Raw genomic sequence first — 57,671 nt, 5'->3', positions numbered from 1 at the left:
CCACCAGCTTGAGCACCTCGGCCACCCGCTGCTTCATTTCATCCGTGCTGACTTTCTGCATGCGCAGGCCGAACGCGACGTTTTGCTCCACGTTCATGTTGGGAAACAGCGCGTAGCTCTGGAACACCATGCCGATGCCGCGCTTCTGTGGCGACACCGGCACCAGGTCCTTGCCGTCGAGGAAGATCCTGCCGCTGGTCACCGACGTCAGCCCGGCGATGCAGCGCAGCAGGGTGGACTTGCCGCAACCGGACGGGCCGAGCAGGGTGACGAACTCGCCTCTGCGGATTTCGCAATTGATGTCGCTGAAGACCGCCGTGCTGCCGTAATTCTTCTGCAGGTTTTCGACACTGACGAAGCTCATATCAGTCGTTGTCCTTGTTCAGTCGGTTGGCCGCCCACGTCAGCAGCAGTACGAAAAAGAAGTAGGAAATCACCAGCGCGCTGTTGAAGTGGCCGCTGCTGTTGCGCATGTTATTGAGGTACACCTGCAAGGTCTCGTAACGGGTGCCGACCAGCAGATTGGCGAACACGAACTCGCCGAACAGGAACGAGAACGACAGCAGCAGGGCGATCATCAGGCCCTTGCGCAGGTTCGGCAGCACCACCAGAAACGCGGCCTGAAAGGTATTGGCGCCAAGCAATTGAGCCGCGTCCATCAGGTCCACCAGATTGATCGCCTGCAGGTTGTTGGTGATCGCCCGGTACATGAACGGCAGTGCCACGGTGAAGTAGCAGCCGATCAGAATCCACGGCGTACCGACCATCGCCAGCGGCCCCGAGCCGTAGAGCTGCAACAGACCCACCGACGACACCACCGGCGGCACCGCGAAGGGCAGCAGGATGAGGATGTTCATCAGCGCGTCGAGCTTGGGGAAGTGGTAATGCACAACGAACAGCAGCGGCAGAATCAGCACCACCGACAGCGCCAGCGCGCCGACGCACACCAGCAGCGACTGAACGAACGCGCGGAGAAAACGCGGATCGCTCCACAGTGCGACGTACCATTTGTAGGTCAGGCCGTCGGGCAGAATCGTCGCCGACCAACTGGTGGCGATCGAATACACAAAGGTGCCCAGCAGCGGCGCGAGCAAAATCAAAAACAGCAAGTACACCACGACGCGGTGGTAGAGCCCCGGCGGGCGGCGTTCAGCGCGAGACATGGTAGCTCCTCTTCAACAGCCACTGATGCACGACCGTCACCAGCGTCATCATCCCCACCAGAATCATCGCCAGGGCGCTGGCCATGTTCGGGTCCAGCGTGATGTCACCCGCGACCATCGCCGCAATGCGGATCGGTAAAACGTTGAAGTTGCCGGTGGTCAGCGCGTAGACCGTGGCGTAGGCCCCCAGCGCATTGGCGAGCAGGATCACGAAGGTGCCGAGCAGCGCAGGCGTCAGCACCGGAATCCCGATGTGCCGCCAGAAATCCCAGCCGCTGGCCCCCAGCAGCGACGCCGATTCGCGCCAGTCTTCGCGCAGCGCGTCGAACGCCGGGTAGAGCAGCAGCACGCCCAGGGGAATCTGGAAGTAGGTGTAGAGAATGATCAGGCCGGTTTTCGAGTACAGGTTGAAGTCATCGATGATCCCGGCCTGCTTGAGAATCAGCGTCAGCGCGCCGTTGAAACCGAGCAGGATGATGAAGGCAAACGCCAGTGGCACCCCGGAAAAGTTACTGGTCATGTTGGCGAACGCGCTGACGAAATCCCGCAACCGCGACGGTACTTTGCGCAGGGAATAACTGCCGAGAATCGCGATGACGATGCCGATCAGGCTCGACCAGAAACTGACCTCCAGGCTGTATTGCATGGCCTGGCGGTAGAAGCGCGAATTGAACGCCTTGATGAAGTTGTCGATGCCCCAGCCGGCGTCCGATTGCAGGCTGTTGATCGCCACCCAGGCCAGCGGCGCGATCTGAAACGCGATGAAGAAAACCGCAAACGGCACGAGGCACAACAGCGCCAGCCATTTGCCGCGGCTTTGTGAGTTCACTTGAGCACCTCTTTGCACACAGGTTTGTCGTGGGGCACGCCGAGCAGCTCGCAGACGGTGCCGCAGATCTCGGTCTGTTTCGGTTGTGCATCGGGGTCGAGGCTGAAGGCGTCACCGAGCACGAACAGCGGGACTTCGCGTTCTTCCGGCAGCACGCCGTTGTGCGACCGGTCGTTGTTCATGCCGTGGTCAGCGGTCACCAGCACTTGATAGCCCGCATCGAGCCAGCGCTGCAGGTACTCGGCGAGAATGATGTCGGCAGTACGTGCGCTGTTGCGGTACTGCGGGGTGTCGAGGCCATGCTTGTGGCCGGCGTCATCGATGTTCATCGGGTGAACGAAGAGGAAATTTGGCCCGTGGGCCGTTCGAAGATGCTCGGCGTCGTCGAACAGGTGGGAATCGGGGTAGTGATCGACGTAGTAGAAGTGCCCGTGTTGAATCGGCAATTCGGCGTCGTCGGTGTGGCGGTCGCGTGCGGCAATGAACGGGCTGCGGTTGTACAGCTCGCTGACCCAGTGATATGCGGCAGCGGCGGTGGTCAGCCCCGCGTCGGTGGCGTAATGAAACACGCTGCGCTGGGTAGAAAGCCGGGAAACCTGGTTGTGCACGATGCCGCTGTCGATGGGCGCCACGCCGGTCAGAATGCACCCGTACAGCGGGCGTGACAGCGACGGCAGTTCGCATTCGAGTTTGTACAACGCCGCGCGGCCTGCGTTTCGGTAGGCCAGCAAATGCCCCATCGCATGGTGCGCCACGCTGTAACTCAGGCCGTCCAGCAGGATGAGGATGACGTTGTGTTTCATGGCGTCTCCGGAGGGGGGATCCCCAAACATTGCTGTAGGAGTGAGCTTGCTCGCGATCGCGGTATGCCTGCGACAGACAGGTTGACTGACACACCGAAATCGCGAGCAAGCTCACTCCTACAAGGGGCCTGCATCAGCAGTAAAGGATCACTGCATCTCGACGATGACTTGCTCGTTCCACTGTTGTGGCAGGGCTTTCGAGGTTTTTTCCCACGCCGCAGCGTCTTTGATGGGTGTCACGTTCTTGTACTGCTCGTTGGGCAGCAGCTTGGCTTGCACGTCTGGCGGCAGCGTCAGGTGCTCGGCGCGGATTGGGCGTGCGTTGCCTTTGGCCAGGTTGATCTGGCCGGCGTCGCTGAAGATGTATTCACGCGCCAGCTTGGCAGCGTTCGGGTGCTTGGCGTATTTGTTGATGATCGTGGTGTAGCCCGAGATCACCGAGCCGTCGGACGGGATCAGCACAACGTAGTCGTCAGGATTGGTCATTTTGGCCTTGTAGCTCAGGCCGTTGAAGTCCCAGACCACGCCCACTTCCACTTCGCCTTTTTCCATCGACTGAATCGACGGGTTGTTGATGCCCAGGCGCTTCTGTTTGGCCAGTTCGGTGAACAACTGCAGGCCCGGCGCGAGGTTGGTTTCATCGCCTTTCATGGAGATCGCAGCGGCCAATACGCCGTTGGCAGCCTGGGCCGCGGTGCTGACATCACCGATGGTGACTTTGTACTTGCCGTTCTTCAGGTCAGCCCACTTGGTCGGTACGTCCGAGCCGTGCAATAGCTTTTTGTTGACGATGAAAGCGATGGTGCCGGTGTAGGCCAGCGCCCAGTGACCGTCTTTGTCCTTGGCCCACTCCGGCACTTGCGCCCAGGTGCTCGGCTTGTAAGGTTGGGTCACGCCCTTCGCGACAGCGATCGGGCCGAACGCTGCACCCACGTCGCCGATGTCAGCGCTGGCGTTGTCTTTTTCCGCGTCGAACTTGGCCACTTCCTGCGCCGAGCTCATGTCGGTGTCCATGTGCACCAGACCGTACTTGGCGGTCAGGTCGGTCCAGGTGCCTTTCCAGTTCGCCCAGTCATCGGGCATGCCCACGCTGTTGACCGCGCCTTCAGCCTTGGCGGCGGCTTCGAGTGTTTTCAGGTCGGTGTCGGCGGCCATGGCCGACGTGCTCAGCGCGATGGCCGACCCCAGGAGTGATGCCAGCAAAAGGTGTTTCATTCGAAGCTCCTTTGTGCACTTCTCGACGGACTCATAGAAGTGTTCGTTGCGGATGATTGGTCTAGGTCAGCAATACCTGAGCCAAGTTAGGCCAGTTACATGACGCTTTCGTGTCTGGACCGACTCTTGCTGGAGCACACCACGGCCCCGGGGATTGCTGTGAAATGAGCGTAGACCATGCTCAACCGCTTGATCTGAAAGGGCCGGAAGATTTGCCGAGCGTCTGCGTCGCAGCGGCCTCAGGCTGGAATGTCACGCAACGGTCATCTACGCTGCCTAGGCTCTGGAGCACCGAAACGGGCCATTCAGCGAGCGACACTGCCCTTAAATAGCGCTGGTCTAGTCCAGATAGGTAACGCAATGCGCGACGAAATGCCCCGAGCGGTGACGACTATCTGCAACGCGCTGCAAGAGCAGATCGAACACGGTCTGCTGCCGCCGGGCAGCAAGTTGCCCGCTGAACGCAAATTGAGCGAGGTCTTCGATACCACACGCATCACCTTGCGCGAGGCGTTGGTGCAGCTGGAGGCTCAGGGCTTGATCTACCGCGAGGAGCGCCGTGGCTGGTTCATTTCACCGCCGCGTCTGGCCTATGACCTGATGCGCCGCAGCCACTTTCACGCGATGGTTCAGGCTCAGGGCCGAGTGCCCGCAACCCAGGTGATTTCCGCGAGGCTGCAACCGGCCTCGGCGGTGATCTGCGGGTTGCTGCAATTGCCGGCGCTGTCGAGCGTGATTCAGATCTGCCGCGCCCGCCGCATCGATGAACGGCTGGTGCTCTACGTCGAGCATTACCTCAACCCCGATTACTTTCCGCAGATTCTCGACATGGACCTGAATCAGTCGCTGACCGAGCTCTACGACAGCCACTACGGCATTCGCTACGGCCAGGTGCGTTTCGAGATGGTGCCCACGGCATTACCCGTGGAAGCGGCGGCGGCGCTGAAAGTGTCCATCGGCAGCCCGGGCCTGCGCATCGCCCGGGTCAACCACGACCAGCGCGGGCGGCTGATCGATTGCGACCTGGAATACTGGCGCCATGACGCGATTCATGTGAGTGCGGTGGTGGCGGATATTTAAATCGGCTTAAACCGTCGCGTCATCCTTCTTCTCGCGCACTTTGCTCACACGCCCGCCACTGGTGCTGACCTGCACATTCAGGCGCGGCGTCGCCAGGTCCATGCCGGCCTCATCCAGATATCGCTTGAGCGACAGGTTGAACGCCCGCGACACTTCCCATTGCTTGATCGGCGCAGTCTTGAAACGCGCCCGCAGAATGGCGTTGCCCGAGTCGAAACTCTCAACCCCCTGAATCTCCAGCGGCGACCAGATATTGCGCCGTTGCAGCGGGTCGGAGCGCATCTTCTGGCCGACGTCGCGGACCATCTTCAGCGCGTCGTCGATGTTCATGCTCGCCGGGATCGCGATGCGGAAAATCGCGTAACCGAACTCCCGCGAGTAGTTCTGGATGCTCTTGATTTCGCTGAACGGGATGGTGTGGACGATGCCGTCGATGTCGCGCAGCCGCACGGTGCGTATGGTCAGGCCTTCCACCGTGCCCAGGTGACCGCCGACGTCCACGTAATCGTCGATGGCCAGCGAGTCTTCGATGATGATGAACAGCCCGGTGATCAGATCCGCCACCAGCGACTGCGCGCCGAAACCGATGGCCAGGCCGATCACACCGGCACCGGCCAGCAGCGGCGTCACGTTCATGCCCATGTTCGCCAGCGCGACGATCGACGCGATGATGAAAATGGTCACGAACAGCACGTTGCGGATCAGCGGCATCATGGTCTGCGCGCGGGTATTGGCCAGGCCTTTGCGCGAGCGGGTGAGGGCGTGGTGAATCGCCGTGTCCGCGAGAATCCAGATCAGCCAGGCGAACATCAGCGTGGCGGCAAGGCCGATGAGCCTGACGCTGATGTCGTGGCCGTCGCCCTCGGCGAAGCGAATCAACGACAAGCCCCAGACCCGCAGGCCCAGTTCGATGAACACCAGCCATATCAGCAAGTGCGCAACGGTATAAAAGAAGTTCTTCAGGCGGTCCGAATACAGCGCGTGGCGCTTGTGAGCATGGCCTGGCTTGAGCGAATGACGCCGCACCAGGCCGTTGATGACCATGGACAGTACGATCAGCACGGTGCAGATCAGGGCCTGACGCAGTGCGGTGCTGGTGTCGCCCGCAGAAAAGAACGTGGCGAACAGGGAAACGCCCACCAGCACCAGCGCCGGCAGGTACCAGAACGTACCGAGAACCTCGATGCTGTCGCTCAGGGCGCGGCGTTTGAGGCGTCGCGCCAGCGCCTGATTGCGGATCAAATGCGCGATCGGGCGACGGAAACGGATAATGAACAGCCCGGTGGACAGCGCGGCCATGACATTGGCCAGGGTCGCGGCGGTGTGCGCCAGGTGCACGCCAAGGCTGGCGACCAGACGTGGATCGCTCAACGCCTCGCCGAAGGCGGCAAAGCTGCCGATCCACCACAGCGGACGAAACGCCTGATGGCGCAGGATGTACAAGGCCTGATGGCGGTGCGGCCCGTCAAGCAGGGAAAACGCGATGACGCACACCGCCGAGAACAGCGTGCCGACCACCAGCGCGTAAGCGAGCACCATCGCCAGATCACGGCCCAGAGACGGCGGCAGCGAGTAACTCAGATAGATCGTGATCACCAGCGCCACCAGCCACGGGCCCAGCTTGCGTAGCGCGAAGCGCAGCATGTCCGACAGGCGCGGGTGCTGCGGAAGCTCGGCGGAAAGGCCGAAGCGCAAGCGTACCTTGTGGCCCAGCCAGATCAATGCCGCCGCCAGCAGTCCCCAGATCGCCAGCACCACGGCAAAGCCCCAGATGATCGGCCACCACTGGTTGGCCGGCAGCATCAGCGCCATCAGCTCGTCCTGCGCCAGCGCCGCCTCGTCTGCCCAGCGACTGAGCGGGCTGTCCGTCCCGGTGAATTGTTTCTCCAGTTCGGCGAACGAACTGCCGATCAGGCCCAGCACGCCTTGCTCCACGGTCGGCTGCGCTTTCTTGGTGGCGTCCCGCAGTTTTTTCAGGTCATCGAGCAACTTGCTGCGCTGCTGGTCGTTTTCCAGCGACGTGATCACCTCGTCCAGCGACTGCCCCAACGGCTCTTGAGCATGAGGCTGCGTCTTGTCGCCGCCACTGAGCAGACTCGGCAGGCCGGCAGCGTGGGTCAACGCAAACGGGAACAGCGCCAGCAGGCAAAGCAGGAACAGGCGGGGCAGAACGAAAAGGCGGGTGGGAGCGATCACCTGGAAACAAACCTCGAATAGACAGGCGCTTGGGGTGGCGCGGTTCGGGAGCCGTGCCGGGTCAAGCAGAGGCGGATGAGTTTACGAGGGGATGGGGGGTGTGGCGAGGGGGAATTGTGAAGTCCGGGATAGCGCGAGGTGCAGGCCGTTTCCATGACCGGTGAAGGAAATGGATCGGCCTGCGCTCAATGGGGGTTCGAGATCAAGGCAACTCGGCACTCGCGTAGAACGCCGACAGCACCTTCACCAGGTGCGCCAGGTCCTGGCTGCCCGCCAGTTCGCGGATCGAGTGCATGGCGAAGGTCGGCAGGCCGATGTCGACGGTGCGTACGCCCAGATGACCCGCGGTGATCGGGCCGATGGTGGAGCCGCAGGCCATGTCGCTGCGCACGACGAAGCTCTGCACCGGCACTTCCTCAGCCATGCACAGGTGACGGAAGAAGCCGGCGGTTTCGCTGTTGGTGGCGTAGCGCTGGTTGCTGTTGACCTTGATCACCGGGCCGGCGTTGAGTTTCGGGCCGTGGTTGGCGTCGTGTTTCTCGGCGTAGTTCGGGTGCACGCCGTGGGCGTTGTCGGCGGAGATCAGCAGGGATTTCTGGATGGTGCGGACATAGTCGTCGCCTTCCGGCAGCAGGCGTTGCAGCACTTGCTCGAGCATCGGGCCGTCGGCGCCGCACGCGGACGTCGAGCCGACTTCTTCGTGGTCGGTGCAGATCAGCAGGCAGGTTTCGTCGCCGTCGGCATTGAGCAGCGCTTGCAGCCCGGCGAAGCAGGACAGCAGGTTGTCGAGGCGGGCGCCGGCGATGAAGTCACCGTTGAGGCCGATGACGGCAGCGCTTTGGGTGTCGTAGAAGCTGAGTTCGTAGTCGAGGACGACGTCTGCATTCAGGCCGTGTTCGCGGGCCAGTTGGTCAGTCAGCAGGGCGCGGAAGTCGGGGCGTTCGTCGCCGGCGACCTGGGCCAGGATCGGTGGCAGTTCAGTCTGCGGGTTGATCGCCCAGCCTTCGTTGGCGGTGCGATTGAGGTGGATCGCGAGGTTGGGGATGATCGCGATCGGCAGTTTGAAGTCGATCAGTTGGCTTTCGACTTTACCGTCGCGGCGGAAGGTGACGCGGCCGGCGAGGGAGAGGTCGCGGTCAAACCATGGCGCGAGCAGGGCGCCGCCGTAGACTTCGACGCCCAGTTGCCAGAAGCCCTGGCGTTGCAGTTCGGGTTGCGGTTTGACGCGCAGGCACGGGCTGTCGGTGTGGGCGCCCACGAGGCGGATGCCGCCGGTGAGGGGCGACAGGCGGCCGAGTTTGAAGGCGACGATGGAGGAGTCGTTGCGGGTGACGTAGTAGCGGCCGCCGGCTTCGGTGTACCAGGGCTCGCGTTCATCGAGCCGCTGGTAGCCGGCGCCTTCGAGGCGTTGGACCAGGCTGGCGGTGGCATGAAAGGGGGTGGGGGAGGCCTTCAGGAAATCGATAAGGCCCTGATTCAACTCTTCGCGCATAGGTTACTCCAGACAGCAATGGGCGGGAGTTTACAGGCCAAAAGGTGTTTTGATCGAGATCAAGATCAAGATCCTTAAGATCAAAAGCGTCTGCCTGGGGGCAGACTGTTTCGCCTTCGGCGAGTTACTTGGAAAAGCACCCCAAGTAACCAAGGGTGCTTGCTCCTGGTTTGGCTCCTCCTTCGTCGGAGTACCCTCACTCCGGTCTCGCTCCGTGGGCCCGCGGCGAACGGACATCCATGTCCGCAACGGCGCTCTCGCCGCATCCATGCGGCTCGGCCCACTGCGCGAGACCTCCGTTCAGCCTGCACCCAAGTCGCGATTGGCGGTGTTTGAGCATTTTGTGTACGAAAATCAAAAGCAGATCAAAAGCTTCCCGGCTGAAGCCGGTCCCACTGACCGTACGCGCTGTGCTTTTTAGTGGGACCGGCTTTAGCCGGGAATGGACGCGGAGCGTCCTCGGATGCATACCCACGCAGAGCGTGGGCACGATCGTAAACAGGGGGTACGTGGCGCTTTCAGGGGTGTATGCGGTGCTTTTTGTGGGACCGGCTTAGCCTGGAAGAGGCCAGTATGTGCGCTGGCAGTTTTGCAGACCGGCCCCCTTCCCTGTGGGAGCGAGCTTGCTCGCGAATGCTGTTGCTGTTGCTGTGCTTTTGATCTTCTCCCACGCCAGACCAGGCACCGCAAAACGCGACTTTGGTGCAGGCCGAGCGCAGGCGATGCGGAGTGGGTCGAGCCGCATGGATGCGGCGAGAGCGCCGTCAGGACATGGATGTCCTTTCGGCGCGGGCCCACGGAGCATCGTCGGAGTGAGGGAACCCGACGAAGTCGGGCCCAACCAGGAGCAGGCACTTTTGCTTACTTTTGGTGCTTTTCAAAAGTAAGTCGCCGAAGGCGAAATAATCTGCCGTTAGGCAGATGTTCTTGATCTTCACGCTGTTCTGACTAACGAAATCAAAACGGCGCCGGGCACTCGAACCGAACCCGCTCGCCCGTCCCCGGATGGGTAAACGCCAGCATGCTCGCATGCAGACACAACCGCGGATAGGCCGCCAGCGCCTCCGGGTGCGCATACAAACCATCGCCCAACAACGGATGCCCGATCGACAGCAAATGCACCCGCAACTGATGCGACCGCCCCGTGATCGGCGTCAGCTCAACCCGGCAATGGGTGTCATACCGCTCCAACACCTTCCAGAACGTCAACGCATGCTTGCCGACCTCATGATCCACCACATGACGCGGCTTGGTCGGCGGATCGTAACGCAACGGCAAATCGATACTGCCGCTGTCCAGGTCTGGCTGGCCCCACGCCAGCGCCGTGTACGCCTTCTCCGTCTCGCGGTCATGAAACTGCCGGGACAACTCACGGTGTGTGTCCGCGTCACGGGCCAGCAAAATGATCCCGGACGTTTCCCAGTCCAGCCGATGGACGATTCGCGCCTCGGAGTAGCCGTTTTCCTGCAGGCGGGTAATCAGACAGTCCTTGTTGTCGTCAGCGCGACCGGGGACCGAAAGCAGCAGGGTGGGCTTGTTCACCACCAGGACAGCGTCGTCCTGATGGAGGATATGAACGTTGGACAGCGGCATGGAACAGCCTCATAGCTCAAACAGGCGCAACACGATCGCGGCAGCGATCAGGCGCAAAAACAGGTCTTCAGCAAACGCCAACGGCGGCGCGCTTGCCTGATTCCGCAAAGGGACTCAGGCAACCGGGCCGCCGTGGCGACTGCCTTCTCGATCAACGATCAGGCAAGGTGATATTCAGTTCCAGAATCGAGCAGCTGCCGTCGTTTTCAAGGGCGACATGCACGTCATCGTTGCCGATATTGACGTACTTGCGGATCACCTCGACCAACTCCTTCTGCAAGGCGGGCAGGTAATCCGGGGTGCTGCGTTGGCCGCGTTCATGCGCCACGATGATCTGTAGACGCTCTTTCGCTACCGACGCGGTGCTGGGCTTTTTGTTGGCACGAAAGAAGTCAAAAATGCTCATCAGTTACCCCCGAACAGGCGTTCGAAAAATCCTTTTTTCTGTACGTCCAGGAAGCGGTGCTCACGGTCCTTGCCCAACAGACGGTCAACGGCATCGCTGTACGCCTGGCCGGCGTCGCTCTGATCATCAAGGATGACCGGCACGCCCTGGTTGGACGCCTTGAGTACGGCCTGGGATTCTGGAATGACGCCCAGCAGAGTGACGGCGAGGATTTCCTTGACGTCTTCAACGCCCAGCATCTCGCCCTTGCTGACGCGCTCGGGGTTGTAACGGGTCAGGAGCAAGTGCTCCTTGATCGGGTCTTCACCACGCTCGGCGCGGCGGGATTTGCTGGCCAGCAGGCCCAGCATGCGGTCCGAGTCACGGACCGAAGACACTTCCGGGTTGGTCACGACGATGGCCTCGTCGGCGAAATACATCGCCAGGTGAGCGCCCGTTTCGATACCCGCAGGCGAATCGCAGACGACGTACTCGAAGGTTTCCTTGAGTTCCATCAGGACTTTTTCAACGCCTTCCTTGGTCAGCGCATCCTTGTCACGGGTCTGGCTGGCAGCGAGGACGTAAAGACCTTCGATCTTCTTGTCCTTGATCAGCGCTTGCTGCAGGTTGGCTTCGCCGTTCACTACGTTGACGAAGTCATAAACGACGCGACGCTCGCAACCCATGATCAGGTCGAGGTTACGCAGGCCGACGTCGAAGTCGACGATGACCGTTTTGTGGCCGCGCAGTGCGAGACCGGTACCGATGGCGGCGCTGGTGGTGGTCTTGCCCACACCACCCTTGCCGGATGTAACCACGAGAATCTTGGCCAAGGTGTATCACCCCTAGAGGAAAAGGACGTTGAGTCCCTGAAGAGCCCCTCATGACGGCGCAACTAAAGCGGGCGAGGGCGGTGATCGGAACCCGTGAAGGAATTCCTGTTCGGGAGAACAAAAAAATATCCCGAACGTCCCGGTGCCTTCGCGTCGTTTTCGCGACGAATCAGAGTGGCTTAAAAATGGCGCAGTATCCGTTAAAGACGGGTGATGTTCAACACGTCCCCGGAGAGACTGATCTGCACACCGGCGCCCCACAGCGGATCCCGGCGCAGGTCTTCGGACACCTTGTACTGGCCGGCGATCGAGATCAGTTCGGCGACCATCTGCTGGCAGAAAATCCGTGCCTTGGTATCGCCTTTGATCCCCGCCAGCGCGCGGCCGCGCATCGGGCCGTACACATGAATGTTGCCGTCGGCGAGCAGCTCCGCTCCGGGGCTGACCGAGGAAATGACGACCAGATCCGAACCCTGCGCGTAGATCTGCTGACCGCCGCGCACGGGGGCGGTGATGATCTTGGTCGGTTTGATCAGCGGCTCGGGCGGCTTTTCAATGATTTCCGGCTTCTTTTTGACTTCGCCTTCCGTCGGATCAAGCGGTCGCTCGCGCGCGCCCGAAGGCGGCAGCACCGGCAGGTCGATGGAAATGGCGGCGGCGATGTCTTCGATGCGGTTGGCCCGAATGGCCAGTGTGCGCAGACCGTGCTGACGGCAGATGCGCATCATCGCCGGCAGGTCGATCGCGCCTTCATCCGGCGGCAGTTTGTCGAGGGCCAGCACCAGCGGTGTATTGCTGAAGAAGTTCGGCGCCTGGGCGACTTTTGCCGCCAGTTGACGATCCAGCGCTTCGAGGTTGTTGCGGGCCAGTTCCAGCACAGTGATGGCCAGCATGCTGCCCTTCAGCTGGAACACGGGGTCCTTGTCTTGCAATTCGATTTGGCTCATGTCGGCATACAGCGGCTTGTCGCTAAAAGTGCCGAGACTTATAACGATAACGCCCGCCAGCCGCAAGGGAGGCGCAACCGACGGCGGCACGATCCGCGTGAACCGATGTAGAATGCCCGCCTTTGTCCTGACGGAAGCTGTAATGGATCGCCCGCGTTTTCGAGCTCATTTTCTTCATCCCCGCTTCTGGCTGCTGTGGCTGGGGCTGGGCTTGCTCTGGCTGATCGTGCAGTTGCCGTTTCGCGTGTTGCTGGTGATCGGCCGTGCGTTGGGCTGGGTCATGTATTACCAGGCAACCGATCGGCGGGTGATTGCCGCGCGCAACCTGGAGCTGTGTTTCCCCCAGTATTCAAAGGCCGAGCGCAAACGCCTGCTGAAAGAAAACTTCGCCTCCACCGGCATCGCGTTTTTCGAGATGGCCATGAGCTGGTGGTGGAGCAAGCCGCGTCTCGCGCGGTTGGCGCACATCGAAGGCCTTCATCATTTAAAGCAGGCGCAGCTGGACGGCCATGGCGTGATCCTCATGGCGCTGCACTTCACCACCCTGGAAATCGGCGCGGCCCTGCTGGGTCAGCAGCACACGATCGACGGCATGTACCGCGAGCACAAGAACGCGCTCTTTGATTACATTCAGCGTCGCGGCCGCGAGCGGCATAACAAGGATTCCATCGCTGTCGAGCGCGAAGACGTGCGCGGCATGATCAAGCAACTGCGCAAGGGCCGGGCGATCTGGTATGCGCCGGATCAGGACTACGGCGCCAAGCAGAGCATCTTCGTGCCGCTGTTCGGCATTCAGGCGGCCACCGTGCCGGCCACCAGCAAGTTCGCCAAGCTCGGCCACGCGCTGGTCGTGCCGTTCACCCAGGAGCGTCTGGCCGATGGCAGTGGCTACAAACTGGTGATCCATCCGCCGCTGAGCGATTTTCCGGGGGAAAGCGACGAGGCGGACTGCCTTCGCATCAATCAATGGGTCGAGCGCGCCGTCACCGAATGCCCCGAGCAGTACCTGTGGGCGCACCGGCGGTTCAAGAGTCGGCCGCCGGGTGAGCCGAAGCTGTACAAGAAGCGTGGCTGAAACCAAGAGCTGAAACCCCATGACGACAAGCACCATAGAACAACAAGCGGTGCGCAACGCCTCAGCTTTACCTGCCGGCGTCGAGCCCATCACCGGGCTGATCCTGTCCGGCGGCGGCGCCCGCGCGGCGTATCAGGTGGGCGTGCTCGCCGGCATCGCCGACCTGCTGCCGGTGGGCGCGAAGAATCCTTTTCCGGTCATCGTCGGCACCTCCGCCGGGGCGATCAACGCGGTGAAGCTGGCCAGTGGCGCTGCGCAATTTCGTACGGCCATCCACGAACTGACTGACTTCTGGCAGGGCTTTCGCAGCCATCAAGTGCTTCGCAGTGACTGGCCCGGCGTCGTTCGGCAGGCCACGCGATTTTTCGGTCGCAGCCTGTTGGGCATCGGTCGCCAACAGGTGCCGGTGGCGTTGCTCAACAGCTCACCGCTCAAGGATCTGCTGACCGCGCGGCTCAATCTCGACGGCATCGACGAAGCCATTGAAGCGAAGCATCTGCGCGCGGTGGCGATCACCGCGTTCGGTTACGAGTCGGGGCAGGCGGTCACGTTTTATCAGGGCAAGGGCACGATCGACTCCTGGCTGCGGCATCGCCGGATCGGTCTGCCGACGCGCTTGACGATCGACCATCTGCTGGCCAGTTCGGCGATCCCTTTACTGTTCGCGCCGGTGAAGCTGGGCCAGGAATATTTTGGTGACGGTGCGGTGCGGCAGTCGGCGCCGATCAGTCCGGCGCTGCACCTGGGCGCCAACCGTGTACTGGTGGTAGGTGTCAGCGGCAACCCCCGTGGCCCCGGCGCGAACCCGCCCGTGCCGCGAGCGGTCCGTGGCGTGCAACCGAGTCTTGCGCAGATCGGCGGGCACATGCTCAACAGCACGTTCATTGACAGCCTGGAGAGTGACATTGAATTGCTGGAACGGCTGAATCTGGTCAGCCGCATGCTGCCCGCGTCCGACGTGCCCAGGCCGCAGTCGTCAGAGTCGACGCCCATTCAGTCCCTCGCGCCGGTTGAGGTGCTGGTGATTTCGCCCAGCCAGCCCATCGACGAAATCGCCGCCCGGCATCGCCGCGAACTGCCCCCGGCGCTGCGCACGTTTCTGCGCGGCCCGGGTGCAACCAAGACCAGCGGGGCCGGGGTGCTGAGCTATCTGCTGTTCGAATCGGGTTATTGCAGCGAGCTCATCGAGCTGGGACGCCGCGACGCGATGGCCCAGAAGGATGAGTTGATGCGCTTCTTGCGGCTGTAGTAAACCGTTGCGGTTCATTAAACGCTGAGGCGTTTACGCCGTCAGCTTGTCGTCCCGAAAATCCCGCAGTGCCTGTTCGATTTCTTCACGGCTGTTCATCACGAACGGGCCGTATTGCACGATCGGTTCGCCCAAGGGTTTGCCAGCGATCAGCAGCACGCGGGCGCCCGTTTGGGTGCTCAGCTGAATCTCACCGCTTTCCGACAACCGCGCGAGACGGCTCGTACCCAGTTTCTGTGGCTGTCCTGCCATCTCGACTTCACCTTCGTATACGTACAGCAGCACGCGATGGCCCTCGGCGACGCGCGGGCTGATGTGGCTGCCGGCGGGCATGTGGAAATCGAAATACTGCGGCTCGGTGTCCGGACGCTGCACGGCGCCTGCCTGGGACGTCTGGCCGTCGTCGAACTGCCCGGCGATCACCACAACCTCGACGCCGTTCTGCGTGGTGATGCGCGGAATGCGCTCGGGCTGAATATCGTCGTAACCGGCGTCGCCCATCTTCGATTTGGCCGGCAGGTTGAGCCACAGCTGGAAGCCGCGCATGGCGCCTTCTTCCTGCTCGGGCATCTCGCTGTGAATGACCCCGCGCGCAGCGGTCATCCATTGCACGCCGCCGGCTTGCAGCAGGCCGACGTTGCCCATGTGGTCTTCATGGCGCATGCGGCCTTCGAGCATGTAGGTCACGGTCTCGAATCCGCGATGGGGGTGGGGCGGGAAGCCGGCGATGTACTCGTCGGGGTTCTCGGAGCCGAACTCGTCGAGCATCAGGAACGGGTCGAAGGCTTCGATGCCTGGCCCGCCGAACACACGGGTCAGCTTGACGCCAGCACCGTCCGACGTTGGTTGGCCGGCCTGGATCGACAGCACTTTACGAAATTGAGGCATGGGGCTCACTCCGGCAGAAGGGGAATGGCGCCTATGGTAGGCCTGTTGGAGCGATGGATGGGTGAGGTTTTTGCGGGGGAATGATCGGGTTTGGCGATGGGTCTGGGCGAAGTGTGGGAGCGAGCTTGCTCGCGAATAGGTTTATAGCCGCCAGATCTCCAGCGGCCGTAATAACGTCTTCGTGAGCAAGCTCACTCCCACAAGATCCCTGCCAGCAGTGCCAGCAGTGCCAGCAGTGCCAGCAGTATTCAGATCACGTTACTCGGACACCTGCAGCTTGCGGGCTTCGGTGTACACGTAACGCACTTTCTCGTACTCGAACGGCGAGTCCATCTGACCGTAGCGGAAGCTGGTGGTGTAGCGACGGTCGATGGCGCGCAGCAGGTACAGCTCAGGATGGTCTTCGCTGACCTGGGCGACGTTGAGGAAGTTGATCTGCGATTCAGCGGTGAAGTCGAAGACCAGGCCGCCGGTGTCACGCAGGTTCGACGGGCCGAGGATCGGCAGCACCAGGTACGGGCCGGCCGGTACGCCATAGAAACCCAGGGTCTGACCGAAGTCTTCGCTCTGTTTCTTCAGGCCCATCAGGGTCGCCGGATCCCACAGCCCGGCAATGCCCAGGGTGGTGTTGACGATCAGGCGGCCGGTGGTTTCCATCGAACGCTTGCCCTTGAACTGCAGCAGGCTGTTCAGCAGGTTCGGCACATCGCCCAGGTTGCTGAAGAAGTTGCTGACGCCCGTGCGCACGAAGCTCGGCGTCACGTATTTGTAGCCGTTGACCACCGGCAGGAACACCCACTCATCGAAGCGATAGTTGAAGTGGTAGACCCGGCGGTTCCAGGATTCCAGAGGATCGTAGACATTCAGCGCGTTGAGGGACGAACGCTCGAACTCCTGAGCATCCAGACCCGGGTTGAATTTCAGCGACTTCAACGGCTCGGTGAACCCGTCCGGGTTGTCGATCCGCTGGACCGGGGCTGCCTGGGAAATGATCGGCGCGTCGGCCGCGTGGACGGCGCCAGCGCAGAGGAGGGCGGCGATAAGCAATAGACGTTTAGCCACGGAAAAACTCCAGCATGGCGTCGCTGTTGACGCGATAGTTCATGTTGCCGCAGTGACCGCCGTAAGGGTAAACGGTCAGGCGATCGCCAAAAGTCTTGCGCAGGAAACCGAGGTCGCCCGGACCGAGGATCACGTCGTCGGCGTTGTGCATTACCGCGATTTTCTTGCTGCTCGCCAGGTAATCCTTCAGCGCGTACAGGCTGACCTGATCAACCAGTTGCAGCAGGCTGCCGCCGTCGGTGCGGGCACGCCACATCGGGATGACCTGCTCGGTCACGTAGCAGTCGAAATCGCATTGCAGCGCGCGCTTGAGGAACGGCGTCAGGCTGGTGCCTTCGCTGATCGGGGTCTTCGGCGGGGTAATCAGGCCGCGACGGTTGATCAGGTCGGAGGTGAACGCGATGTCGGCTGCAGAGAACCGGAACGAGGTGCCGATCAGCATCGCCATCTGTTCGTTTGACAGGTGCTGCTTGGACTGCTGGAAGTCATACAGCAGGGCATCGTTCAGGTCGATGTAGCCTTTTTCGCGGAAGTAGCGGGTCAGCTTCTGCAGCACCAGTTCATAGAAGGTGGTGCTGTTGGTGATGCCTTTGACGTCGGTCTGCACCATCTTGTCGAGGTTGGTGATCGACGTGTACAGGTTCACCGGTGGGTTGATCAGCAGCACTTTCTTGAAGTTGAAGCTGCGGCGGGTTTCGTCGAGTTTGCTGACGAACGCCGCATCCAGCGCGCCGAGGCTGTAACCGGTCAGGTAATACTCGGTGACCTGCAGCTTGGACTGCTGGGCACGAACGGCCTGCATGACGCGGTACAAGTCTTCGGCGTCTTCCTTGGTCACGCCAGGGGTGGCGAAACGTGAGGCGGCGCTCATGAAGTCGTAGCTGGTGGGCGACGAAAGCTGTACGACGTTGTAACCCGCGCCGTAGTACAGCTTCTTCAGGTATTCGTTAAGGGTGCTGTTATAAGGCGCGCCGGTGCCGGCGATCAGGAAGATCAACGGCGCAGGGTGGTCTTGTTTGGCGAGGCGGTAACGCAGTTTCTTCACGGCCCAGAAGTTATCCGGCAGTGTGAACTCACGCTCCGGACGCATAGTGAGGCTGTAATCGTCCTGATCGATGTCGGCGTCTTCAGGCACCTTGGCACGCAAATCCGGTGGGGTCGTGGCGATGGTCGCTTCGAACGGATTGGTCAAGGGGAAGCCATAGCTGGACGGATCGATATCGACCGCCATCACGGACGCACTCAAAAACAGGCCGCCTGATAAGGCGGCGAGGCGCAGAAAACGAAGCATGACTGAATCCCTTGGGAATGATGTGCTGTTGAAATACGCAGGCTATGACACGGGTGTAATGCCAAAGTGCCGTGACGGCAAGTGACTCTTTCATGACCCTCCGCGACGATACAGGTTATGGCACTTCTGGCCTGTCTGCTCGTGCTTTTTATTACCCGTATGGTTTTGCCCGAGCGGCTGCGGCTATGCTGCGCGCCGTTGGTTATTTTCTGGAGTGTGTCGTGTCCCGTCGTCTGCCGTTGGTGGTGCTGTTTTTTATGCTGGTGCTGTGGCTGGCCGTCAGTTATGGCTTGCGCTACGGCCTGATGGAAGACGTGCAATGGGTAGGGATCTGCGCTGACGAGGCGTCGAAATGGCAGTGCCAGTTGCGCTCGAACCTGGGCCTGTTGATTCACTTCGGTGTGTTCGGATGGGGCGCGCTGATCGCATCGTTGATCGCGTTCTTTGTGCCACGTCAGGTGGGTCGAGCGCTCGCGGTCGTTGGCTTGCTGCTGGGGATACTCGCGCTGGTGCTGTACACGGCCAGTCTGGCGGTGTTCGCGGTGGTGATTGCCGGGTTGCGGCTGGTGCGTAATCAACGGGCCTGACTTCACAACGGGTCTTGCTTCAAACGCCAGACAGCATAAAGGGGAGCCGAGGCTCCCCTTTAAATCGTTGCACGTGCTCTTTCTTATTGTTGTAGGGCGGTCTGTTGTTGTTATTGGCAACCGGTCCCTCTACAGCGTCTTCGGTGATCCCCATACGGGATACAAGAGCAAACGTATTTTTTTGAGCGCTGACCTGCTTTGATTCCTCTTCTGCGAGAGGTGATCCAACCCGTTCTGGCCGCTACCTGGGGGTAGTTTTATCGTTCTCGGTCGGGCTGCGAGGCCGGGGCCTCGGTAAAGCGTTTCTACTCCAAAAAAATCTGTTGGCTGCGTCTCTGTGCCGTTGTTCTTGTTATGTCAGAGCCGATTCATCTTATTTTTATTGGTTTTTCACATTTTGTTCTTGTTATGCAGGAGATATAGCAGGGTGCGTGCCAATTTTTATAATCCCTTTTAAATCAAGAGGTTGTGAAATCTGATCAGTTTGCACCCCTGCCATGTAACGGAATTTTGTTTCCGTGTTACCCGCCTGCGAGCTCTGCAGTGCCCCGGCGGTAACACAATGTATCCGTCCCACCGCACACTCGGTTACACAGCGTCGGCCGTCGCCCGCGCACTGCTCGTTGTCTTCACCCGAGCGCCGATCCGCACACTGCGCCACAGTGCCAGTGCCATCAACAGACTCACCGCCGCCCACGCCCACGCCTGGGGATTGCTCAAGCCTTCGCGAAACAGCTGCGGCACGATGCCGGCGCCGACGATGAACATCAGCAGGCCGATCTCCCGGCGCGGTGCCGCAACCGGGCGGATCAGATAGACCAGCGCCGGCAGCCACAGCGTTGCCGTCGCGAAGCTGCGGTAGCGCGGATCAAACACCATCGCCAGCATCATCACCGCGGCCGTAAACCCGCTGGCGTACAACCACCATCCCGCACGAGCATCCAGCCAGGCAAACGCGCGCTCGCGCCAGCCTGTGCGAGCCGACAACGCCAGCGCTGCGTGGGCGAGCACCAGCAGATTCAGCACCACCAGCGCCAATGCCCACAGGTATTCGCCGGCGAAGCGGCTGGTCACCCGGGCCAGTTCACCCCAGCTGCCGATGCAGCAACCGGCGAGCGCCGCCAGCAACGGAAGCATCAGCGCGCTGCGTGAATGACTGACACGGCCAGCCCACGCCAGCGCCAGCAGGGCGATTGCGCCACTGACGGTCAGCCAGAATGGCCATAACGGCAGGTTCGATACCGGCCCGGCCAGCACGCCTTTGTCCTGGCGATCCGCGTCGAACAGCCCCCAGTAGCCGCCCACTGCGCCTTCGGACTGGCGCTTCCACGGCTGGTCGAACGCCTCGATCAGGTTGTAGTGCCAGCCGTGCTGCTCGGCCATCGCGACGAAACTGCGAATGAACCTGGCTTCGTTGACCCGGCTGGGCAGCGCGGTTTCACGCTGGCGGCCTTCGCTGGGCCAGCCGGTCTCGCCGATGAGAATGTCCTTGGGCGCAAATTGCTTGCCGAACGTTTCACGGATCTGCGCGACATGGGCCAGGGCCTCGTCGATGCCGGTAGGATCGTCTTCCCAGTACGGCAGCAGATGGATGGTCAGGAAATCCACGGCAGGCGCGACTTCCGGGTATTGCAGCCAGTATTCCCAGACATCTGCATAGGTGACCGGCTGTTTGACCTGCGCTTTCACCTGACGAATCAGCGTGGCCAGTTGAGCGCCGGTGACTTCCTTGCGCAACAGGCTCTCGTTACCGACGATCACCGCCGTCACCACATCCGGGTGGGTATTCGCCGCCGTCACCAGCGCCTTGATTTCCTTGGCCGTGTCGACCGGATTGCCGTTCACCCAGGCGCCGAGCATCAGCTTGAGGCCGTACTTGCGGGCGATGTCGGGAAGCGCCTCCATGCCGGTCATTGAATAGGTGCGTACGCAGTCGAAGCGCGTCGCGAGGAGCGCCAGGTCAGCGTCCATCCGCTCGGGGCGCAGGGTGAAGGGCTGGTCGAACGGGGACTGGTCCTTGTCGAACGGCGTGTAGGACGCGCATTGCAGTTTGTGGGTCGGCGTGGCGGCGTCCGGCAGAATCACCGGTTTGCCCAGCCAGTACCAGTAGCCGCACAGGCCAAGCAGGGCAATCACACAGGACAACAGATAAAAGACGACAGGCGAGCGGGACGGTGCGGACATGATGGGGCCGAAGTGAGGCGAAGGTCGGCATATTAGCAAGATGACGCGCCTTCACACCTCTCCGGTCAGCGCTTTTCAACCCATGCAATTTCCGGACGGTTTGATAGCGTCTTTACGACCTGTCTGTCGTTGATGGCCCGGTGATGTCGTTTACCGGGTGGCTGGGTGTCGCTGGCAGGAAAGGCGCAAGGTGTGTGGGGGTTGATGATCAATCGTCCACGCAGCGATTGCGTCTGCGCAGGCACGTGGTGGAAGCGTAAAACGCGTGGCTTGCCCCGAACCAGGGCGCGAGTGCGACGTTATAAGAACGTTAACGATACCCGACCGCTGTCGGGTTCTGGACTACCGGGGAAGTGAAAATGACGATGCGAAAAATCCTGGGTGTCGGTGCCGCGCTGGCACTGGCCATCAGTTCCACGCTGGCCCATGCCGACGCCAAACCCGAGCTGAGCATCGGTTACGTCGATGGCTGGTCCGACAGTGTTGCAACCACCAACGTCGCTGCCGAGGTGATCAAGCAGAAACTGGGCTATCCGGTGAAGCTGCAGGCCGTTGCGGCCGGGATCATGTGGCAGGGCGTCGCGACCGGCAAACTGGACATGATGCTGTCTGCCTGGCTGCCTGTGACCCACGGCGAGTACTGGACCAAGAACAAGGACAAGGTCACCGATTACGGGCCTAACTTCAAGGACGCGAAAATCGGCCTGATCGTGCCTGAGTACGTGAAAGCCAACTCGGTGGCGGACCTCAAGACCGACGAATCCTTCAAGAAGAAAATCGTCGGCATCGACGCCGGTTCAGGCGTGATGATCAAGACTGATCAAGCGATCAAGGATTATGGCCTCGACGGTTACAAGCTGCAGGCCAGTTCCGGCGCCGGCATGATTGCCGAGCTGACCCGTGCCGAAAACAAGAAGGAATCTATCGCGGTGACCGGCTGGGTGCCGCACTGGATGTTCGCGAAGTGGAAACTGAAGTTCCTGGAAGACCCGAAGGGCGTTTACGGTGCCGCTGAAACCGTCGACAACATCGGCAGCCTGGATCTGGCGAAGAAGGCCCCGGACGTGGCGGATTTCCTGAAGAAATTCCAGTGGACCAGCAAGGATGAGATCGGCGAAGTCATGCTCGCCATCCAGGACGGCGCCAAGCCTGAAGCCGCGGCCAAGGACTGGGTCGCCAAGCATCCGGATCGCGTCAAGGAGTGGACCGGTAAGTAATCGGTCACAAAGATTTAATGTTTTACCGAACCGCCTGGTGAGCCATCGCCAGGCGGTTTTTTGTTGCAGCCACCTCAAGGCGCAATCAACCCCCTGCAAAAGAGGCAATCCTTGGTACATCAACTAATGTCGTTCTAATACTAAGGTCGTCTGGAGTGCGTCGCAGAGCGGACTAAAGTGCAAACCGTGACATCCATCTGTGCTGCGAGGACAAAAACAATGAACGACAGCATTTACCTCTCGATTCAGAACAGCCCGCGCTTCAAGGAGCTGGTCTCGAAAAGGGAACGATTCGCCTGGATTCTCTCGGCAATCATGCTTGGGCTCTATGCCGCATTCATCCTTCTGATTGCGTATGGGCCTCAGATTCTCGGCGCTAAACTCAGCGCCACATCAACCATCACCTGGGGTATGCCGATCGGCGTCGGGCTGATTGTGTCCGCGTTCGTTCTGACCGCCATCTATGTTCGCCGCGCAAACGGTGAATTCGATGACCTGAACAACGCCATCCTGAAGGAGGCACAGCAATGATTCGGCGCCTGCTCGCGGCCTTTGGCCTTGCCGCTTTCGCGCCGACACTCTGGGCAGCCGAAGCGCTGACCGGTGCGGTGCAGAAGCAACCGTTGAACGTGTCGGCGATCATCATGTTTGTGGTCTTCGTCGGGTTCACCCTCTACATCACGTACTGGGCGTCGAAAAAGAACAAGACAGCGTCGGACTATTACTCGGCAGGCGGCAAGATCACCGGTTTCCAGAACGGTCTGGCCATCGCCGGTGACTACATGTCGGCGGCGTCATTCCTGGGGATTTCCGCGCTGGTCTACACCTCCGGCTACGACGGTCTGATCTACTCCATCGGCTTCCTCGTGGGCTGGCCTATCATCCTGTTCCTGATCGCCGAACGCTTGCGCAACCTGGGCAAGTACACCTTCGCTGACGTGGCGTCCTATCGATTGAAGCAGAAGGAAATCCGTACCCTGTCCGCCTGCGGTTCGCTGGTGGTGGTGGCGTTCTACCTGATCGCGCAGATGGTTGGCGCCGGCAAGCTGATCCAACTGCTGTTCGGTCTGGACTACGCGGTGGCGGTGGTGCTCGTCGGTATCCTGATGTGCCTGTACGTGCTGTTCGGCGGCATGCTGGCGACCACATGGGTACAGATCATCAAGGCGGTGATGCTGCTCTCCGGTGCGTCGTTCATGGCGTTGATGGTGATGAAGCACGTCAACTTCGACTTTAACGTGCTGTTCTCCGAAGCCGTGAAGGTTCACCCGAAAGGTGAAGCGATCATGAGCCCGGGCGGTCTGGTGAAAGATCCGATCTCGGCGTTCTCGCTGGGTCTGGCGCTGATGTTCGGCACCGCTGGCCTGCCACACATTCTGATGCGCTTCTTCACCGTGAGTGATGCGAAGGAAGCCCGTAAGTCGGTGCTCTACGCGACCGGTTTCATTGGCTACTTCTACATCCTGACCTTCATCATCGGTTTTGGCGCGATCCTCTTGGTCAGCACCAATCCGGCGTTCAAGGACGCGGCGGGCGCGCTGCTCGGGGGCAACAACATGGCAGCGATTCACCTGGCCGATGCGGTCGGCGGCAGTCTGTTCTTGGGCTTTATCTCGGCGGTGGCGTTCGCAACCATCCTGGCTGTGGTGGCAGGTCTGACGCTCGCCGGTGCTTCGGCGGTGTCCCACGACTTGTATGCCAGTGTGATCAAGGCGGGCAAGGCCAACGAGAAAGACGAGATCCGTGTGTCGAAGTACACCACGGTGGCCTTGGCTGTGGTGGCGATTGTGCTGGGTATCGAGTTCGAGAGTCAGAACATCGCGTTCATGGTGGGCCTGGCGTTCTCGATTGCGGCGAGCTGTAACTTCCCGGTGTTGTTGCTTTCGATGTACTGGAAGAATCTGACCACGCGCGGCGCGATGATCGGCGGCTGGATGGGGTTGATCAGTGCGGTGGTGTTGATGATTCTGGGCCCAACGATTTGGGTGCAGATTCTGCATCATGAGAAGGCGATTTTCCCGTACGAGTATCCGGCGTTGTTTTCGATTGCGATTGCGTTTGTCGGGATCTGGTTTTTCTCGATTACGGATAAGTCGAAGGCGGCAGAGGGTGAACGTGCGTTGTTCTTCCCGCAGTTTGTGCGTTCGCAGACGGGCCTGGGGGCCAGTGGTGCGGTGTCGCATTGATTTGAGGTAATGCTTTGCGAAAACGCCCCGATCTTCGGGGCGTTTTTGTTTTCAAAGCGCTTAAGATCAAGAGCGTCGGCCTGGGGGCAGACTGTTTCGCCTTCGGCGAGTTACTTGGAAAAGTCGAAAGTCGCACCATCCCCAAGTAACCAAGGGTGCTTGCTTCTGGTTGGGCCCCTCCTGCGTCGGGGTTCCTTCACTCCGGTCTCGCTCCGTGGGCCCGCGCCGAACGGACATCCATGTCCTGACGGCGCTCTCGCCGCATCCATGCGGCTCGGCCCACTGCGCATCGTCTACGTTCGGCCTGCGCCCAAGTCGCGTTTGGCGGTGTCTGGGCTTTTTGTGTGTGGAGATCAAAAGCAACGACAACGGCAACGGCTTCCCGGCTGAAGCCGGTCCCACAGGGTGCACGCGGTGTTCTTTTTAGTGGGACCGGCTTTAGCCGGGAAGGGGCCAGTTCAGGCGCTGAAAACGCCCAGGGGACTGATTTATTTACAGCGCTTCACCGTAAATGAATCTGTCCCCGGATTATGGTCATCCCGCTCAAAGGGGACGGTGCAGGCGCGGGTGAATCTGAGTCAGATGTCATTTTTGCGTTCGGTGCTTAAAAAGATTGAACCGCTTTCAAGCCGCTTCGCCTAATGATCAGCGTGTGGAGATTCCCACAGGCCTTGTGCTAATACCGGCACTCTTTAAGAGGTGGTTAACGTGGCTAAAGACGACAAGAAAACCAAAGGTGAAGCTTCGAAGGCCAGCAAGGATTTGAAGGACAAAAAGTCCTCTCCGGAAAAGAAATCAGCGGCAGCCTCGGCGCTTTCGAAGTCTTCCGACAAGAAAGACGCGAAGAAAGACACCAAGAAAACGGCTGAGCCAAAGAAAGCTGCAAAAAAAGCGGATAGCAAGCCAGAGAAGGCCAAGAAATCAGACAAGGCAGAAAAGGCCGACAAGCCTGCAAAAAAGAAAAAGTGATAACTGCACTGCGCTAGGGCTTTACGCCCTAGCTTCCTTAGAACGTCCTGTTCGAGTGTTGTAAATCCTCATTCCCGCCAATCTCCCCAACGCTCAGTCGCAGCCGCCGACGGGTGAACGCACGTGTAAATTTTACGGTGTTCAAACCGGCCCCTTCCCGGCTAAAGCCGGTCCCACTAAAAAGCACCGCGTACACCCCTTGGGACCGGCTTCAGCCGGGAAGCTCTTGATCTGCTTTAAAGCGCTTTTGATCTTCGTACACAAAAGGCTCAAACACCGCCAATCGCGACTTGGGTGCAGGCTGAACGCAGGTCTCGTGGAGTGGGCCGAGCCGCATGGATGCGGCGATAGCGCCGTCAGGGCATGGATGCCCGTTCGGCGCGGGCCCACGGAGCGAGACCGGAGTGAAGGTACTCCGACGAAGGAGGAGCCCAGCCGAGAGCAGGCACTTTTGGTTACTTTTAGGCTTTTTAAAAGTAACTCGCCGAAGGCGAAACAGTTCTGCCCCAGCAGAACCACTTCCATAAGCCCATAAAAAAACCGCGCCTGAGCGCGGTTTTTTTTAGTGCCAGCCTTAGCAGTTAAATCCTGCCCAGCAACACCAATATCAGCAGGATCACCAAGATCGTACCGATGATGCCCGACGGACCGTAGCCCCAGCTGCGGGAGTGCGGAAATACCGGAAGTCCACCGACCAACAGCAGGATTAGGATGATGATCAGAATTGTGCCGATGCCCATGACGAGTTCCTTCTAGTGTTCTTGGAAGATGGCTATGCAGTTCAAGAGGTTGCCACGACGGCTAATCATTGTGCTGCTTGATTGATCGGACTGTCGGACTAATCAAAAGGTTCTCAGTTGCCGAAATAAAAAATAACATTTTTAGGAAAGGCCCGGAAAATCAGAGGCCTGCGCCTTTAACAAACGAATTTTCCGCATTCAAAGCCTGATTGTAAAATCGCAAAAGTACCTCGCTTAGTGTGGAACCAAGCGGTAACTAACCGGTCACCAAGTTCAATGTAACGCTCTTCCCGTTAATCACCCATCTGCCTAAATACATCCAAAAGAGTGCCCACCCATTCAAACCATCGGTTTGCCTCCCATATTCAGCGATCTGATGAAGGGTTTGTCGGACAATCTGTCTGTTTACACTCTAGTGACTTCTTCCTAACCGACAAGGCGTCTGCTATGCAAAATCGCATCATGATCACCGGCGCAGGGTCCGGGCTGGGACGCGAGATCGCGTTGCGCTGGGCCCGCGAGGGCTGGCAGCTGGCGCTGTCGGATGTCAGCGACAGCGGCCTTCAGGAAACACTGCGCCTGGTGCGCGAAGCCGGAGGGGACGGTTTTGTTCAGCGCTGTGACGTTCGGGACTACAGCCAGCTCACCGCATTCGCCCAGGCCTGCGAACAGAAATTCGGCGGCATCGATGTGATCGTCAACAATGCCGGCGTTGCGTCAGGCGGGTTCTTTGGCGAACTGTCCCTCGAGGATTGGGACTGGCAGATCGCGATCAACCTGATGGGCGTCGTCAAAGGCTGCAAGGCGTTTTTGCCGCTGCTGGAACAGAGCAAGGGCAAGATCATCAACATCGCCTCCATGGCCGCGTTGATGCAAGGCCCGGCGATGAGCAACTACAACGTTGCCAAGGCGGGCGTCGTTGCGCTGTCGGAGAGCCTGCTGATCGAACTGCGCCAGCAGGAAATCGGCGTGCATGTGGTGTGTCCGTCGTTCTTCCAGACCAACCTGCTGGATTCCTTTCGTGGCCCCACGCCGGCGATGAAAGCCCAGGTCGGCAAGCTGCTGGAAAGTTCGCCCATCAGCGCAAAGGACATCGCCGATTTCATCTACCAGCAGGTCGCCAGCGGTGAGTTCATGATCCTGCCCCATGAGCAAGGGCGCATGGCCTGGCAGCTCAAGCAGAAAAATCCCCAGTTGCTGTACGACGAGATGGCCAACATGGCGGAGAAGATGCGCGCCAAGGCGAAGTCCGGAAGCTGAGCCAGACATTCGACGCGTGACTTTTCTGATAGGGTTGCCGGCACTTTCCGGCTGACCTGGACGAGGCTCATCGTGCTCAATTACCTGTGGTTCTTCCTCGCTGCGCTGTTCGAAATCGCCGGGTGTTATGCCTTCTGGATGTGGCTGCGCCAGGGCAAGAGCGCACTGTGGGTGATTCCCGGGTTGATCAGCCTGACCCTGTTCGCCGTTCTGTTGACCCGGGTCGAAGCCACGTACGCCGGTCGCGCCTACGCGGCGTACGGCGGCATCTACATCATCGCTTCCATCGCCTGGCTGGGCGTTATCGAACGTGTTCGCCCGTTGACGTCGGACTGGATCGGCGTGGGACTCTGCGTTATCGGCGCGACCATCATTCTGTTCGGGCCGCGCTGGTCCGCCGCGTGATCGTCGGTGCGCGAGAAAGAACTGACGTCTGCCGGACCTTTCTCTGACGTGCAGTCCGTAAATGCCCGGACGCGTAGGAAGCGTCTGTCAGCCATGGTCTTGAAGGGTTGAAGGGCGTTACTGATTTTGTTCTGGCGCATTGAAGCGCCGGGACCTGAGCGTCAACCTGCTTCCTCGGTTACAGCCAAGGAGCAGGACGTATGCTGGTATTGACGCGAGAAATCGGCGACACCTTCAACATTGGCGATGACATCACCCTGAGGGTGCTGGGCATCTCCGGCAATGAGGTGCGCCTGGGAATTGATGCGCCGCAGAGCGTCAGGATTCATCGGACAGAAGTTATTCGACGAATTGCCTCACGGCTACAGAACCTGGCCAACCGGGGACCGGGCAGGTGAGTCCAGCTTGGTCGCCATCCCGGCCCATTTGTGGGCACAGGGGGCCTACTCCTCGAAATATTCCTTAGGCACTTCGTGCTTGAGCATCAGCTGACATTGCTGGCTGTCCATGTCGAAGAAAATCACCGCCTGACCCTTGCTCAACGCATGGCGTACCCGCAACACGCGGGTTTCAAGGGGGGTGTCGTCGCCATTGTCAGTGCCATCGCGAGTCACGAAGTCCTCGATCAGGCGCGTCAGGGTATCAGCTTCGAGTTGGTCGTAAGGGATCAGCATAGGTTCTCGGCAATCACAAAAAGTACACGGGGCGGCGATGCTATCGCGCCCCGTGCGGGCAGGCTACCGCTGCCCCACCAATGTATCCACCGATGGCACGCGCGTGTCGCTTTCCATCTGCGCGTCGTGCTCCAGCTGATGGCTGAAATTTTCCAGCGACGCGTTGGACGGGTGCGCATCGCTGGCGAATACCGGCGGGCTCATGATGTAGGCGGTGAGCAGACGGCTCAGCGTGCTCAGGCTGTCGATGTGCGTGCGCTCATAGCCATGGGTCGCGTCGCAGCCGAACGCCAGCAGGGCCGTGCGCGTGTCGTAGCCGGCAGTGATCGCCGAATGGGCGTCGCTGTAGTAATAGCGGAACAGGTCGCGGCGCACGGACAAGTCGTTTTGCACCCCCAGGTGCAGCAAGTGCCTCGACAGATGATAGTCATAGGGACCGCCGGAATCCTGCATCGCCACGCTGACCGCGTGTTCGCTTGAATGCTGGCCGGGCGCAACGGGCGCGATGTCGATACCGACGAACTCGCTGACGTCCCACGGCAAACTGCCTGCAGCACCGCTGCCGGTTTCTTCGGTGATGGTGAACAGCGGGTGACAATCGATCAGGGGCTCGACGCCGCTGTCGACGATGGCTTTGAGCGCCGCGAGCAGGGCGGCCACGCCAGCTTTGTCGTCCAGATGGCGAGCGCTGATATGCCCGCTGTCGGTGAACTCGGGCAGAGGGTCGAACGCCACGAAATCGCCGATGTTGATGCCTACCGATTCGCAGTCCGCGCGGGTGGCGCTGTAGGCGTCCAGGCGCACCTCAACGTGGTCCCAGCTGATGGGCATGGTGTCGACGGCGGTATTGAACGCATGACCGGACGCCATCAACGGCAGCACGCTGCCGCGAATCACGCCGGTGTCGGTGAACACGCTGACGCGGCTGCCTTCGGCAAAGCGACTGGACCAGCAACCCACCGGGGCCAGGCCCAGTCGGCCGTTGTCTTTGACTTCACGAACACTGGCACCGATGGTGTCCAGGTGCGCGGAAACGGCGCGGTCGGGGCTGTTCTGTTTGCCTTTCAACGTGGCGCGGATGGTACCGCGACGGGTCAGTTCGAACGGAATGCCCAGTTCTTCAAGGCGCTCGGCGACGTAGCGCACGATGGTGTCGGTAAAACCGGTGGGGCTCGGGATCGCGAGCATTTCCAGCAGGACTTTCTGCAGGTAATTCAGATCCGGTTCAAGGATGTTTGCAGTCGTCATAGGGACCTCAATGTGTGGCGCAGATTAAGCTGAGAGCGGACTCGCTCGCGGGACGGGTCCGGTGTCGACGAAGTCGTCGTCCGGCCAGACCTGTCGCGAGCAGGCTCAGGGCTACAGCGGTTGCGCCTTAGCCATGGGCAGGCTGGCTGTGGGGAAACAACAGATCGACGAAACGCTCGGCCGTCGGTTGTGGCTCGTGATTGGCCAGGCCGCAGCGCTCGTTCGCTTCGATGAACACATACTCCGGCTGATCGGCGGCGGGCACCATCAGGTCCAGACCCACCACAGGGATGTCGAGCGCGCGGGCGGCACGCACGGCGGCGTCCTTCAACACCGGGTGAAGAATCGCGGTGACGTCTTCCAGACAGCCGCCGGTGTGCAGGTTCGCGGTGCGGCGCACGGCCAGACGCTGATCCGCCGGCAACACGCTGTCGAAGCTGAAACCCGCTTCCTCAACGGTGCGGTGGGTTTCGTCGTCCACCGGAATCTTGCTCTCGCCGCCCGTGGCTGCAGAGCGACGGCGACTTTGCGCCTCGATCAGCTGACCCACGGTGTGACGGCCATCGCCGATGATCTCGGCAGGACGGCGGATGGCCGCAGCTACCACCTCAAAACCAATCACGACAATGCGCAGGTCGAGCCCTTCGTGGAAGCTTTCGAGCAGCACACGGCTGTCGAACTGGCGAGCACGTTCGACCGCCGCCTGGACATCTTCAATAGTGCGCAGGTCCACGGCCACGCCCTGGCCCTGTTCACCATCGACCGGCTTGACTACGACGCGCTGATGCTCTTCGAGAAACGCCAGGTTGTCGTCGCCGTTGCCGGCCAGTTGCTGCACCGGCACTTCCAGACCTGCCGCCTTGAGCGTTTTCTGGGTCATGCGTTTGTCCTGGCACAGCGTCATGCTGACGGCGGTGGTCAGGTCGCTCAACGACTCACGGCAACGCACGCGGCGACTGCCATGAATCAGCGTGAACAGTCCGGCTTCAGCGTCATCCACCTGCACTTCGATGCCGCGCCGATGGGCTTCTTCGACGATGATCCGGGCGTACGGGTTGAAGTCCGCCTGCGGGCCGGGTCCGAGAAACAGCTTCTCGTTGATGCCGTTTTTACGCTTGATGGCGAAGGTCGGCAGATTGCGGAAGCCCAGCTTGGCGTAAAGGCTTTTTGCTTGTTCGTTGTCATGCAGCACCGACAGATCCAGGTACGCCAGACCCCGGCTCTGGAAATGCTCGACCAGATGACGCACCAGCACTTCGCCGACGCCAGGCCGTGTGCATTGCGGATCAACCGCCAGGCACCACAGGCTGCTGCCGTTTTCGGGATCGTTGAAAGCCTTTTGGTGATTCAGGCCCATGACGCTGCCGATCACGGCGTTGGTGGTCTCATCTTCAGCAATCCAGTAGACCGGGCCGCCCTGGTGCCGAGGCGTCAGCAGGGCAGGGTCGATGGGCAACATGCCACGGGCGATGTAAAGATTGTTGATCGCGGTCCAGTCACCTTCGCTTTGCGCTCGGCGAATCCTGAAGCCACGAAACACGCGCTGGGCCGGGCGGTAATCGCTGAACCACAGCCGCAGTGTGTCCGACGGATCGAGAAACAACTGTTGCGGCGATTGCGCCAGCACCTGTTGCGGTGCGGCGACATACAGGGCGATATCGCGCTCGCCCTGCTTTTCGTTGAGCAACTCTTGCGCAAGGGATGCCGGATCAGGGTAGGTATGGCCAATCAGCAGCCGTCCCCAGCCGCAATGCAGAGCCAGCGGTTCTGTCTCAGGCGTGCTGCCGTCTTCGGCAAGGCGAGCCTGCAAGCGCTCGTACGACGGCGCCTGGCCGCGCAACAAACGCTGGTTATGAATCGAAGCGTTGGCTTTCATCGGTCAGAGTCCTTGTTCGCTGAGCCACAGGTTCAGCGCTGCGAGCTGCCACAGCTTGGAGCCGCGCAGGGGCGTCAATTGGCCCTGCGGATCGGTCAGCAGTTTGTCGAGCATGACCGGGTTGAACAGGCCACGGTCCTGGCTCGGATCGAGCAGCAGATCGCGGACCCAGTTCAGCGTGTCGCCTTCCAGATGCTTGAGGCCAGGCACCGGGAAATAGCCTTTCTTGCGATCAATGACTTCGGACGGAATCACCAGGCGCGCCGCTTCCTTGAGCACTTGCTTGCCGCCGTCCGGCAACTTGAAGCGGCCCGGAACCCGTGCCGACAGCTCGACCAATCGATAATCGAGGAACGGGGTGCGTGCTTCGAGGCCCCAGGCCATGGTCATGTTGTCGACGCGTTTGACCGGGTCATCCACCAGCATGACCGTGCTGTCCAGGCGCAGGGCTTTGTCCACCGCCGCATCAGCGCCCGGCATCGCGAAATGCTCGCGCACGAAGTCACCCGCCGCGTCATCGGCGGTCAGCCACTTCGGCGTAACGGTCTCGGCGTATTCGGCGTAACTGCGGTCGAAGAACGCATCGCGGTAGGCGGCGTATGGGTCGCTGGCGCCGTCCACTTGCGGGTACCAGTGATAGCCGGCGAACAACTCGTCGGCGCCCTGACCGCTCTGAACCACCTTGCAGTGCTTGGCCACTTCGCGGGACAGCAGATAAAAAGCGATGCAGTCATGGCTGACCATCGGCTCGCTCATCGCCCGGAACGCGGCGGGCAGTTGCTCGATGATTTCGCTTTCTTTGATACGCAGCTGGTGATGATTAGTGCCGTAGTGTTTGGCGATCAGGTCCGAATACTGGAATTCGTCACCGCGTTCGCCGCCGGCGTCCTGGAAGCCGATGGAGAACGTCGACAGATCCTTCACGCCCACTTCACGCAGCAGACCGACCAGCATGCTGGAATCGACGCCGCCGGACAGCAGCACGCCAACGTCCACCGCAGCGCGTTGACGAATGGCAACCGCCTCGCGCGTGCTGTCGAGCACACGGTCGCGCCAGTCTTCGAGGGTCAGATTCGCTTCGTCGGCACGCGGGCCATAGGGCAGGGTCCACCAGACTTTCTGCTCGACCTTGCCTTCGGCGCTCACGCGCATCCACGACGCCGGCGGCAGTTTTTCCACACCGGCGAGCAACGTGCGCGGCGCAGGCACCACGGCGTGGAAGTTCAGGTAATGATTGAGCGCGACCGGATCGAGCATCGGGCTGATGTCGCCGCCTTTGAGCAACGCGGGCAACGCGGACGCAAAACGCAAGCGCTTGTCGGTGCGCGACAGATACAGCGGCTTGACGCCAAGGCGGTCGCGGGCGATGAACAGGCTTCTGTTGTCGCGCTCCCAGATGGCGAACGCGAACATGCCGTTGAGCTTGGGCAGCATGTCAGCGCCCCAGGCGTGGTAGCCCTTGAGCAGCACTTCGGTGTCGCCGCCGGAATGGAACTGATAGCCAAGGCTTTCTAGCTCAGCGCGCAGTTCCGGGAAGTTGTAGATCGCGCCGTTGAAGGCCAGGGACAGGCCCAGGTGGCTGTCGATCATCGGCTGCGCCGAGCCGTCCGACAGGTCCATGATTTTCAATCGACGGTGGCCGAGGGCAATTGGCCCCTGGCTGTGAAACCCCCACGCATCCGGGCCGCGAGCCGCGAGATGATGGGTGATACGTTCTACTGCGGCAAGATCCGCAGGTTGATTGTCAAAGCGTAGTTCGCCAGCTAATCCGCACATCTGTCCTAAACCCTTTATGTTTTCGGCGTGTTTGGCGTTACTGGGATTGCGCGGCGATAAATGCCGGGTTCATTCCGGACATCAGGCGCATGATTGCGTACATATGGCGCGTGTCGTACATCCTGCGCTGTCTTATCCCGAGCCTGCGCAATGCACTCAGCCAGTAACGTTTCGGCCCTGTCCCGGCGCGGATATACAACCCTGACACGAGCCCGCGTCCTACTGGCGCGAACACGTAATCAGGGCGCGCTGCCGTCAGCGGCCTAGCTTTATCGAGTACCGGCAGGCGTGGATCGTTCAATAAAAAAACATTGCAAGGGAGGGAGGCGTGACGGGGTTTTTAATCACCGACCACGTTTTTCGTGGGGTTTCGACTCGCTCATAGGTGCAAGAAGCGCTGCCTACGTGATGTCTGGGAAGCGCATGTCTCACCCAAGTCACCGCGAGCGGTTGGCGATCCGTAAAGCCGCGGTTTTGATGTACTTCACCGAATTGGCAAGGTTACCGGCATGACTTTCGAGGAGCATGAGGTCCTCTTGTCGACACACGACTCGTTGAGCCTTCAGGTAGATGGCGTGACCTTCGAGAAATTGCGACAGAGAGTCAAAGTAGGCAGCAGAATCTTCGAGATCCAGCTGCATATCTTTCAAGCTTAGTGTAGACATCGAGGCTCCAGACGCTATTGAAGCAGGCGTCCTGGCCTGACGGGGTTGGGGTATTGGGTTCACTGTCCGATTCTTTGTTTATCGGCAGCCCCCAGGAAACTTTAGCTGATTATTAGGGTCCGTCGCGGCGGCGTGTCAATAGCCTGTCATCTCCAGATACCCCACACCCTCATGGCTACCGCTCAGGGTGACCGGCCCCTCCCAATAGGGAATCTGCAAATTCATCCACGCTTGGGGGTTCAGCGCTTCGACAGCGATATCCACGGCCTTCGACGGTATTTTTACCGACCAGAGCGTGGGCATGTCGCGGCCTTCAACGTCAGTGGTGTCTTCCGGTGCCAGTTCTATGTCCTTCGCCGCCAGTTGTTCGGTGCTGCCGTCGGCGTTGATCCATGTCCCAGTCAGGTACGGCTCGCCGTCTTTTTGCCGCATGCGATAGAGCATGACTTCGGTGCCATCACCCAGATGCAGCGAGAACCAGTCCCAGCCCGTCTGATTATCCGTGAGCGGCTGGCTGCTCCACTCCCGGTCCAGCCACGCGGGCCCGGACACCTGATAGGTTTTGCCGTCGATCTCGAGGCTGCCGTCTGCCTGAAAAAACGGCTGGCTGTAATAGTACGACGCCTGACCCTGCTCGGACTTCTGACTAAAGCCCTGTTTGCCTTGCAGCACCAACGGTTTCGTGGCTTTCAGGTGCAGGCGATAGTTGAACTGCGGACTACTGGCCTGCAACTGCATGTCCGCCAGCGGGTCATCGTTGGCAGACTGGCTGGTGAAGGACCAGTCATCGATCCAGGCCGCGAACGGTGCCAGTGTCACGCCGGCCTGCTGCACGCCGCCACGGGCGTAGCGTTCCGCTGCGAAATGGTCGTCCTGGGACGTCACGGCGGCGTGGCCCATCCACAGATTGCGGTTATTCCAGCCAGACCCATCGCCTTGCAGCCCTTTCGCGCGAGGGAGGGCATTGCGAAACAGGGTCCATTGCACGCCAAACGACTGGCCGTCGGCATCCTTGAGATTGGCGGTGAGGTACCACCACTCGATGCGGAAATCATCGTGGGGGCCGTGATCGTCGGGAAACACGAACCGCTTGTCCGGCGTTACCTGCGCGTAATTAGAGGCGTCGTCGGCAAGGCCTGCGAAGCCTTTTTCTTCCTCGGGTTTGTCGTCGCAGCCGCTGAGCATCAGACCGAGCATCAGCAGCACGACGATCTGCAGGCGAACGATGACCAGGATCAGGGCCTTAACCTTCATTGGCGAAAGTCCTCAACAAATCGGCGGGGCGGGTGCGGTACAAACGGTAGAGCGGCCATGCCGAGGCCAGCAGTGTGGCGAGCATTGCCAGCAGCGTCAGGCGCAACAGCTGCATCGGGAACACCTGCAGCGGCAGGCGCCAACCGAAGGCTTGCACGTTGATCACCGCGTCCAGACACCACGCCAGCAACAGCCCCAGCGGAATTGCCAGCACCAGCGTCAGCACCGCCAGCAGCCAGGTCTGCGCCAGATTGAGCAACATCAATTGCCGCCGCGTCACGCCCAGCGCCCACAGCGGCGCCAATTGTGCGAGGCGGCTCTGGCTCTGGGTGAGCAGACTGATGAACAGCGCGACGCCAGCGACCATCAACGTCAGGCTGTTCAAGGCTGCGGTGGCAGCGAAGGTGCGTTCGAAGACCTGCTGCGACCAGGCTTTGAGCTGAATCTGATCGACGATGCGGTTGTCGTCGATGGTGAATTTGTTGTGCAGCACCCGCAGCAGTTGCGGGATGGCGTGGGGATCGATGCGCAGATTGAAACGGTTGGGCGTCAGTTGCGGCCAGTGCTTGAGCAGGTGGTCGGCGTTCACCAGCATGTGGCCCTTGGGATTGCCGTAATCGGCATAAATGCCAACGACGCGCAGTGGCCACGGCCCGTCGGGCGCCGGCAGTTTCACCTCATCGCCAACGCTGACATCCAGACGGCGGGCCAGTTGTTCGCTTAGCATCAACGTGTCTTCCTGCGCCAGTTGCTTCCAGGCATCGCCGCTCGCCGATTCCAGCAACGGCCAACGCTGGCGATAGTGCGGATGGTCAATGACGCCATACAGCTCGGCAGGCCAGCCATGCAGTTGCAGCGACACCTGCCAGTTGGGCAGCACCGCCGAGGTCAGCGGTTGCTGACTCAACCACTGTTGCAGCGGCGCGGCTTGAGCGGGATTCTGCGGATTGATGTACAACTCTGCGCTGAGGCGTTGCTCCAGCCAGTGGGTGAACGTCTGGCGGAACCCCGACGTCATGCTGCCCGCGCCGATGTTGGCTGCCATCGCCAGTAGCAAGGCCATCAGCGCCAGGCTCAGGGCCGGCAGTTGGTGGCGGCAGTCAGCGAGAAACCACTGACCCAGCACCGAACGGCTCCTGCCCAACAGTGCGTTGAGCAGCAGGTTGAGCAGCACCGGAAGGCCCAGCGCCGCACTCAACAACAGGCTGGCCATCAACACGAAGCCCAGCGCCAGGCTGTCGCCGAACAGCGCGGCCGATACGGCAATCAACGCCGAAATCCCGGCAACCCAGCCCTGGCGTCGCAGCCATTTGGCGTGGGTTTCGTGCCATGCCTGGGCATTGGCCAGCGCCAGCAAGGGCAGACGCGCCGCGCGCAGCAGGCTGCTGGCCCCCGCGAGAAACGCGCCGAGCAGACTGACGCCCAATCCGCTCAGCCACCACCAGACGCTCAGGTTCAGGTGGCCTGCGACTTCAGCGCCGTACAGCCCGCGCAGACTCGCCGCGACATCGGGCAACAGCGCGCTCGCCAGCCAGTAACCACTGATGACGCCGGCTATGCCGCCGAGCAAGGCCAGCCCCCCGAGCTCGACCACCAGACTCACCATCAATCTGCGTGCGCTGACCCCGCAGGCACGCAGATTGCGCAGCAGCCCGCGACGCTGTTCCAGCGCGAGACCAATGGCTGCGTGCACGATGAACAGCCCGACCACGAACGAAAGAAAACCCAGCGCGTCGAGGTTCAGGTGGAAGCTCTCGGTGAGCCTGCCCAGGTCATTGTCTTCACCGCTTTTGCGCAGTACCAGCTCGCCGTTCAGCTCGGCCGGCAGGGGAGGGGCGTTTTCGGCGAAATCCTTGGGCAGCACCAGCCGCGAGATCTGATTGGGCTGGCTGAGCAGTTGCTGGGCGAAACCGATGTCCATGAGCAGCACGCCCGGCGCCATGTCGGTTTTCCCACGCAATGGCGGCAGCACCTTGCCGGAGTCGATGACCGGCTGCTGGCCCTCATGAAGACCGAGGGCCACGAGGGTCTGCGGCGAAATCCAGGTGGTGCCGGGAGGGGTGAAGAAGTCCACGATCTGCGCGGTGTCCAGCGATTGCCCGGCAAGAGCCGTGTTCACCGGCAGCGAGACTGGCTCGATGCCGAGCACGGTCAGGCGCTGCTCCGGCGCTTCCTTCAGGGTGACGCGCCCGCGGAGTGCGGGGGAGACCGGCCATCCGGCACGACGCAGAGTCACGAACAGGTCCTGGGCAAAGTTGGCGCCGTTGGGCGAGACCAGGATCTTCTGCGGCTCGCCGCCGATCATCTGACTGGCTTTGGCATAGCTTTCACGGGCCTGACTGTTCAGCGCCTGCACGCCGGTCAGCAGGCTGGTTGCCAGCCACAGGCCGGTCAGCACGCTGAAGAACTGCACGGGATGGCGCCGCCAGTGGCTTAGCAGCGCTTTCAACGTCCAGTAGAAGACAGGCATCTCAGCGTTCGCCTTCGCTGACCAGCCGACCCAGATGCAACACGGCCTGACGCTGCAATCGCGTCGCCACCCTCGGGCTGTGGGTCACCATCAACAGGCTGGTCGTGCTGTCGGTGAGGAGGTCCAGCAACAGTTGCAGCACTTCATCGCTGGTGGCTTCGTCGAGGTTGCCGGTGGGTTCGTCAGCGAGCAGCAGGGCCGGGCGAGACGCGAGAGCCCGGCCAATCGCAACGCGCTGCTGCTGACCGCCGGAAAGCTGTTCGGGGTAGCGCTTGAGCAGCGCGCCCAGGCCCAGCCGCTCGGTGAGTTCGGCCTGCCATTCGGGCTGATAGCGCCCGGCCAGACGCGCCTGAAACGCCAGGTTGTCTTCGACCTTCAGGCTGCTGATCAGGTTGAACTGCTGGAACACCAGGCCGATTTCCGTACGCCGCCAGTTGGCCAACTGCGCTTCGTTCATCTGGTCGAGACGCTGCCCGGCGACCTCGATGCTGCCCTTGTCCACGTGGTCCAGCCCGGCCACGAGATGCAGAAGCGTGCTCTTGCCGCTGCCGGACTCACCCATCAACGCCAGACTGCCGCCCTGACCCAGTTGCAGGTCCGCGCCACGCAAAACGGCCAATGGGCCCTGGGCCGTGGCATAGCTTTTGAACACACCCTGGACTTGCAGCATCGACACGCACCTGAATGGAGGGATGGGCTGGAGGATAACGGTTTGGCTGGAGCCGATGTAGCTGGCGAAACAGTGGATCTTCGGCAGGACGAAGAAGTTGCGTCGGATAGCGGCGACGGGCGCCTGGACAGCCGATACCGCAGGCCTCTCTACTTCCCGCGAATCAGCCCGCGCAGCGCGAAGCGGTTGGGGTGACAGGCTTCGGCCACGCTTCGCGGCAGTGGCAGGGGTTCGTTATCCAGCCAGGCGGCAATCAGTTCGCCGGACAGCGGCGCAGTGATCAGACCGCGAGAGCCGTGACCGCTGTTGACGTACAGCCCGTCGAGCCATGGGCACTCGGTATCCGGCGTCTGGCGCGCATCCTTGCGCAGCACGGCGTACGCCTCAAGAAACGCCGCCCGATCCGCCAGCGGCCCGACGATGGGCAGGTAATCCGGGCTGGTGCAGCGAAACGCGGCGCGACCTTGCAGGTCCTCTGCTGGCAGCGCGGTGACGTTCAGCCGCTCGGTCAGGTCCTCGGAGATCTCCCTTAGCAGTTCGAGATTGCCGAGATGTTCGGCCGTATTCGGCGTCAGGTCATCGCTGTTGAAGGCGAAGCTTGCCCCCAGCGTGTGTTCGCCGCCGCGCGCGGGCGCTACGTAACCCTCTGCGCACACGACAGTCGTCAACGCCTGGCTTTCGGAGGTTTCAGCCAGTCGGGTGATCTGCCCGCGAATACGCTTGAGGGGCAGGTCAGCGCTGGCCGGGAAGCGTTTGATCTCGGCTGCGCCCGCCAACACGACGACCGGAGCAGAAGCCAGCAGACGCTCGCCATCCCACGCCTGCCACAGCGCCCCGTCCCGCCGCAGCTCGATCACGTCATGGTGGGTCAGCAGCTTGATGTTGCTGGCGCTGGCCTGATCGCGACACAACGCCGGCGGATGCACCCAGCCACCTTGGGGGTAAAACAAACCGCCGCTCTTCAACTCGACACCGGCCCGTGACTCGGCGTCAGCCCGGTCCAGCACATGCAGCAGATCGTCGGGGAACGCCGCCGCCAGTTGCGCCTGCCGCGCCTGCTCTTTCTCGTCGAAGGCAAGCTGCAGCACGCCGCAATCGTCCCAGTCGATGCCCCGTTGCAGGCGTTCCAGCAAACGGCGGGTGTGACCAAATCCGCTCAAGATCAGCTGCGACAACGGGGTGCCGTGGGCCGACAGCTTCAGGTAGAGCACGCCTTGCGGATTGCCCGATGCTTCTTGCGCCAGATCCCCGTGACGTTCCAGCAGACTGACGTGCCAGCCGCGCGCGGCAAGACTTGACGCGGTGGCGCAGCCTGCCAGGCCTGCGCCGATTACCAACGCCGTGCGAGGGGTGTTCAGTGGGTGGGGCATTGAACGGGGTCGGGCAAACCACGGCTTGGCGGGCGGGGGCGTTGGCACGCCTTCTGGCCAGCCGATGAAGCGGCCTTTGAGCACTTCCCATTTATACCCGATCCCCGGCACGCGCTTCATCTTGAAACCGGCTGCGTTCAATGCCCGGCGCACCCAGCCCGTGCTGGTAAAGGTGCCGATGGTCGAGCCCGGTGCCGCCAGCCGCGCCAGCTCTGCGAAGAGCTCGGGCGTCCACATTTCCGGGTTTTTCGCGGGGGCGAAACCGTCGAGAAACCAGGCGTCGATCTGTCCGTCCAGCTGCGGCAGCATGTCCAGCGCATCGCCAACCAGCAAGGTCAGGGTCACGCGGCCGCCCTCGAAGACCCAGCGCTGGAAGCCCCGATGCACCGCCACGTATTGCTCCAGCAACTGATCCGCTTGCTCCTTGAGCTCGGGCCACAAATTCAGCGCGCGTTCCAGATCGGCACGGGTCAGCGGGTATTTTTCGACGCTGACGAAATGCAGGCGGGCGTCTGCCACTGCGCTGGCATTGAACAGCTGCCAGGCGCACAGGAAATTCAATCCGGTACCAAACCCGGTTTCGCCGATCACCAGTCGGCCACCCGCCGGTAACGCAGCAAAGCGCTCGGGCAGCTCGTTCTGGGTCAGGAACACATGGCGGGTTTCATCGAGGCCCGATCCGGTCGAGAAATAAACGTCGGCGAACACCCGCGAATGCGGATTGCCGTGTTCGTCCCAGTCGATCAGGGCGTGGGCGATCTGGTCATCGGCGATCTGGGTGTGGTCAGTGGTGGTCATGTTCGGCTCGGGGCGGGCGAGGTGGCGATGTTACTCCAGCGTCCGGGGAGGCGTGCACTACATATGTATGCCACTTTGCGGGTGCGTTCCTGTTTATCTATGCGCCTTTGATCACACGCAGAAACAAGGACGTCACATGAACACCGCCAGTCAGGCTCTTACGACTTCATTCATTCAGGACACGCTGCCGCAATGGTTCATCCAGGCGACCCCGGCGATGCGCGATGCCCTGCGGCAAGACATGACCCTCGCGCAGGCCGCTCGGGAAAACCTCAAGCAGGTGCTCCAGCGCATTCAGGACCTGCCGTCGTTTGCGCGGCCTTTGCTGGCCCAGGCCCTCGACGCCGAATTCGGTCCGGGTCTCGATGTCGACCGTGACCGCTTCTTCCACGCCAGATTCCAGCGCGACTGGCTGACAGGTCGTGCTTCGCCGCAGGGTTCCAGCACACGTTCGCTGCTGGCCGCTGCCTTGCAAAACTTTGAGGCGGTTGAAGCGACGGACGCCGATCGTGAAAGCACCTCGGCAATCATTGGCGGCGCATCGGATACATCGGCGCGGCCGGATAATGTTCATCCATCAAGGATTAGTCCCGGTCGCTTCATTGAGCTGTGCCGTCGGCTCGACCTGGGCGGTCAGTATCAACGGCACTTGCATCATGTGTTGCACCCCGTCGCGAGGCCGGACGTCCCCGGGAGTCTGGACAGCAATGACATCAAGTCGCGCATTATCGAGCATGCCCGTCTGACCTTGCGGGTCGACTCCCACATCGCACGCCTCAAGGGCTCTATTGATGAGGCGCAGTACCAGAGGCTGCTGCAGCTCGACCCCTACGGCCCGGCGCATCAGGTGTCCACCCTGCAACTGCTGGGCTGCAAATTGCGCGGCCCGCTGTTATTCAAATCCACCGAGCAGACGCGTTGCGTGGTGTACCTGCCTGGGGAAGCCAGTGGCGCAATCCAGTCCTACCCCTCGCTGGAACATTTCACACAGGCGCTGCGGACCAAACTGCGCTCCGAGGCGTATCAACGCTACTTCGACCGTTTCATTCCCGAACGCAGCAAAGGCGCTTTCTTCAAACGCTTGCACGAGCGCCTGGCGCCCCATGTCCTGCACAGCGTCGCCCGTGGCAAAGGTTTTCACCGACAGCTGATCAGCGTTTCGGAAGTGGATCAGAATGCTTTCCTCGACCTGGAAGCCATCGACGTGGGCGGCGCGCTGGGTGATGTTTTCTATCTTCATCAACTGCTGCGACTGAAGGATGACGCTCGTGTGCTCGCGGTCCCCACTAACGACGAAGACCAGAAAACCCGCGACCAACGCCTCGCTGAGTGGCTGGACTACGGCATGGATGCGCTGAATATTGCCGCGCTGTTCGTTCCCGGCCTGGGCGAAGTCATGATGGCCGTTGCGGGCGCGCAATTGCTCGACGAGACCTTCGAAGGCATCGAAGCGTGGCGCCATGGCGACATGGATGAGGCACTGGATCACTTGGGCAATGTCGCGCAAAACCTGGCATTCATGGGGGCGCTGGGTGCCGCGGGCGCCGTGACGGGCGCAATGGCCGCAGAATCCGGTGGGTCGCAGCCACCGTCGTTCATCCAACGCAGCGTTCCCGCCCGAAACGCTGCAGGTGGCCTGCGCCTGACCGACGTGAGCGTGGCTTTGCGTCGTTTGCATCCGGAACTCGCGGACATCGACGACAACACCGTCGGCCGCATAATGGCAGTCAGCGGGGTGGATGAAGAGCATCTGGCCGCATTGCACATCGCCAATCAATCGGCACCCGCAGCGCTGCTCGATACCGCCAAGCGTTTTCGCCTGAGTCAGCAGGCGGCAGACTCAGCCGACGCCTTCAACGCGGCGTACCTCGCCAGCGAGCAGTCGAGCGACCCGCTGATTGCGCTGCTGAGACGGGATTTCCCGTCCCTCACGTTGGCGGCAGGCCAGGAGCTGATCGCTGAAACCGCCAGCGAACAGAAACTGGCCATGCTGGACACTCAACGCATTCCGCTCGAAGTGGCCGGAAAGGTCCGTGGGCATCTGCGTCAGACCCGCATGAACCGAGCGCTGGAGGGTTTCTTTCTGACGCCCAGCACGGCCAACGCCGATCTCCAGCGCCTGACGTTGCGCAGCCTTGAAACATTCCCGGGATGGCCCGCTGACCTTCGCATCGAACTGAGGGAGGGCAGCACCACCGGGTCTTTGCTGGACAGCATTGGCGCCAAGGGTGCCTCGCAATGCCGTGTGTTGATCAAGTGCGACAAAGGCTTTCAGGTAGCGGGCACCGAGGAGTCGGAGAAAAGGGTCAGCCTGTTTGCCGCGCTCTTGCGTGCGCTGCCAGAGAGCAGTCGTCAGACCATGGGGTTCAACGACCCCGAAACGGGCGCACGGGCCTTCAAGCGTCGCATTTTTAATTGGGTCCGGTTGCAGCCGGAGTGGGCATCCGAGCAGTTGGGGCAATGGACGTTACCGACCGGGTTCAGGCCGCCGCAGCGTTTGCTTGACGGGCGCATCGGCTACCCACTCAGCGGGCGCGGTGTGCCTGTGGCTGACAGCGCGGTTCATCAGCAATTGCTCCAGGCAATGGCGCAACTCTACCCGGAGAGTCTCGAGATGACGGAGCAGGTGCGTGGCATGGCCCGGCGGGGGCGATCACTGGAGCAAGTGCTGCACGCGACGCGCGCTCGTGCTGTGGCCTATGACCAGTTGCACGTGAGCCTGATCGCCTGGGCGGAAGCCGACGATATCAGCGTGCTGCTCAATGACGGTGAACGTCTGGCGCGGCGTCGGGTGGCCAACGCGCTGGGTCGGGCCTGGCGCTACAGCCATGCTGATGCGCCGCGGGGTACGCGCTGGCTGACGCTTGAGTTCCTGACAATGCCGGAATTGCCGCCGTTGCAAAGTTTCTATGCGGACATCACACAGATCGAGCTCAATAACGTGCAGTTTGATACCAATGCTGCCAATGCGTTTCTGGCGAACTTTCCGAACATGACCCATTTGAACGTGCGCGGAAGCTTCACCGAGCTCCCGAGCGTGTTACCGCAGTTTGAGTCCCTGCAGCACCTGTCGCTGGAGAACATGCAATGGCCCCTGGGCCAGCCTGCCATGGACACGCTGATGGACATCCCCGCGCTGAATTCCCTGAGCCTGGCCGGCAGCCAGTTGGGTGAGTTCACCGACACCGGCCGCCTGAGCCTGTCGACCTTGTGGATTAACAACACGGGCCTTACCCAGTGGCCTGAATGGACCGATTCGCTGGGCCTTGGCGAGCTGGACATCAGTGACAATCAGATCACCGACATCCCTTCCGACGTGATCGAAAACTCAAGGGATGATGGCCAGCACACGGTGATCTACGCCTACAACAACCCGTTCAACCGCCAGGCGCTCGAGGATTACTGGCGCAACGACACCGGCTACGGTCATCGCTATCAGCTCGATTACGACTTTCCCGAAGACATCCGCGAGATCCACGTCGAAGGCGCGCCGATGGACACAGACTCTGAGCCATCTGATGACGAGTCCGCGTCTCATGGTCACCGCTCTGGTCCGAGCGCGGGTGCTGCGAGACCCTCGGCGCAGGTATGGTTGCGCACGGGTGAAGATGTGTTGAATCAGCGGTTGCTGGCAGCGTGGACGCAGGCTGAACAAGCCGCCGATGCGCCTCATCTGCTGGTGCTGTTGCAGCGTTTGAGGGAGACCCCGGACTTCCGCCAGTTCCATGCCGAGCTTGCCAGTGAAGTGCTCACCGTTCTGGAAACAGCGGCGCAGGATGCCGGGTTGCGTGGGCAGATCGAGGTCATGGCCAACGACCGCTTGTTCGGCGCCAACCAGACCTGTCAGGACGGGGCGCGCCTGATCTTCAGCGACATCCAGGTCGCGGTTTACAGCCATGGTGCGCTGCGGGGCGTTGCAGAAAGCCAACGCACAGACGCCTTGCTGGGTGTCCTGCGTCAGCTTTTTCGCCTCAACGAAGTGCAGGCGATTGCGGATGGAGAGATCGCCCGGCGCGAAAGCCTGGGAATGGCGCTGGATCATGCGGAGGTGCGACTGGCCTACCGCGTTGGGTTGGCGGAGGAACTCGGGCTGCCCGGTCAGCCTTACCGCATGGTCTGGGCGCGTCTGGCGGCAGTCGACCGTGGGGCATTGCTGGATGCCCGTCGCCAGGTGCTGGAAGTGGAACGGGGCCCGGCTTTCCTGCAGTTTGCCGTCGGTGACCAGCAGTGGAACGCGCGGTTGCGCTCCGAGCATGCGCCCGCGCTGGCTTTGGCCACTGAATCTGTGCGCGCACGCATGGCCGCTCTGGAAGAGCATCCGCCCACCGATCCCGACGAGTACCACCGACAGGGCCTGGCCCTCATCGCCGAACGTGATGCGGCCGAGGCGCTGATGCTCACGCAATTGACCGATCTGTACCGCGCGGGCTGGTAACCCGCGCATCGAGGCGGCCGCGCTGTGCCGCCGCCTCGGTGTTACCTGCAACCGATGTTTCTCGTCGCAGTGATCCATCCCACAGATTGGCGGTCATAACCTGCATCAACGCCGTCTCTCGCCTGCTAGTCTTGACCGATCCTGAAGGAAGCCCTGCATGTTCGAATCCGCTGAAATCGGCCACACCATCGACGACGAAACCTACGACGCTGAAGTCCCGGCCCTGCGCGAGGCGCTGCTGGAAGCTCAGTACGAACTGCATGAGCAGGGCAAGCGCCAGATCATCGTGCTGATCAATGGCATCGAGGGCGCCGGCAAGGGTGAAACCGTCAAGCTGCTCAACGACTGGATGGACCCGCGCTACATCGAAGTGCGCACGTTCGATCAGCAAACCGATGAAGAGCTGGCCCATCCGCCGGTCTGGCGTTACTGGCGCCAGTTGCCGCCGAAGGGCCGCATCGGCGTGTTTTTCGGAAACTGGTACAGCCAGATGATCCAGGGCCGGGTGCACAAGCGCTTCAAGGACCCTGTGCTGGATCAGGCCATCAACGGCGCCGAGCGACTGGAAAAGATGCTGGTCGACGAAGGCGCGGTGATCTTCAAATTCTGGTTTCACTTGTCCAAGCGGCAGATGAAGCTGCGCCTCAAAACCCTCAAGGATGACCCGTTGCACAGCTGGCGGATCAGCCCGCTGGACTGGCAGCAATCGAAGACTTACGACCGCTTTGTGCGCTTCGGCGAGCGCGTGCTGCGCCGCACCAGTCGCGACTACGCGCCCTGGCACGTCATCGAAGGCGTCGACCCGAACTACCGCAGTCTCACCGTTGGCCGTTTGCTGCTCGAGGGTTTGCAAAACGCTCTGAAGACGCCTGAAGGGGCGACCCATCTTGTCGGACTCGGCCCTTTGCCCAACAACAGCAACGAGCTGAGCCTGCTCGACAACCTCGACATGACCCTGGCGCTGGAAAAAGACGACTACGACGAGCAACTCATCACTGAGCAGGCGCGGCTTTCGGGGCTGATGCGCGACAAACGCATGCGCCGTCACTCGCTGGTGGCGGTGTTCGAGGGCAACGATGCAGCGGGCAAGGGCGGTGCGATTAAACGGGTCGCCGGAGCCCTCGATCCAAGGCAGTACCACATCGTCCCGATCGCCGCGCCCAGTCAGGATGAACTGGCTCAGCCTTATCTTTGGCGCTTCTGGCGGCAGATTCCGGCGCGGGGGAAATTCACCGTGTTCGATCGGTCATGGTACGGACGCGTGCTGGTCGAGCGAGTCGAAGGCTTCTGCTCCGAGGCGGACTGGTTGAGGGCTTACAGCGAGATCAACGACTTCGAAGAGCAGCTCACGGATTTCGGCGTGGTGGTGGTGAAGTTCTGGCTGGCGATCGACGACAAAACTCAGCTGGAGCGTTTTCAGGCGCGGGAGAAAGTGCCGTTCAAACGCCACAAGATTACCGAGGATGACTGGCGCAACCGCAGCAAGTGGCCGCTCTATCGCGAAGCGGTGGGCGACATGGTTGATCGCACCAGCACGGAAATCGCCCCGTGGACGCTGGTCGAAGCCAACGACAAACGCTGGGCGCGGGTAAAGGTACTGCGCACGATCAACGAAGCGATCGAGGCGGCATTCAAGAAGAGTGACAAGAAGCACAAGTAGCGGGAAAGGAAGCGTACGAGCCGGAGTCGGCTCGTACGCTTCTCAGTCGGTGACGGCGGGGGGCGAAAGTCGAGCTTAGTGATGGCGCGGCTTGAGGATCGCCGGCTTCTCATCCGGGGCTTGCAGCAGCAGATACAGAGCAGTCAGCGCTTCCGGGATCTGCACGATCATGTCGTCCATCAGGTTGGCGTCGGCGGCGATGTCGGCGAACTCTGGCTGTTCATCGAACAGGCCGGAACCGACCATGATCGGCAGCAGCATCTCGCTGACTTCCTCTTCGTCGTTCTCGAACCAGGCGGACTCGCGCAGGAACACGCCTTCCATGAAACCGATGCACCAGCCACGCAGCTCGGAGTCGTCGGGGTCATCGCCCAGGTCCAGATCGCACGGCAATTCGAACTCTTCGTCCGATGCCAGCTGGCGAGCGATGTGCGCCTTGAGCTGGATCAGCGTGGCTTCGATTTCCTGGTGCTGCGCCTCGTCGGCGTAGTGCGGGGGCTCGGCGAACAGTGCGTCGATCCACTCACGGTCCGGCACGGTTTCGGCGCAAATGGACAGCGCGGTCAAATAGCCGTGGGCGGCTACATAGTCCAGCGCTTCGTCATGCAGCTCATCGGCATCGAGGAAGGCTTGCAGGCGGTGTAATTGCTCAGCGAAGGACATTGACAGACTACCTTGGGAATAAACGATGCTGAATTCTAGGCCCTGAGGGCGCCCGGCGCCAGCGGCGAGGCCACTGGAATCGGTATTCCGGTTAATTTCGACCGCCGGTGTCGCCGCTGTCCAATCTGTCGGAGCGCTCCGGTATACTGCCGCGCTTTGCGATTTCCACAGCGATTCTCGACCGCTGTTGCGGCACCATCCGGGGTATTTATGCTCGACCAGGCTCAACGCGTACTTAAAGACATCTTCGGCTACGACAGCTTCCGTGGTCGCCAGGGTGCCATTATCGAGCGCGTGGCCAGTGGTGGTGATGCATTGGTGCTGATGCCCACCGGGGGCGGCAAATCCCTGTGTTTCCAGGTGCCGGGCCTGTTGCGCAACGGCCTCGCTGTCGTGGTTTCGCCGCTCATCGCGTTGATGGACGATCAGGTGGCGACGCTTGAAGAGCTCGGTGTTTCAGCCGCCGCGCTCAACTCCACGCTCAGCGCCGAACAGCAGCGCGACCTCGCCAACCGCATTCGCCTGGGCGAAATCAAGATGCTGTACCTGGCGCCGGAGCGTCTGGTCCAGCCGCGCATGCTGTCGTTTCTGCAGAACCTCAAGATCGCCCTGTTCGCCATCGACGAAGCCCACTGCGTGTCGCAATGGGGTCATGATTTCCGTCCGGAATACCTGCAACTGGGGCAACTGGCCGAGCTGTTTCCGGACGTGCCGCGCATTGCCCTGACCGCCACGGCCGACAAGCGCACCCGCGAAGAGATCGTCGAGCGCCTGCATCTGCAGAATGCCGAGCGCTTCCTGTCGAGTTTCGACCGCCCGAATATTTTCTACCGCATCGTGCCCAAGGAACAGCCGCGCAAGCAGTTGCTGGCGTTTCTGTCCGAGCGGCGCAGCGACGCCGGCATCGTTTATTGCCTGTCGCGCAAAAAGGTCGAAGAGACCGCCGCGTTCCTCAGCGACAACGGCTACCCGGCGCTGCCGTATCACGCCGGCTTGCCCATCGAGACCCGCTCCAGCAATCAACGGCGCTTCCTTAATGAGGAAGGCCTGATCATGGTCGCCACGATTGCGTTCGGCATGGGCATCGACAAACCCAACGTGCGGTTCGTGGCGCACATGGATCTGCCCAAATCGCTGGAAGCCTACTACCAGGAGACGGGCCGGGCAGGGCGCGACGGTCTGCCGGCCGATGCGTGGATGGCGTACGGTCTGCAAGATGTGCTGATGCTCAAGCAGATGCTGCAGAACTCCGAAGGTGACGAGCGCCACAAGCGCGTCGAGCAGCACAAGCTCGACGCGATGCTGGCGCTGTGTGAAGAAACCCGCTGCCGGCGTCAGTCGTTGCTCGCCTACTTCGACGAAATCATGCCCAACCCCTGTGGGCATTGTGACAACTGCGTCGATGGTGTGCAGACCTGGGACGCCACCGAACCTGCGCGTCAGGCGCTGTCAGCGATCTATCGGACCGGCCAGCGCTACGGTGTGGGCCATCTGGTCGATGTCTTGCTGGGCAAGGAAAACGACAAGGTGCAGAGCTTCGGTCATCAGAAGCTGGCGGTGTTCGGTGTCGGCAAGAGCCGCAGCGAAGGCGAGTGGCGTTCATTGTTCCGACAGCTGGTGGCGCGCGGTCTGGCGGACATCGATCTGGAAGGCTACGGCGGCCTGCGCCTGAGTGACACATGCCGACCGCTGTTGCGAGGCGAAGTCACCTTGCAGTTGCGCCGTGACCTGAAACCGCAGACCACCGCGAAAGCTTCCGGCAGCCCGGCGAGCCAGCTGGTGCGCGGCGAAGAGCGCGAACAGTGGGAAGCGCTGCGTACGTTGCGGCGCAAACTGGCGGAAGAACATGGCGTGCCGCCGTATGTCATCTTCCCGGATTCGACCTTGCTGGAAATGCTTCGCAGCCAGCCCGGGACCATGGCCGAAATGGGCCGGGTCAGCGGGGTGGGCGCGCGCAAGCTGGAGCGTTACGGCGAGGCATTCCTCGAAGTGCTCGGCGGTGCTGCACCCGCGCCGCGTGTGGTCGCCGATGTGCGGCATGAACTCATCAGCCTCGCTCGCGCGGGCATGACGCCGATGCAGATCGCCGGGCAGCTGCAATGCTCGGAGAAGAACGTCTATACGATGCTCGCTGAAGCGATTGGCAAACAGCAGCTTTCACTGGATCAGGCGCTGGACTTGCCCGAAGACCTGATGACCGAGATTCAGGACGCGTTCCTTGATGGCGAAGGCGAACTCCCCCCTGTCGCCGCCATCGCCGAACTGTTCACCGGGCGCGTTCCCGAAGGCGTGCTGTATTGCGTGCGGGCGGCGTTGCAGTCTGAGTTTGAGGTTTAGCCCGCCGCAGTTGCGGCCGGCTGCACACTTCAAGTAATCCCAAGCAATCCAAAGGCATACACGCCGCATCCCGGCACCTTGCCGCCTCTGCGACGAATCACCGCGCCCAGGCGCTTGCCTCGTGCCGGTCTCCATGGTTAGCTGCCTATTAATTAGGAATAGCCTTTAACCATCGAGTTACCTATGCCGTTAACCGAAGAACACCGCTTTGGCATGCAGCTGGCCCATATGTCCCGGGGCTGGCGTGCGGAGTTGGATCGCCGGCTGGCTGATCTGGGATTATCCCAGGCGCGCTGGCTGGTTTTACTGCATCTGGCCCGTTTCAAAACGCCGCCGACCCAGCGTGAACTGGCCCAGAGCGTGGGCGTTGAAGGGCCTACCCTGGCCCGGTTGCTGGACAGTCTGGAAAATCAGGGGCTGGTTCTGCGACAGGCAGTGCTCGAAGACCGTCGGGCGAAGAAGATCGTCCTCTGCGACACGGCGCGGCCGCTGATCGAGAAAATCGAAACCATCGCCACCGCCTTGCGCCACGAGTTGTTTGCCGGCATCGACGAAGAAGAATTGCTCATGTGCATGCGCGTTCATTCAAAAATCCTCGCCAATCTCGAAAAATCCTGAAAACCGCGCGAACGCCCGCGACAAATACATTGATGCGGGCGAAACATCCTGTTCTATTTGCACCCATACTGATGATGCCCGGATGACGTGTCCGGGCGTACCGAATGTGCAGGGAAGCCTGCCTCGTCTTCAAAAGGGTTCGCATGCGGAAGAGTTTTCAGGCCGGTAGTCGTCGCGAAGGAGATGCGCCCCTTCGCGTTCAGTCAGGTCTTCGTTCGGGTTTGCTCGCCATCGGTCTTGCTTCGGCCGCGTTGTTGCACAGCTCCGTGGCGGCTGCGCTGGGGCTGGGCGAGATCAGCCTGCATTCCGCCCTCGGGCAACCCTTCAACGCCGATATCGAATTGATCGAAGCGGGTGGGCTGAGTCCCGATGAAATCGTCGTGGGGCTCGCGCCGCCCGAGGCCTTCACCAAAGCTGGCGTTGAACGCGTGTTCTTTCTCAATGACCTGCGTTTCACCCCGGTGATCCGAGGAAACCGCAGTGTGATTCACATCGAATCGCACAAGGCGGTCACTGAGCCTTACTTGAATTTCCTCGTCAGGCTGGTACGGCCGAACGGCGACCAGCTGCATGAATACACCGTGTTGCTCGACCCGCCGACATCGCCAACAGGACTCGCCGCGACGCGCAGCCGTACTCAATCGCCGGCGGCCAGCGCGAAGAATGATGAGTCGCGTCTGCCGGTCGCTCCGCCCCAGGCTCGACAAGGCAAGCATTATACGGTTGTGTCCGGCGACACCCTGGCGGGTATTGCCCGTCAGGTACAGGCGCCGGGCAGCAAGACCTCTTCTGCCGAGTTGATAAAAGGCGTGGTGGCGCTCAACCCGCAAGCGTTTCCCAATGGCAAGCGGAGCCAGTTGAAGGTCGGTCAGAGCCTGTTGCTGCCGGACAACGCCGTTGAACCGAAGACCGCCAGTGCGCCTGCCGTTGCAGCTAGCAATACCTCGGCTGCAACTTCCCCCCCGGCGTCTGACCCGGCGAACCAGAACGCCGTCGATCAGTTGTCGGGGACGGCGCTGGAAAACCAGCAATTGAACAAGACGCTGGACGACCTCAAGCAGCAAGTCCAGACGTCCACCGTCGAAGAGGCCGACAAGGACAAGCAGATCATCGAACTGCAGACCCAGCTCGCCGAACTCAAGGCGCAGTCGCTCAAACCTGCGCCCGCTGCTCCGACGGCTGGGGCGGTGACGACTGCGACTCCCGCTGCAGCGCCAGCTCCGACGCCAGCTCCCATAGCCACTCCCGTACCAGCGCCGACGCCGGTGCCGGTTGCCGCCGTGGACGACGACTTTCCCTGGACGTCGATTCTGGCGGCGCTGCTGGTGGTGTTGCTGCTCCTCGCGCTGGCCTGGTCGGTGCGCCGCAACCGGATCAAAAATCAGCTGGCCCTTGAGCCCGTGCCTGTCGAGCCAGTGGTCAGACCTGCCGCGACGGTCACGCCGGTCTTCGAAGTGCCGGCTGTTACTGCGGCGCGTCCAGCCTCGGCAGCGCCTGCCGGCCAACGCCTGGCGGGTGCCGCCACCGACGCGCTGGATGGCGCGAGCATTTACATCGCCTACGGTCGCTTCGCCGAAGCGCTGGCCATTCTGCGCGATGCGCTGGACAAGCAGCCCGAGCGCACCGATGTCCGACTGCGCATCCTCGAACTACTCGGCGAGCAGGGCGACGTGCAAGCGTATGACGAGGAAGAAAGCGTCCTCCTGAGTCAGGGCGTTGATGGGCAGAAGCTCCAGGACATCCGCAGCCGTTACCCGAAACTGAAGCCTGAGCCCGTTGCTCCTGAACCGCCGTCCGCGCCAGTCGCGTCGCCTGCCATGACCTCGGCGGCAGCCCCTGCGGCGGCGCTGGCTGCAGCCGCAGTGCTAGCGGGTCAAACAGCCTCGGCCAGTCAGGCATCAGACGATCATCCAGAGCTCAGCCTGACAGACCCCGCCGAGTTGGACGAAAATGCGGCCGCATCGCTGAACCCGGTTGACCCTGCCGACGATTTCCAGCTCAACCTCGACGATCTCTCCATGGACGCCGACTGGGATCTGGTTGATCCGTTCGACAGCAAGCCCGCTCCCCGCAAGCCCGCGCCTGCACCCGAGGCCGAACCTGAACTGGACACCTCGTTCTCGTCCGACCTGACGCAACTGCCCGAGGTGTTCGAGATGCCGGAAGAGCAGTTCCTCAGCGACTTTGCCGAAGAGGAAGCGCCGCCGGAAATGGACGTCCAGTTCGAGCCGGGTCCGGCAGCGGTCGTGCAGAGCAACAGCGATTTGCTGGACGATGCTTTTCTCGACAGTTTCATGATCGAGGAGGGCGGCTTTGACTTACTGAGCCTGGACGAAGAGCCGCTCAGCAAGATCAATGAGGCGCAGGTGCTGATTGATGAGGGCAACGTCGACGAGGCTCGCCGTTTGTTGCAGGAAGTGATCGACGGCTCCGATGACGGCCCTCAGCAAACGGCCCGTGATCTGCTGGCAGGGTTGGGCTGATCGATGTCCGCCAAGCCTGAAATCACCATCACTTATTGCACGCAATGCCAATGGCTGTTGCGTGCGGCCTGGCTGGCTCAGGAGTTGTTGAGCACCTTCACCGATGATCTCGGCAAGGTGTCGCTGATTCCCGGCACCGGCGGTGTGTTCCGCATCACCTGCGATGATGTGCAGATCTGGGAGCGCAAGGCCGATGGCGGGTTTCCCGAGGCCAAGGTCCTCAAGCAGCGTGTACGCGACCAGATTGATCCGGCCCGGGACTTGGGGCACAACGATCGTCACGCCGGCCTCGACACATGAGTGCGCATCGGCTGTCGCAAAGTGTTAGCCGAGAGGTCGTGTCATCAAAGCTAAACACCGTCGTCATGTTCATATCACCGACCACGTCCACGCTTGGGAAAACCCAAGTGGAGGTGGTCCATGAGCATTGCCGAGAACGTGAAACCCAGCCGTAAGCAACGTGTCCGGACCTTGTGGATCTCCGATGTTCACCTGGGCACCCGCGACTGCCAGGCCGAACACCTCTCCGGATTTCTCAAGCAATACCATGCCGACAAGGTGTACCTGGTCGGCGACATCATCGACGGATGGAAGATGCGCGGCGGCATGTACTGGCCACAAGCGCACACCAACGTCATCCGCCGCCTGCTGACCATGAGCAAGCGCGGCACCGAAGTCATCTACGTCACCGGCAACCACGACGAATTCCTCCGTCGCTATTCAAAACTCATTCTGGGCAACATCCAGCTGGTCGATGAAGCCGTGCACCTGACCGCCGATGGTCGTCGTCTGCTGGTGATCCACGGTGACCAGTTCGACGTCATCACTCGCTACCACCGCTGGCTGGCCTTTCTTGGCGATTCGGCCTACGAATTCACCCTGACCCTCAATCGCTGGCTCAACCACTGGCGCGCCAAGTACGGCTACGGCTATTGGTCGCTATCGGCGTACCTGAAGCACAAGGTCAAGACTGCGGTGAGTTTCATCAGCGACTTCGAGGAAGCCATCGCCCATGAGTGCGTCAAGCGCGGGCTGGACGGGGTGGTGTGCGGACATATTCACCACGCCGAAATCCGTCAGGTGGGCGGCGTGGAATACCTCAATTGCGGCGACTGGGTGGAGTCCTGCACGGCTTTGATCGAACATTGGGATGGCACGATCGAGCTGTTCCGGCTGGCCGATGCCCACGTCAAAGCCAAAAGCCCACAAGCGCCGGAACCGGTGGGCGAAACGGTCTGAGCGCCAGCGGTTTTTCTGTTCAATCGGCGCGGCAGCAAGGCGTCATAAGTGATGCCGAGGGAGTGCCGATCAAAACGGCACTTTGCCCCTGAGCATGTCCTTGTACATCACGAAATCGCCGAGCAGGCTGTAGAACGGATGCTTGAACGTAGCCGGGCGGTTCTTCTCGAAAAAGAAATGGCCGACCCAGGCGAAGGTGTAGCCCGCCAGCGGCAAGACCCATAACAACGTCCAGCTAGCGCTGAGCACGGCGAATGCCAGGATCAGGATGACCAGACTTGTGCCGATGAAATGCAAACGGCGGCAGGTGCTGTCGCGGTGTTCCTGCAGGTAATACGGATAGAAGTCTGCGAATCGGTCGAAACGCTTCATTGTTTCCACAAAACTGTGCTCCGAGGCAGGGTATTGGCTGAGCTTAGCCGAGCCTCCGCCGCTCGCCGCGAAATTTCTAAGGGCTTCGCGAATGACATGGCCCGGCCCGCAATATTCTAGTGCCGCCAGAACGCCGGGATGCACAGCACCAGCACCGTGATGATTTCCAGCCGCCCGAGCAGCATGCCCAGTGACAGAATCCACTTGGCGGCATCCGGCAGCGTCGAGAAATTACCCGCCGGGCCGATGGTTTCACCCAGCCCTGGCCCTACGCCCGACACGGTGCTGGCGGCGCCGGTCAGCGCCGTCATCCAGTCCAGCCCCAGCAGCGACAGCATCAGCGCGATCAGGCAGATGGTGAAAGTGAAGAAAAACGAGAAGGTCAGGATCGAGCGCACGATCTCGTCGTCCAGCCGGTGACCGTTGTACTTCTGCTTGATCACCGCGCGTGGGTGAATCAACTGGTGCAGGTTGGCGCGCAGCAGGATGTACGCAACCTGAAAGCGGAAGACCTTCACGCCGCCCGCCGTTGATCCTGAACACCCACCGATGAACCCCAGATAGAAGAACAGCATCAGGGCGAAGTTACCCCACAGGCTGTAGTCCCCCAGCGCGAAGCCGGTGGTGGTCACCACCGAGGTCACGTTCAGCGCCACATGACGCAACGCGTCATACCACGGCAGATCGGTCGTCGCCCAGTACCAGGCGGTCATCACCAGCCACATCACCAACAGCAGGACGATAAACCCCTGCACCTGCTGGTCCTTGAGCAGCGCCCAGCGATTGCCCCGCAGCGTCGCGACATACAGGGTGAACGGCAGGGCGCCAAGGATCATCACGACGATCGCGACCCAATGCACGGCAGGCTGCGGCCATTTCGCCAAAGACTGATCCGAGGTGGAGAAGCCTCCGGTGGAAATCGCCGACATGGCGTGGTTGATGGCGTCGAACAGGCTCATGCCCGCCCACCAGAACGCCAGCGTGCCCAGCACGGTGATGCCGAGGTAAACCAGGACGATGAACTTGGCGACCATGTGGGAACGCGGCATGACTTTTTCGGAACGGTCCGACGACTCGGTCTGGAACAGGCGCATGCCGCCGATGCGCAACAGCGGCAGAATCGCCACCGCCATGCCGATGAAGCCGATGCCGCCGAGCCAGTGCAGCAACGAACGCCAGATCAGGATGCCGGGGGACATGGTGTCCAGCCCGCTGAGCACCGTGGAGCCGGTTGCGGTGATGCCGGACATGCTTTCGAAGAAGGAGTCGGTGTAGCTGATGTGTTGCGTGAGCAGAAACGGCAGCGCCGCGAAGACGCAGACGATGACCCAGCTGCTGACCGTCAGCAGGTACATGTCCCGCGGGCGCAGGTGCACATGTTCAGGTCGGCCCTGACCCACCAGCGCCAGCCCGGACACGAATGTGATCAGGCTCGACCATAGAAACGACGGCATGTCGGCGGTGCGGTGGAAGATCATCAGGGTGATCATCGGCACGACCATGGCGATGGCCAGGGTAATCAGGAAGATGCCGATAATGAAACCGATGATGCGGAGTGTCGGCAACGCCATGCAGTCGCTCTGATCAGGTAGTGAGAGGGCGGCCATTCTACTCGCGGGCCCGTTTGTGTAAACCGAGGCGTTTCCGAGAGTGTTGTAAGTAAATGCCCTGGTTAATCGTTATTGAAGTTCAAGACTGCACCGAGGGCACTACAATGGCCCGTCATTTTTCCTGGAGACGACTTAATGGAAGCGCTCGACGTATTGCTTAATCGCGTGTCCGTGCCCCGCTTGATCGAACCCGCTCCAAACGCCGAGCAACGCGAGATCCTCTTTGGCGCCGCCCTGCGCGCGCCGGACCACGGCGTGTTGCGGCCCTATCGTTTTCTGACCGTAGAGGGCGACGCACGTAACCGCATGGGGGATTTGCTGGCCCAAGCATTGATCGACAAAGGCGGCGAGGTCGACGCCAAAGCGCTGGACAAGGCTAGAAACGGACCGTTGCGCGCGCCCTTGGTGGTCGTGGTCATCGCCAGGCTGACCGATCACTTCAAGGTGCCGAAAAAGGAACAGCTGATCACCGCAGGGTGTGCCGCCCACGGCATCTTGTTGGCTGCCTACGCGATGGGGATCGGCGCGGTCTGGCGCTCGGGGGATTTGTCCTACACACGCCACGTCGCCGATGGGTTGGGGCTGACAGCAGATGAAGAAGTCGTCGGCTTCCTTTACCTGGGCACCGCGCAAAACCCGCCCCGCGAACCGGCGAAGCCGGAGGTGGATGGGTTTGTCAGTGCGTGGGAGGGTTAGTGGGACCGGCTTTAGCCGGGAAGGCATCAGGCGTCACGCCGCAAAACTAAGGGTGTGCACGCCGGCCTCTCCCCGGCTGAAGCCAGTCCTGCTGGGTACCGCACCCATTCAGCGGGAGTGGCTGCGACCGGGGAATCAACCGTGCAAAGCGGTCAGCTGGCGGGGCACCACGATGCTGGCCACAAATCCACCCTGCGGGTGATTGCCCAGCACCAGCGTTCCACCGTGCTTCTCGGCGGCGCGTTTGGCAATCGCCAGACCCAGCCCGTACCCCGGCGCGGTCTGGTTCGGCGCGCGATAGAACGGCTCGCCCAACTGCGCCAGATGCTCCGGATTGGCACCGGGCCCGTGATCCCGCACGCTGAGACGCAACTCATCCCCCTCAGTGTTCGCACTCAACTCGATCGGTTGTCCCTCCGGGTTGAAACGCAGCGCGTTGCGCAGCAGATTGTCCAGTGCCCGTTCCAGCACGCTCGGCCAGCCCTGCAACTGCACGCCAGGCTCCACCGACACCGAAACCGTCTGCTCGCCGCCGCCCATCTCCGTCTCTGCCTGCAAATGATGCAACAGCCCTGACACATCCACCGGCGTGGCGCTGCCCATGTCGGCGTCCAGTCGCGCCAGCGCCAGAATTTCACTGATCAACTCTTCCAGGCGGTCGCACTCACGGGTCAGGCGCGGCCACAGCTTGTTGCGTTCCGCCGGCTCGGCGCGTTCGGCCAGGGCCAGGGCAATCCGCAGGCGGGCCAGGGGAGAGCGCAGTTCATGGGAAACATCGCGGAGCAGCTGGCGCTGACTGCTGATCTGACTTTGCAGGCGAGCGCCCATGCGGTTGAAGTCGTTCGCCAGCACGCCGAATTCATCGCGGCGGTTGGCCAATTGCGCCAGGCTGTTCTGCTGGTAGGTGGTCTGGCCGAGGTCATGCACCGCGCCGCGCAAACGGCTTAATGGACGGGTGATCGACAGTGTCACCATCAGGCTGAACAACGTCAGCACCACCAGCGCGATACCCAGCGCACTCAGCGGCCAGACCAGACTGTCGCGGTGCCACGCGTCCAGCTCCGGATGAGGGATGCGGTAAATCAGCAGGTAGGTTTCCCCGGTTTTT

48 protein-coding genes (2 of these 48 running past the window's edge) are annotated in these 57,671 nt (G+C 61.3%); 19 read left to right on the top strand and 29 right to left on the bottom strand.

All coding sequences use genetic code 11. The annotated features are described in order from the left end of the window. The 5 genes from QWI20_RS06245 to QWI20_RS06225 form a co-directional block, all read right to left on the bottom strand. Positions 1-364, bottom strand: the 5' portion of a protein-coding gene (locus tag QWI20_RS06245) for an ABC transporter ATP-binding protein (RefSeq protein WP_369304682.1). It extends 623 nt beyond the left edge of the window; only the first 364 of its 987 coding nucleotides appear in the window; it begins with the start codon at positions 362-364; its stop codon lies beyond the left edge, outside the window. A 1-nt stretch (position 365) separates the two neighbouring features. Further along, positions 366-1,163: an ABC transporter permease gene (locus QWI20_RS06240; protein ID WP_369304681.1), complete on the bottom strand. Its 798-nt coding sequence runs from the start codon at positions 1,161-1,163 to the stop codon at positions 366-368. Next, positions 1,150-1,992 carry an ABC transporter permease gene (locus QWI20_RS06235; RefSeq protein WP_369304680.1) on the bottom strand — a complete coding sequence of 281 codons (843 nt, stop codon included), beginning with the start codon at positions 1,990-1,992 and terminating at the stop codon, positions 1,150-1,152. The genes QWI20_RS06240 and QWI20_RS06235 overlap by 14 nt, the downstream gene beginning before the upstream one ends. After that, on the bottom strand, positions 1,989-2,795 hold the full coding sequence (locus QWI20_RS06230; RefSeq protein ID WP_369304679.1) for an alkaline phosphatase family protein: 807 nt from the start codon (positions 2,793-2,795) through the stop codon (positions 1,989-1,991). The genes QWI20_RS06235 and QWI20_RS06230 overlap by 4 nt, the downstream gene beginning before the upstream one ends. Positions 2,796-2,942: 147 nt before the next feature. Next, positions 2,943-4,010: an ABC transporter substrate-binding protein gene (locus QWI20_RS06225; RefSeq protein ID WP_369304678.1), complete on the bottom strand. Its 1,068-nt coding sequence runs from the start codon at positions 4,008-4,010 to the stop codon at positions 2,943-2,945. Positions 4,011-4,370: 360 nt separating this feature from the next. Here QWI20_RS06225 and QWI20_RS06220 point away from each other — a divergent pair, with 360 nt between their 5' ends. Further along, complete coding sequence (locus tag QWI20_RS06220; RefSeq protein ID WP_369304677.1) at positions 4,371-5,090, top strand: UTRA domain-containing protein; 720 nt, start codon at positions 4,371-4,373, stop codon at positions 5,088-5,090. Positions 5,091-5,096: 6 nt separating this feature from the next. Here QWI20_RS06220 and QWI20_RS06215 read toward each other — a convergent pair whose 3' ends face one another. The 6 genes from QWI20_RS06215 to minC form a co-directional block, all read right to left on the bottom strand. Next, positions 5,097-7,286 (bottom strand): mechanosensitive ion channel family protein, encoded by a 2,190-nt coding sequence (locus tag QWI20_RS06215; RefSeq protein WP_369304676.1) that lies wholly within the window; start codon positions 7,284-7,286, stop codon positions 5,097-5,099. Positions 7,287-7,488: 202 nt separating this feature from the next. Further along, entirely contained in the window at positions 7,489-8,778 is a 1,290-nt protein-coding gene (locus QWI20_RS06210; RefSeq protein WP_108122029.1) for a M18 family aminopeptidase, read from the bottom strand. Between the two features lie 957 nt (positions 8,779-9,735). Beyond that, positions 9,736-10,371 carry an RluA family pseudouridine synthase gene (locus QWI20_RS06205; protein WP_369304675.1) on the bottom strand — a complete coding sequence of 212 codons (636 nt, stop codon included), beginning with the start codon at positions 10,369-10,371 and terminating at the stop codon, positions 9,736-9,738. Positions 10,372-10,522: 151 nt separating this feature from the next. After that, positions 10,523-10,777, bottom strand: a complete 255-nt coding sequence (minE, locus tag QWI20_RS06200) for a cell division topological specificity factor MinE (protein WP_037013831.1) — start codon at positions 10,775-10,777, stop codon at positions 10,523-10,525. Continuing rightward, a complete protein-coding gene (gene minD / locus QWI20_RS06195) occupies positions 10,777-11,589 on the bottom strand; it encodes a septum site-determining protein MinD (RefSeq protein WP_037013830.1) in 813 nt (270 codons plus the stop codon). The genes minE and minD overlap by 1 nt, the downstream gene beginning before the upstream one ends. A gap of 200 nt (positions 11,590-11,789) precedes the next feature. Continuing rightward, positions 11,790-12,536 carry a septum site-determining protein MinC gene (gene minC, locus QWI20_RS06190; protein WP_074890214.1) on the bottom strand — a complete coding sequence of 249 codons (747 nt, stop codon included), beginning with the start codon at positions 12,534-12,536 and terminating at the stop codon, positions 11,790-11,792. Between the two features lie 142 nt (positions 12,537-12,678). Here minC and QWI20_RS06185 point away from each other — a divergent pair, with 142 nt between their 5' ends. Together QWI20_RS06185 and QWI20_RS06180 are read left to right on the top strand one after the other, a co-directional pair. After that, positions 12,679-13,611: a lipid A biosynthesis lauroyl acyltransferase gene (locus QWI20_RS06185; RefSeq protein WP_369304674.1), complete on the top strand. Its 933-nt coding sequence runs from the start codon at positions 12,679-12,681 to the stop codon at positions 13,609-13,611. A gap of 19 nt (positions 13,612-13,630) precedes the next feature. Continuing rightward, the gene (locus QWI20_RS06180) at positions 13,631-14,860 is read left to right on the top strand and encodes a patatin-like phospholipase family protein (RefSeq protein ID WP_369304673.1); all 1,230 of its coding nucleotides are present in this window, start codon (positions 13,631-13,633) and stop codon (positions 14,858-14,860) included. A 33-nt stretch (positions 14,861-14,893) separates the two neighbouring features. Here the strand turns inward: QWI20_RS06180 and QWI20_RS06175 are convergent, their stop codons facing one another. The 3 genes from QWI20_RS06175 to QWI20_RS06165 all read right to left on the bottom strand — a co-directional run bounded on the left by QWI20_RS06175 (position 14,894) and on the right by QWI20_RS06165 (position 18,101). After that, on the bottom strand, positions 14,894-15,748 hold the full coding sequence (locus QWI20_RS06175) for a pirin family protein (protein WP_369304671.1): 855 nt from the start codon (positions 15,746-15,748) through the stop codon (positions 14,894-14,896). A 258-nt stretch (positions 15,749-16,006) separates the two neighbouring features. Further along, on the bottom strand, positions 16,007-16,810 hold the full coding sequence (locus QWI20_RS06170) for a VacJ family lipoprotein (protein ID WP_369304669.1): 804 nt from the start codon (positions 16,808-16,810) through the stop codon (positions 16,007-16,009). Beyond that, positions 16,803-18,101: a serine/threonine protein kinase gene (locus QWI20_RS06165; RefSeq protein ID WP_065986875.1), complete on the bottom strand. Its 1,299-nt coding sequence runs from the start codon at positions 18,099-18,101 to the stop codon at positions 16,803-16,805. The genes QWI20_RS06170 and QWI20_RS06165 overlap by 8 nt, the downstream gene beginning before the upstream one ends. Before the next feature lie 221 nt (positions 18,102-18,322). Here QWI20_RS06165 and QWI20_RS06160 point away from each other — a divergent pair, with 221 nt between their 5' ends. Then, entirely contained in the window at positions 18,323-18,688 is a 366-nt protein-coding gene (locus tag QWI20_RS06160; protein WP_369304668.1) for a hypothetical protein, read from the top strand. Positions 18,689-19,276: 588 nt separating this feature from the next. Here QWI20_RS06160 and QWI20_RS06155 read toward each other — a convergent pair. Continuing rightward, entirely contained in the window at positions 19,277-20,872 is a 1,596-nt protein-coding gene (locus QWI20_RS06155; protein ID WP_369304667.1) for a glycosyl hydrolase family 17 protein, read from the bottom strand. 359 nt (positions 20,873-21,231) lie between these two features. On the opposite strand from QWI20_RS06155, the gene QWI20_RS06150 reads away from it, so the two are divergent. The 4 genes from QWI20_RS06150 to QWI20_RS06135 all read left to right on the top strand — a co-directional run bounded on the left by QWI20_RS06150 (position 21,232) and on the right by QWI20_RS06135 (position 25,244). After that, positions 21,232-22,089 (top strand): glycine betaine ABC transporter substrate-binding protein, encoded by an 858-nt coding sequence (locus tag QWI20_RS06150; protein WP_192170957.1) that lies wholly within the window; start codon positions 21,232-21,234, stop codon positions 22,087-22,089. 219 nt (positions 22,090-22,308) lie between these two features. Beyond that, positions 22,309-22,620 carry a DUF485 domain-containing protein gene (locus QWI20_RS06145; RefSeq protein ID WP_108122019.1) on the top strand — a complete coding sequence of 104 codons (312 nt, stop codon included), beginning with the start codon at positions 22,309-22,311 and terminating at the stop codon, positions 22,618-22,620. Next, complete coding sequence (locus tag QWI20_RS06140; RefSeq protein WP_369304666.1) at positions 22,617-24,275, top strand: cation acetate symporter; 1,659 nt, start codon at positions 22,617-22,619, stop codon at positions 24,273-24,275. Before QWI20_RS06145 ends, QWI20_RS06140 begins: the two co-directional genes overlap by 4 nt. 699 nt (positions 24,276-24,974) lie before the next feature. Beyond that, positions 24,975-25,244, top strand: a complete 270-nt coding sequence (locus QWI20_RS06135) for a hypothetical protein (RefSeq protein WP_369304665.1) — start codon at positions 24,975-24,977, stop codon at positions 25,242-25,244. A gap of 581 nt (positions 25,245-25,825) precedes the next feature. On the opposite strand, the gene QWI20_RS06130 is transcribed toward QWI20_RS06135, so the two are convergent. Beyond that, positions 25,826-25,984 (bottom strand): DUF3309 family protein, encoded by a 159-nt coding sequence (locus QWI20_RS06130; RefSeq protein WP_020290439.1) that lies wholly within the window; start codon positions 25,982-25,984, stop codon positions 25,826-25,828. 447 nt (positions 25,985-26,431) lie between these two features. Here QWI20_RS06130 and QWI20_RS06125 point away from each other — a divergent pair, with 447 nt between their 5' ends. From QWI20_RS06125 to csrA, 3 genes are all read left to right on the top strand, one after another. After that, positions 26,432-27,244: an SDR family oxidoreductase gene (locus QWI20_RS06125; protein ID WP_369304664.1), complete on the top strand. Its 813-nt coding sequence runs from the start codon at positions 26,432-26,434 to the stop codon at positions 27,242-27,244. Between the two features lie 72 nt (positions 27,245-27,316). Continuing rightward, positions 27,317-27,649: a YnfA family protein gene (locus QWI20_RS06120; RefSeq protein WP_369304663.1), complete on the top strand. Its 333-nt coding sequence runs from the start codon at positions 27,317-27,319 to the stop codon at positions 27,647-27,649. A gap of 200 nt (positions 27,650-27,849) precedes the next feature. After that, the gene (gene csrA, locus QWI20_RS06115; protein ID WP_369304662.1) at positions 27,850-28,047 is read left to right on the top strand and encodes a carbon storage regulator CsrA; all 198 of its coding nucleotides are present in this window, start codon (positions 27,850-27,852) and stop codon (positions 28,045-28,047) included. Between the two features lie 45 nt (positions 28,048-28,092). On the opposite strand, the gene QWI20_RS06110 is transcribed toward csrA, so the two are convergent. The 9 genes from QWI20_RS06110 to mnmC form a co-directional block, all read right to left on the bottom strand. Continuing rightward, a complete protein-coding gene (locus QWI20_RS06110; RefSeq protein ID WP_065986890.1) occupies positions 28,093-28,323 on the bottom strand; it encodes a YheU family protein in 231 nt (76 codons plus the stop codon). 63 nt (positions 28,324-28,386) lie between these two features. Beyond that, positions 28,387-29,571: an osmoprotectant NAGGN system M42 family peptidase gene (locus QWI20_RS06105; protein ID WP_192170963.1), complete on the bottom strand. Its 1,185-nt coding sequence runs from the start codon at positions 29,569-29,571 to the stop codon at positions 28,387-28,389. A gap of 127 nt (positions 29,572-29,698) precedes the next feature. Beyond that, complete coding sequence (gene ngg / locus QWI20_RS06100) at positions 29,699-31,447, bottom strand: N-acetylglutaminylglutamine synthetase (RefSeq protein ID WP_282371036.1); 1,749 nt, start codon at positions 31,445-31,447, stop codon at positions 29,699-29,701. A gap of 3 nt (positions 31,448-31,450) precedes the next feature. Next, entirely contained in the window at positions 31,451-33,223 is a 1,773-nt protein-coding gene (locus QWI20_RS06095; protein ID WP_369304661.1) for an N-acetylglutaminylglutamine amidotransferase, read from the bottom strand. Between the two features lie 437 nt (positions 33,224-33,660). Beyond that, on the bottom strand, positions 33,661-33,888 hold the full coding sequence (locus QWI20_RS06090; protein ID WP_369304660.1) for a hypothetical protein: 228 nt from the start codon (positions 33,886-33,888) through the stop codon (positions 33,661-33,663). A gap of 135 nt (positions 33,889-34,023) precedes the next feature. Beyond that, entirely contained in the window at positions 34,024-35,142 is a 1,119-nt protein-coding gene (locus QWI20_RS06085; RefSeq protein ID WP_369304659.1) for a lipocalin-like domain-containing protein, read from the bottom strand. Continuing rightward, positions 35,132-37,612 (bottom strand): FtsX-like permease family protein, encoded by a 2,481-nt coding sequence (locus QWI20_RS06080; RefSeq protein WP_369304657.1) that lies wholly within the window; start codon positions 37,610-37,612, stop codon positions 35,132-35,134. The genes QWI20_RS06085 and QWI20_RS06080 overlap by 11 nt, the downstream gene beginning before the upstream one ends. 1 nt (position 37,613) lies before the next feature. Next, a complete protein-coding gene (locus tag QWI20_RS06075) occupies positions 37,614-38,282 on the bottom strand; it encodes an ABC transporter ATP-binding protein (RefSeq protein ID WP_369304656.1) in 669 nt (222 codons plus the stop codon). Between the two features lie 149 nt (positions 38,283-38,431). After that, a complete protein-coding gene (gene mnmC / locus QWI20_RS06070; RefSeq protein WP_369304655.1) occupies positions 38,432-40,450 on the bottom strand; it encodes a bifunctional tRNA (5-methylaminomethyl-2-thiouridine)(34)-methyltransferase MnmD/FAD-dependent 5-carboxymethylaminomethyl-2-thiouridine(34) oxidoreductase MnmC in 2,019 nt (672 codons plus the stop codon). Between the two features lie 136 nt (positions 40,451-40,586). Between mnmC and QWI20_RS06065 the strand changes: the two genes are divergently transcribed. Then, entirely contained in the window at positions 40,587-44,885 is a 4,299-nt protein-coding gene (locus QWI20_RS06065; RefSeq protein ID WP_369304654.1) for a DUF6543 domain-containing protein, read from the top strand. A 157-nt stretch (positions 44,886-45,042) separates the two neighbouring features. Then, positions 45,043-46,545, top strand: coding sequence for a polyphosphate:AMP phosphotransferase (gene pap / locus QWI20_RS06060; RefSeq protein ID WP_192170972.1), 1,503 nt, complete (start codon positions 45,043-45,045; stop codon positions 46,543-46,545). Positions 46,546-46,620: 75 nt separating this feature from the next. Here the strand turns inward: pap and QWI20_RS06055 are convergent, their stop codons facing one another. Next, a complete protein-coding gene (locus tag QWI20_RS06055; RefSeq protein WP_037017255.1) occupies positions 46,621-47,208 on the bottom strand; it encodes a YecA family protein in 588 nt (195 codons plus the stop codon). A 210-nt stretch (positions 47,209-47,418) separates the two neighbouring features. Between QWI20_RS06055 and recQ the strand changes: the two genes are divergently transcribed. From recQ to QWI20_RS06030, 5 genes are all read left to right on the top strand, one after another. Further along, entirely contained in the window at positions 47,419-49,545 is a 2,127-nt protein-coding gene (gene recQ, locus QWI20_RS06050) for a DNA helicase RecQ (RefSeq protein WP_369304653.1), read from the top strand. 183 nt (positions 49,546-49,728) lie between these two features. After that, a complete protein-coding gene (locus tag QWI20_RS06045) occupies positions 49,729-50,163 on the top strand; it encodes a MarR family transcriptional regulator (protein WP_065986915.1) in 435 nt (144 codons plus the stop codon). A gap of 143 nt (positions 50,164-50,306) precedes the next feature. Beyond that, positions 50,307-52,646 (top strand): FimV/HubP family polar landmark protein, encoded by a 2,340-nt coding sequence (locus tag QWI20_RS06040; RefSeq protein ID WP_369304652.1) that lies wholly within the window; start codon positions 50,307-50,309, stop codon positions 52,644-52,646. Positions 52,647-52,649: 3 nt separating this feature from the next. Beyond that, positions 52,650-52,946, top strand: a complete 297-nt coding sequence (locus tag QWI20_RS06035; RefSeq protein WP_065986919.1) for a SelT/SelW/SelH family protein — start codon at positions 52,650-52,652, stop codon at positions 52,944-52,946. A 120-nt stretch (positions 52,947-53,066) separates the two neighbouring features. Beyond that, positions 53,067-53,885 carry a UDP-2,3-diacylglucosamine diphosphatase gene (locus QWI20_RS06030; protein ID WP_192170976.1) on the top strand — a complete coding sequence of 273 codons (819 nt, stop codon included), beginning with the start codon at positions 53,067-53,069 and terminating at the stop codon, positions 53,883-53,885. Positions 53,886-53,954: 69 nt separating this feature from the next. On the opposite strand, the gene QWI20_RS06025 is transcribed toward QWI20_RS06030, so the two are convergent. Together QWI20_RS06025 and QWI20_RS06020 are read right to left on the bottom strand one after the other, a co-directional pair. After that, a complete protein-coding gene (locus QWI20_RS06025) occupies positions 53,955-54,266 on the bottom strand; it encodes an Mpo1-like protein (protein ID WP_369304651.1) in 312 nt (103 codons plus the stop codon). A 107-nt stretch (positions 54,267-54,373) separates the two neighbouring features. Next, the gene (locus tag QWI20_RS06020) at positions 54,374-55,828 is read right to left on the bottom strand and encodes a TrkH family potassium uptake protein (protein WP_369304650.1); all 1,455 of its coding nucleotides are present in this window, start codon (positions 55,826-55,828) and stop codon (positions 54,374-54,376) included. Positions 55,829-56,002: 174 nt separating this feature from the next. Between QWI20_RS06020 and QWI20_RS06015 the strand changes: the two genes are divergently transcribed. Then, entirely contained in the window at positions 56,003-56,563 is a 561-nt protein-coding gene (locus tag QWI20_RS06015; protein ID WP_369304649.1) for a nitroreductase family protein, read from the top strand. Between the two features lie 135 nt (positions 56,564-56,698). On the opposite strand, the gene QWI20_RS06010 is transcribed toward QWI20_RS06015, so the two are convergent. Further along, positions 56,699-57,671, bottom strand: the 3' portion of a protein-coding gene (locus tag QWI20_RS06010) for a sensor histidine kinase (protein ID WP_369304648.1). 365 nt of this gene lie beyond the right edge of the window; 973 of the gene's 1,338 nt are visible here — the last part of the coding sequence; its start codon lies off the right edge, out of view; the stop codon is at positions 56,699-56,701.

Source organism: Pseudomonas sp. W2-17, assembly GCF_041060445.1.
Lineage (GTDB): Bacteria > Pseudomonadota > Gammaproteobacteria > Pseudomonadales > Pseudomonadaceae > Aquipseudomonas.
Note: the sequence above shows the minus strand (reverse complement) of the source record. Positions and strands in the feature narration are given on the sequence as shown.

Bases quoted from the DNA above. Each gene is read 5' to 3' on its own strand.
- QWI20_RS06240 (WP_369304681.1), bottom strand. From the start codon at position 1,163: ATGTCTCGCGCTGAACGCCGCCCGCCGGGGCTCTACCACCGCGTCGTG.
- QWI20_RS06230 (WP_369304679.1), bottom strand. From the start codon at position 2,795: ATGAAACACAACGTCATCCTCATCCTGCTGGACGGCCTGAGTTACAGC.
- QWI20_RS06225 (WP_369304678.1), bottom strand. From the start codon at position 4,010: ATGAAACACCTTTTGCTGGCATCACTCCTGGGGTCGGCCATCGCGCTG.
- QWI20_RS06220 (WP_369304677.1), top strand. From the start codon at position 4,371: ATGCGCGACGAAATGCCCCGAGCGGTGACGACTATCTGCAACGCGCTG.
- QWI20_RS06210 (WP_108122029.1), bottom strand. From the start codon at position 8,778: ATGCGCGAAGAGTTGAATCAGGGCCTTATCGATTTCCTGAAGGCCTCC.
- QWI20_RS06205 (WP_369304675.1), bottom strand. From the start codon at position 10,371: ATGCCGCTGTCCAACGTTCATATCCTCCATCAGGACGACGCTGTCCTG.
- minE (WP_037013831.1), bottom strand. From the start codon at position 10,777: ATGAGCATTTTTGACTTCTTTCGTGCCAACAAAAAGCCCAGCACCGCG.
- minC (WP_074890214.1), bottom strand. From the start codon at position 12,536: ATGAGCCAAATCGAATTGCAAGACAAGGACCCCGTGTTCCAGCTGAAG.
- QWI20_RS06185 (WP_369304674.1), top strand. From the start codon at position 12,679: ATGGATCGCCCGCGTTTTCGAGCTCATTTTCTTCATCCCCGCTTCTGG.
- QWI20_RS06180 (WP_369304673.1), top strand. From the start codon at position 13,631: ATGACGACAAGCACCATAGAACAACAAGCGGTGCGCAACGCCTCAGCT.
- QWI20_RS06175 (WP_369304671.1), bottom strand. From the start codon at position 15,748: ATGCCTCAATTTCGTAAAGTGCTGTCGATCCAGGCCGGCCAACCAACG.
- QWI20_RS06165 (WP_065986875.1), bottom strand. From the start codon at position 18,101: ATGCTTCGTTTTCTGCGCCTCGCCGCCTTATCAGGCGGCCTGTTTTTG.
- QWI20_RS06155 (WP_369304667.1), bottom strand. From the start codon at position 20,872: ATGTCCGCACCGTCCCGCTCGCCTGTCGTCTTTTATCTGTTGTCCTGT.
- QWI20_RS06150 (WP_192170957.1), top strand. From the start codon at position 21,232: ATGACGATGCGAAAAATCCTGGGTGTCGGTGCCGCGCTGGCACTGGCC.
- QWI20_RS06145 (WP_108122019.1), top strand. From the start codon at position 22,309: ATGAACGACAGCATTTACCTCTCGATTCAGAACAGCCCGCGCTTCAAG.
- QWI20_RS06140 (WP_369304666.1), top strand. From the start codon at position 22,617: ATGATTCGGCGCCTGCTCGCGGCCTTTGGCCTTGCCGCTTTCGCGCCG.
- QWI20_RS06130 (WP_020290439.1), bottom strand. From the start codon at position 25,984: ATGGGCATCGGCACAATTCTGATCATCATCCTAATCCTGCTGTTGGTC.
- QWI20_RS06125 (WP_369304664.1), top strand. From the start codon at position 26,432: ATGCAAAATCGCATCATGATCACCGGCGCAGGGTCCGGGCTGGGACGC.
- csrA (WP_369304662.1), top strand. From the start codon at position 27,850: ATGCTGGTATTGACGCGAGAAATCGGCGACACCTTCAACATTGGCGAT.
- QWI20_RS06110 (WP_065986890.1), bottom strand. From the start codon at position 28,323: ATGCTGATCCCTTACGACCAACTCGAAGCTGATACCCTGACGCGCCTG.
- QWI20_RS06105 (WP_192170963.1), bottom strand. From the start codon at position 29,571: ATGACGACTGCAAACATCCTTGAACCGGATCTGAATTACCTGCAGAAA.
- ngg (WP_282371036.1), bottom strand. From the start codon at position 31,447: ATGAAAGCCAACGCTTCGATTCATAACCAGCGTTTGTTGCGCGGCCAG.
- QWI20_RS06095 (WP_369304661.1), bottom strand. From the start codon at position 33,223: ATGTGCGGATTAGCTGGCGAACTACGCTTTGACAATCAACCTGCGGAT.
- QWI20_RS06090 (WP_369304660.1), bottom strand. From the start codon at position 33,888: ATGTCTACACTAAGCTTGAAAGATATGCAGCTGGATCTCGAAGATTCT.
- QWI20_RS06085 (WP_369304659.1), bottom strand. From the start codon at position 35,142: ATGAAGGTTAAGGCCCTGATCCTGGTCATCGTTCGCCTGCAGATCGTC.
- QWI20_RS06080 (WP_369304657.1), bottom strand. From the start codon at position 37,612: ATGCCTGTCTTCTACTGGACGTTGAAAGCGCTGCTAAGCCACTGGCGG.
- QWI20_RS06075 (WP_369304656.1), bottom strand. From the start codon at position 38,282: ATGCTGCAAGTCCAGGGTGTGTTCAAAAGCTATGCCACGGCCCAGGGC.
- mnmC (WP_369304655.1), bottom strand. From the start codon at position 40,450: ATGACCACCACTGACCACACCCAGATCGCCGATGACCAGATCGCCCAC.
- QWI20_RS06065 (WP_369304654.1), top strand. From the start codon at position 40,587: ATGAACACCGCCAGTCAGGCTCTTACGACTTCATTCATTCAGGACACG.
- pap (WP_192170972.1), top strand. From the start codon at position 45,043: ATGTTCGAATCCGCTGAAATCGGCCACACCATCGACGACGAAACCTAC.
- QWI20_RS06055 (WP_037017255.1), bottom strand. From the start codon at position 47,208: ATGTCCTTCGCTGAGCAATTACACCGCCTGCAAGCCTTCCTCGATGCC.
- recQ (WP_369304653.1), top strand. From the start codon at position 47,419: ATGCTCGACCAGGCTCAACGCGTACTTAAAGACATCTTCGGCTACGAC.
- QWI20_RS06045 (WP_065986915.1), top strand. From the start codon at position 49,729: ATGCCGTTAACCGAAGAACACCGCTTTGGCATGCAGCTGGCCCATATG.
- QWI20_RS06040 (WP_369304652.1), top strand. From the start codon at position 50,307: ATGCGGAAGAGTTTTCAGGCCGGTAGTCGTCGCGAAGGAGATGCGCCC.
- QWI20_RS06035 (WP_065986919.1), top strand. From the start codon at position 52,650: ATGTCCGCCAAGCCTGAAATCACCATCACTTATTGCACGCAATGCCAA.
- QWI20_RS06030 (WP_192170976.1), top strand. From the start codon at position 53,067: ATGAGCATTGCCGAGAACGTGAAACCCAGCCGTAAGCAACGTGTCCGG.
- QWI20_RS06020 (WP_369304650.1), bottom strand. From the start codon at position 55,828: ATGGCGTTGCCGACACTCCGCATCATCGGTTTCATTATCGGCATCTTC.
- QWI20_RS06015 (WP_369304649.1), top strand. From the start codon at position 56,003: ATGGAAGCGCTCGACGTATTGCTTAATCGCGTGTCCGTGCCCCGCTTG.